Annotated in this window: 53 protein-coding genes and 1 other RNA gene (1 of these 54 running past the window's edge); 31 read left to right on the forward strand and 23 right to left on the reverse strand. The window is 66.7% G+C overall.

Annotation, left to right across the window (positions count from 1 at the left end; genetic code table 11):
• The coding region (locus ACN0T5_RS01345) for a 5-(carboxyamino)imidazole ribonucleotide mutase (protein ID WP_417766821.1) at window positions 1–254 on the reverse strand (254 nt) is incomplete at its 3' end.
• A gap of 162 nt (window positions 255–416) precedes the next feature.
• A complete protein-coding gene (locus ACN0T5_RS01350) occupies window positions 417–638 on the reverse strand; it encodes a YdcH family protein (protein WP_306027946.1) in 222 nt (73 codons plus the stop codon).
• Window positions 639–1,090: 452 nt separating this feature from the next.
• Between ACN0T5_RS01350 and ACN0T5_RS01355 the strand changes: the two genes are divergently transcribed.
• Window positions 1,091–1,270, forward strand: a complete 180-nt coding sequence (locus tag ACN0T5_RS01355; protein ID WP_306027947.1) for a YdcH family protein — start codon at window positions 1,091–1,093, stop codon at window positions 1,268–1,270.
• Between the two features lie 110 nt (window positions 1,271–1,380).
• Here ACN0T5_RS01355 and ACN0T5_RS01360 read toward each other — a convergent pair whose 3' ends face one another.
• Both ACN0T5_RS01360 and ACN0T5_RS01365 read right to left on the reverse strand, forming a co-directional pair.
• On the reverse strand, window positions 1,381–3,018 hold the full coding sequence (locus ACN0T5_RS01360) for an acyl-CoA synthetase (RefSeq protein ID WP_417766822.1): 1,638 nt from the start codon (window positions 3,016–3,018) through the stop codon (window positions 1,381–1,383).
• A gap of 116 nt (window positions 3,019–3,134) precedes the next feature.
• Window positions 3,135–3,899, reverse strand: a complete 765-nt coding sequence (locus ACN0T5_RS01365; protein ID WP_417766823.1) for a sulfite exporter TauE/SafE family protein — start codon at window positions 3,897–3,899, stop codon at window positions 3,135–3,137.
• A gap of 258 nt (window positions 3,900–4,157) precedes the next feature.
• Here ACN0T5_RS01365 and ACN0T5_RS01370 point away from each other — a divergent pair, with 258 nt between their 5' ends.
• From ACN0T5_RS01370 to ACN0T5_RS01385, 4 genes are all read left to right on the forward strand, one after another.
• Window positions 4,158–4,940 carry an inositol monophosphatase family protein gene (locus tag ACN0T5_RS01370; protein ID WP_417766824.1) on the forward strand — a complete coding sequence of 261 codons (783 nt, stop codon included), beginning with the start codon at window positions 4,158–4,160 and terminating at the stop codon, window positions 4,938–4,940.
• Between the two features lie 220 nt (window positions 4,941–5,160).
• Complete coding sequence (locus ACN0T5_RS01375; protein WP_417766825.1) at window positions 5,161–7,068, forward strand: propionyl-CoA synthetase; 1,908 nt, start codon at window positions 5,161–5,163, stop codon at window positions 7,066–7,068.
• Between the two features lie 174 nt (window positions 7,069–7,242).
• Window positions 7,243–8,055: an SDR family NAD(P)-dependent oxidoreductase gene (locus tag ACN0T5_RS01380; RefSeq protein WP_417766826.1), complete on the forward strand. Its 813-nt coding sequence runs from the start codon at window positions 7,243–7,245 to the stop codon at window positions 8,053–8,055.
• A gap of 74 nt (window positions 8,056–8,129) precedes the next feature.
• Window positions 8,130–8,546, forward strand: a complete 417-nt coding sequence (locus ACN0T5_RS01385; protein WP_417766827.1) for a GNAT family N-acetyltransferase — start codon at window positions 8,130–8,132, stop codon at window positions 8,544–8,546.
• 50 nt (window positions 8,547–8,596) lie between these two features.
• Here the strand turns inward: ACN0T5_RS01385 and ACN0T5_RS01390 are convergent, their stop codons facing one another.
• Entirely contained in the window at window positions 8,597–10,501 is a 1,905-nt protein-coding gene (locus ACN0T5_RS01390; RefSeq protein WP_417766828.1) for an ABC transporter transmembrane domain-containing protein, read from the reverse strand.
• Window positions 10,502–10,830: 329 nt separating this feature from the next.
• On the opposite strand from ACN0T5_RS01390, the gene rpmE reads away from it, so the two are divergent.
• Window positions 10,831–11,055 (forward strand): 50S ribosomal protein L31, encoded by a 225-nt coding sequence (gene rpmE / locus ACN0T5_RS01395; protein WP_417766829.1) that lies wholly within the window; start codon window positions 10,831–10,833, stop codon window positions 11,053–11,055.
• 132 nt (window positions 11,056–11,187) lie between these two features.
• On the opposite strand, the gene ACN0T5_RS01400 is transcribed toward rpmE, so the two are convergent.
• Both ACN0T5_RS01400 and ACN0T5_RS01405 read right to left on the reverse strand, forming a co-directional pair.
• Window positions 11,188–11,733 carry a DUF1465 family protein gene (locus ACN0T5_RS01400; protein WP_417766830.1) on the reverse strand — a complete coding sequence of 182 codons (546 nt, stop codon included), beginning with the start codon at window positions 11,731–11,733 and terminating at the stop codon, window positions 11,188–11,190.
• 477 nt (window positions 11,734–12,210) lie between these two features.
• Complete coding sequence (locus tag ACN0T5_RS01405) at window positions 12,211–12,405, reverse strand: DUF1192 domain-containing protein (RefSeq protein ID WP_417766831.1); 195 nt, start codon at window positions 12,403–12,405, stop codon at window positions 12,211–12,213.
• A 135-nt stretch (window positions 12,406–12,540) separates the two neighbouring features.
• On the opposite strand from ACN0T5_RS01405, the gene ACN0T5_RS01410 reads away from it, so the two are divergent.
• Window positions 12,541–13,551: an NAD(P)H-quinone oxidoreductase gene (locus tag ACN0T5_RS01410; RefSeq protein ID WP_417766832.1), complete on the forward strand. Its 1,011-nt coding sequence runs from the start codon at window positions 12,541–12,543 to the stop codon at window positions 13,549–13,551.
• A 132-nt stretch (window positions 13,552–13,683) separates the two neighbouring features.
• Window positions 13,684–14,409, forward strand: coding sequence for a DUF1013 domain-containing protein (locus ACN0T5_RS01415; protein ID WP_417766833.1), 726 nt, complete (start codon window positions 13,684–13,686; stop codon window positions 14,407–14,409).
• A gap of 69 nt (window positions 14,410–14,478) precedes the next feature.
• Here the strand turns inward: ACN0T5_RS01415 and ACN0T5_RS01420 are convergent, their stop codons facing one another.
• From ACN0T5_RS01420 to tkt, 12 genes are all read right to left on the reverse strand, one after another.
• Window positions 14,479–14,718, reverse strand: coding sequence for a DUF1272 domain-containing protein (locus ACN0T5_RS01420; protein WP_417766834.1), 240 nt, complete (start codon window positions 14,716–14,718; stop codon window positions 14,479–14,481).
• A gap of 107 nt (window positions 14,719–14,825) precedes the next feature.
• Window positions 14,826–15,857: a peptidoglycan -binding protein gene (locus tag ACN0T5_RS01425; protein WP_417766835.1), complete on the reverse strand. Its 1,032-nt coding sequence runs from the start codon at window positions 15,855–15,857 to the stop codon at window positions 14,826–14,828.
• A 40-nt stretch (window positions 15,858–15,897) separates the two neighbouring features.
• Entirely contained in the window at window positions 15,898–16,899 is a 1,002-nt protein-coding gene (locus ACN0T5_RS01430; RefSeq protein ID WP_417766836.1) for a flagellar motor protein MotA, read from the reverse strand.
• Between the two features lie 103 nt (window positions 16,900–17,002).
• Window positions 17,003–17,797 (reverse strand): inositol monophosphatase family protein, encoded by a 795-nt coding sequence (locus tag ACN0T5_RS01435; protein WP_417766837.1) that lies wholly within the window; start codon window positions 17,795–17,797, stop codon window positions 17,003–17,005.
• 101 nt (window positions 17,798–17,898) lie between these two features.
• The gene (gene efp / locus ACN0T5_RS01440) at window positions 17,899–18,462 is read right to left on the reverse strand and encodes an elongation factor P (RefSeq protein WP_417766838.1); all 564 of its coding nucleotides are present in this window, start codon (window positions 18,460–18,462) and stop codon (window positions 17,899–17,901) included.
• Between the two features lie 325 nt (window positions 18,463–18,787).
• Entirely contained in the window at window positions 18,788–19,969 is a 1,182-nt protein-coding gene (locus ACN0T5_RS01445) for an SEL1-like repeat protein (RefSeq protein ID WP_417766839.1), read from the reverse strand.
• 32 nt (window positions 19,970–20,001) lie between these two features.
• Window positions 20,002–20,646 carry a thiamine phosphate synthase gene (locus ACN0T5_RS01450; RefSeq protein WP_417766840.1) on the reverse strand — a complete coding sequence of 215 codons (645 nt, stop codon included), beginning with the start codon at window positions 20,644–20,646 and terminating at the stop codon, window positions 20,002–20,004.
• Between the two features lie 123 nt (window positions 20,647–20,769).
• A complete protein-coding gene (locus ACN0T5_RS01455) occupies window positions 20,770–21,801 on the reverse strand; it encodes a class I fructose-bisphosphate aldolase (protein WP_417766841.1) in 1,032 nt (343 codons plus the stop codon).
• 113 nt (window positions 21,802–21,914) lie between these two features.
• Complete coding sequence (locus tag ACN0T5_RS01460; protein WP_417766842.1) at window positions 21,915–23,108, reverse strand: phosphoglycerate kinase; 1,194 nt, start codon at window positions 23,106–23,108, stop codon at window positions 21,915–21,917.
• Between the two features lie 136 nt (window positions 23,109–23,244).
• The gene (gene gap / locus ACN0T5_RS01465; RefSeq protein ID WP_417766843.1) at window positions 23,245–24,252 is read right to left on the reverse strand and encodes a type I glyceraldehyde-3-phosphate dehydrogenase; all 1,008 of its coding nucleotides are present in this window, start codon (window positions 24,250–24,252) and stop codon (window positions 23,245–23,247) included.
• A gap of 208 nt (window positions 24,253–24,460) precedes the next feature.
• The gene (locus ACN0T5_RS01470) at window positions 24,461–25,999 is read right to left on the reverse strand and encodes an adenylate/guanylate cyclase domain-containing protein (protein WP_417766994.1); all 1,539 of its coding nucleotides are present in this window, start codon (window positions 25,997–25,999) and stop codon (window positions 24,461–24,463) included.
• 170 nt (window positions 26,000–26,169) lie between these two features.
• Window positions 26,170–28,161: a transketolase gene (gene tkt / locus ACN0T5_RS01475; protein ID WP_417766844.1), complete on the reverse strand. Its 1,992-nt coding sequence runs from the start codon at window positions 28,159–28,161 to the stop codon at window positions 26,170–26,172.
• 435 nt (window positions 28,162–28,596) lie between these two features.
• Between tkt and ACN0T5_RS01480 the strand changes: the two genes are divergently transcribed.
• The 7 genes from ACN0T5_RS01480 to ACN0T5_RS01510 all read left to right on the forward strand — a co-directional run bounded on the left by ACN0T5_RS01480 (window position 28,597) and on the right by ACN0T5_RS01510 (window position 32,856).
• Window positions 28,597–28,935 (forward strand): DUF4164 domain-containing protein, encoded by a 339-nt coding sequence (locus ACN0T5_RS01480; protein ID WP_417766845.1) that lies wholly within the window; start codon window positions 28,597–28,599, stop codon window positions 28,933–28,935.
• A gap of 24 nt (window positions 28,936–28,959) precedes the next feature.
• Window positions 28,960–29,337, forward strand: a complete 378-nt coding sequence (locus ACN0T5_RS01485; protein WP_417766846.1) for a cell division protein ZapA — start codon at window positions 28,960–28,962, stop codon at window positions 29,335–29,337.
• A 106-nt stretch (window positions 29,338–29,443) separates the two neighbouring features.
• Window positions 29,444–29,599, forward strand: a non-coding RNA gene (gene ssrS / locus ACN0T5_RS01490) — 6S RNA.
• A gap of 134 nt (window positions 29,600–29,733) precedes the next feature.
• Window positions 29,734–30,384, forward strand: a complete 651-nt coding sequence (locus ACN0T5_RS01495; protein ID WP_417766847.1) for a 5-formyltetrahydrofolate cyclo-ligase — start codon at window positions 29,734–29,736, stop codon at window positions 30,382–30,384.
• Between the two features lie 2 nt (window positions 30,385–30,386).
• A complete protein-coding gene (locus tag ACN0T5_RS01500; protein ID WP_417766848.1) occupies window positions 30,387–31,214 on the forward strand; it encodes a TIGR00282 family metallophosphoesterase in 828 nt (275 codons plus the stop codon).
• 330 nt (window positions 31,215–31,544) lie between these two features.
• A complete protein-coding gene (locus tag ACN0T5_RS01505) occupies window positions 31,545–32,294 on the forward strand; it encodes a YebC/PmpR family DNA-binding transcriptional regulator (RefSeq protein WP_306029094.1) in 750 nt (249 codons plus the stop codon).
• Window positions 32,295–32,451: 157 nt separating this feature from the next.
• Window positions 32,452–32,856: a hypothetical protein gene (locus ACN0T5_RS01510; RefSeq protein ID WP_417766849.1), complete on the forward strand. Its 405-nt coding sequence runs from the start codon at window positions 32,452–32,454 to the stop codon at window positions 32,854–32,856.
• Between the two features lie 32 nt (window positions 32,857–32,888).
• Here ACN0T5_RS01510 and ACN0T5_RS01515 read toward each other — a convergent pair whose 3' ends face one another.
• Window positions 32,889–33,665: a sulfite exporter TauE/SafE family protein gene (locus tag ACN0T5_RS01515; RefSeq protein WP_417766850.1), complete on the reverse strand. Its 777-nt coding sequence runs from the start codon at window positions 33,663–33,665 to the stop codon at window positions 32,889–32,891.
• A 244-nt stretch (window positions 33,666–33,909) separates the two neighbouring features.
• Between ACN0T5_RS01515 and ruvC the strand changes: the two genes are divergently transcribed.
• The 16 genes from ruvC to serA all read left to right on the forward strand — a co-directional run bounded on the left by ruvC (window position 33,910) and on the right by serA (window position 51,701).
• Window positions 33,910–34,428: a crossover junction endodeoxyribonuclease RuvC gene (ruvC, locus tag ACN0T5_RS01520; protein ID WP_417766851.1), complete on the forward strand. Its 519-nt coding sequence runs from the start codon at window positions 33,910–33,912 to the stop codon at window positions 34,426–34,428.
• A 31-nt stretch (window positions 34,429–34,459) separates the two neighbouring features.
• A complete protein-coding gene (ruvA, locus tag ACN0T5_RS01525) occupies window positions 34,460–35,074 on the forward strand; it encodes a Holliday junction branch migration protein RuvA (protein ID WP_417766852.1) in 615 nt (204 codons plus the stop codon).
• Complete coding sequence (gene ruvB / locus ACN0T5_RS01530; protein ID WP_417766853.1) at window positions 35,071–36,120, forward strand: Holliday junction branch migration DNA helicase RuvB; 1,050 nt, start codon at window positions 35,071–35,073, stop codon at window positions 36,118–36,120. The genes ruvA and ruvB overlap by 4 nt, the downstream gene beginning before the upstream one ends.
• On the forward strand, window positions 36,104–36,616 hold the full coding sequence (gene ybgC, locus ACN0T5_RS01535; RefSeq protein ID WP_417766854.1) for a tol-pal system-associated acyl-CoA thioesterase: 513 nt from the start codon (window positions 36,104–36,106) through the stop codon (window positions 36,614–36,616). The genes ruvB and ybgC overlap by 17 nt, the downstream gene beginning before the upstream one ends.
• Window positions 36,617–36,802: 186 nt before the next feature.
• Complete coding sequence (gene tolQ / locus ACN0T5_RS01540) at window positions 36,803–37,516, forward strand: protein TolQ (RefSeq protein ID WP_306029088.1); 714 nt, start codon at window positions 36,803–36,805, stop codon at window positions 37,514–37,516.
• A 4-nt stretch (window positions 37,517–37,520) separates the two neighbouring features.
• Entirely contained in the window at window positions 37,521–37,970 is a 450-nt protein-coding gene (tolR, locus tag ACN0T5_RS01545) for a protein TolR (protein WP_417766855.1), read from the forward strand.
• A gap of 4 nt (window positions 37,971–37,974) precedes the next feature.
• Window positions 37,975–38,928 carry a cell envelope biogenesis protein TolA gene (locus tag ACN0T5_RS01550; RefSeq protein ID WP_417766856.1) on the forward strand — a complete coding sequence of 318 codons (954 nt, stop codon included), beginning with the start codon at window positions 37,975–37,977 and terminating at the stop codon, window positions 38,926–38,928.
• 235 nt (window positions 38,929–39,163) lie between these two features.
• Window positions 39,164–40,519, forward strand: coding sequence for a Tol-Pal system beta propeller repeat protein TolB (gene tolB, locus ACN0T5_RS01555; protein WP_417766857.1), 1,356 nt, complete (start codon window positions 39,164–39,166; stop codon window positions 40,517–40,519).
• A gap of 141 nt (window positions 40,520–40,660) precedes the next feature.
• On the forward strand, window positions 40,661–41,146 hold the full coding sequence (gene pal, locus ACN0T5_RS01560; RefSeq protein WP_417766858.1) for a peptidoglycan-associated lipoprotein Pal: 486 nt from the start codon (window positions 40,661–40,663) through the stop codon (window positions 41,144–41,146).
• A gap of 253 nt (window positions 41,147–41,399) precedes the next feature.
• On the forward strand, window positions 41,400–42,419 hold the full coding sequence (gene ybgF, locus ACN0T5_RS01565; protein WP_417766859.1) for a tol-pal system protein YbgF: 1,020 nt from the start codon (window positions 41,400–41,402) through the stop codon (window positions 42,417–42,419).
• Window positions 42,406–43,743, forward strand: a complete 1,338-nt coding sequence (tilS, locus tag ACN0T5_RS01570) for a tRNA lysidine(34) synthetase TilS (RefSeq protein ID WP_417766860.1) — start codon at window positions 42,406–42,408, stop codon at window positions 43,741–43,743. Before ybgF ends, tilS begins: the two co-directional genes overlap by 14 nt.
• Before the next feature lie 129 nt (window positions 43,744–43,872).
• Window positions 43,873–45,804: an ATP-dependent zinc metalloprotease FtsH gene (ftsH, locus tag ACN0T5_RS01575; RefSeq protein ID WP_417766861.1), complete on the forward strand. Its 1,932-nt coding sequence runs from the start codon at window positions 43,873–43,875 to the stop codon at window positions 45,802–45,804.
• A 277-nt stretch (window positions 45,805–46,081) separates the two neighbouring features.
• The gene (glmM, locus tag ACN0T5_RS01580) at window positions 46,082–47,428 is read left to right on the forward strand and encodes a phosphoglucosamine mutase (protein WP_417766862.1); all 1,347 of its coding nucleotides are present in this window, start codon (window positions 46,082–46,084) and stop codon (window positions 47,426–47,428) included.
• A gap of 270 nt (window positions 47,429–47,698) precedes the next feature.
• Window positions 47,699–48,496: an outer membrane protein gene (locus ACN0T5_RS01585; RefSeq protein WP_417766863.1), complete on the forward strand. Its 798-nt coding sequence runs from the start codon at window positions 47,699–47,701 to the stop codon at window positions 48,494–48,496.
• A gap of 333 nt (window positions 48,497–48,829) precedes the next feature.
• Window positions 48,830–50,005, forward strand: a complete 1,176-nt coding sequence (locus ACN0T5_RS01590) for a phosphoserine transaminase (RefSeq protein ID WP_417766864.1) — start codon at window positions 48,830–48,832, stop codon at window positions 50,003–50,005.
• 109 nt (window positions 50,006–50,114) lie between these two features.
• Entirely contained in the window at window positions 50,115–51,701 is a 1,587-nt protein-coding gene (gene serA, locus ACN0T5_RS01595) for a phosphoglycerate dehydrogenase (RefSeq protein WP_417766865.1), read from the forward strand.
• A gap of 126 nt (window positions 51,702–51,827) precedes the next feature.
• Here serA and ACN0T5_RS01600 read toward each other — a convergent pair whose 3' ends face one another.
• The 3 genes from ACN0T5_RS01600 to ACN0T5_RS01610 form a co-directional block, all read right to left on the reverse strand.
• On the reverse strand, window positions 51,828–53,555 hold the full coding sequence (locus ACN0T5_RS01600; RefSeq protein ID WP_417766866.1) for a hypothetical protein: 1,728 nt from the start codon (window positions 53,553–53,555) through the stop codon (window positions 51,828–51,830).
• 61 nt (window positions 53,556–53,616) lie between these two features.
• The gene (locus ACN0T5_RS01605; protein ID WP_417766867.1) at window positions 53,617–54,909 is read right to left on the reverse strand and encodes an adenylosuccinate synthase; all 1,293 of its coding nucleotides are present in this window, start codon (window positions 54,907–54,909) and stop codon (window positions 53,617–53,619) included.
• A 199-nt stretch (window positions 54,910–55,108) separates the two neighbouring features.
• Window positions 55,109–55,553, reverse strand: the final stretch of a protein-coding gene (locus ACN0T5_RS01610; protein ID WP_417766868.1) for an MFS transporter. 836 nt of this gene lie beyond the right edge of the window; only the last 445 of its 1,281 coding nucleotides appear in the window; its start codon lies off the right edge, out of view — the gene reads right to left on this strand; its stop codon occupies window positions 55,109–55,111.

Below are 55,553 nucleotides of genomic sequence, written 5' to 3' on the forward strand. Positions count from 1 at the left end.
GGCAGCGGCGTCATCGAGGCGGCCATGCCCGGCAGGTGGGCAGCGCCGCCGGCACCGGCGATCACCACCTTGAAACCGGCATCGCGGGCGCCCCTGGCAAAATCGTAGAGCCGCTCCGGGGTGCGGTGGGCCGAGACGATGCGCGCGTCGTGGGAGACGCCGAGCGCGTCCAGCGTTTCGGCGGCGTGCTTCATGGTCGGCCAGTCCGACTGACTGCCCATGATGATCGCCACCTGCGGTTTGTTCTCGCTCATGCGCGCCCCTGATTGCCCGTGCCGTGCCTGCTTGCCGCAGGTCAGCTTCCTGAAAGGCTCCGCACTATAGGCAGCGCCCTGCCGCGTGCAAGTGCGAAGGAAGGGGGGCGGTCATGCAAGGGGACGGAAGCGATCGCCGGCGATCCGGAAGGCGGCCGCGGATCAGGCGATGATGTCGGGAAGCAGCCGGTCTTCCAGCGTGGTGATGCGGTCCTTGAGCGCCAGTTTCTTCTTCTTCAGGCGCTGCATCTGAAGGGCGTCCGCCCGGCCCGTGCCGGCCATGGCGTCGATCGCCATGTCGAGGTCGCGATGCTCCTGTCGCAGCCGCGCCAGTTCGATCCGTACGGCCTTCTCGTCGATCTCGCTGCCCATGCCCGCATCCATGCCTTGTACTCCACACTGCCGGTATGACTGCCGGTATGACGTCGGGCCCCGAAATTCCGGGACGCATGCGCCGGGACGCCGCAACAGGACCCGGCCGTCCGGATCACGGCCGAAGAGGGCACGGCGCGTCCCGGTCCGCGCGGCCCTGCGCCACGCGCCGACCAGAATACCGCGTGCGCGCCCTCCTTGGTAGACCCTGCCGAACGGACGGGCGCATTCTCGTGGCGGGGACCCGGCGTCCCTTGTCCGCCTGCCGGTCATTTCGTCGCGCCTGCCCGGGGACGGCTGCCCGGGGCTTGACCCAGGGGGGAGAAACGAAATGCGGGCGCGACGTAAACCGGGCGGTAACGGCGAATGCATGTGACCCGTTCGCAGGCCCGGAACCGTTCGACAGACGCAGGCACCTATGTCACACTCCTGTCGTCAAACGCGAATAGGCAAGGAGGTTATCCATGTCCCTTCAGTCGCATCTGGTCGAGTTGAAGAAGCGCCACTCGGATCTCGAGAGGAAACTGGAAGAAGCGATGCGCCACCCGAGCGCGGACTCGCTCGAGATTGCAAACCTCAAGCGCCAGAAACTCCATCTCAAGGACGAGATCGAGAGGATCCGAACCAACGAGACACTGCACTGAAGTACCGTGCATGACACTTGCCGGCGGGTTTGCCCGCCGGTCGACATCAGAAGCCGCGGCAGTGCCGCGGCTTTTGTCGTTTTCGGGCGGGATTTCCGTCCGGGCGGGCGTCAGACCGACTTCGCCATCTCACGCAGCACGAATTTCTGCACCTTGCCGGTCGAGGTCTTCGGCAGTTCGGTGAAGACGACGTGGCGGGGGACCTTGAAGCGGGCAAGGCGCTCGCGGCAGAAGTCGATCATTTCCTGTTCCGTGACGCTGGTGCCGGGCCGCAATTCGACGAAGGCGCAAGGGGTCTCGCCCCACTTGTCGTCGGGCCGGGCGACAACGGCGGCAGCCATCACGTCGGGATGGCGGAACAGGGCGTCCTCCACCTCGATGGAGGAGATGTTCTCGCCACCGGAAATGATGATGTCCTTGGAGCGGTCCTTGAGCTGGATATAGCCGTCCTCGTGCAACACGCCGAGATCGCCGGAATGGAACCAGCCGCCGGCGAAGGCCTCGTCGGTCGCTTCCGGGTTTTTCAGGTAGCCCTTCATCACCACATTGCCGCGGAACATCACCTCGCCCAGCGTCTCGCCGTCGGCGGGCACCGGCTGCATGGTTTCCGGATCGAGCACGGTCAGATCCTCCAGCGCCACGTAACGCACGCCCTGGCGGGCCTTCAGCGCCGCCTGTTCGGCCGCCGGCCGCTCGTTCCACTCCACCTTCCAGTCGTTGACGACGGCGGGGCCGTAGACTTCGGTCAGCCCGTAGAGATGGGTGACGTTGAAGCCGGCCTCCTTCATTGCGGCAAGCACGGCTTCCGGCGGCGGCGCGGCGGCGGTGAAGAACTCGACGACGCGGCCCTCAAGGTCCCTCTTGTCGGTGTCGGCGGCGTTGAGGATCGTCGACATGACCACGGGAGCGCCGCACAGATGGGTGACGCCCTCGTCGGCAAGGGCGTCCCAGATCGGCTTTTGTCGCACCCAGCGCAGGCAGACATGGGTGCCGGCAACGACCGAGATCGACCAGGGAAAGCACCAGCCGTTGCAGTGGAACATCGGCAGGGTCCACAGATAGACCGGGTGCTTTGCCATCGAGGCGGTGAGAATGTTGGCCTGGGCGAGCAGATAGGCGCCGCGATGATGGTAGACGACGCCTTTCGGGTTGCCTGTCGTTCCCGATGTGTAGTTGAGCGAGATGGCGTCCCATTCGTCTGCCGGGAGCGACCAGGCGAAGTCCGGATCGCCGGAGGCGACGAAGGCCTCGTAGTCGAGCGTGCCGAGCCGCTCTCCCTCCTGCGGGAATTCCGGGTCGTCATAATCGATGACGAGCGGGGAAACGCTGGCGAGCGCCAGAGCCTCCTTCATCACGGGGGCGAATTCCCGGTCGGTGATGACGAGCTTCGTCTCCGCGTGGTCGAGCTGGAAGGCGAGGACGGCGGCGTCGAGCCGCGTGTTGAGCGAATGCAGCACGGCGCCGGTCATCGGCACGCCGTAATGGGCCTCGAGCATCGGCGGGGTGTTGGAGAGCATCACCGTGACCGTGTCGTTCTTGCCGATGCCCCGGGCGGCAAGGGCCGAGGCAAGCTGCCGTGCACGGGCATAGAACTGCGCGTAGGAGACGCGCTGCCGGCCATGAACGATGGCGGTCTGCGCCGGGAACACGTGGGCTGCCCGCGCCAGGAAGCTCAACGGGGAAAGAGGTGTGTGATTGGCGGCCGTCTTGTCGAGATCGCGCATGTAGGGATTGCCGTTGGCCGCCATTCGTTCCTCCGATTGTGTTGCGCGGGTTCCGTTGCGTCGAACGGTCTTCCGCCGGGATCATCAAAGCTTCAAAGGCGAATGCAATCAACCGCGATCAGGCCGGCAGAGGGACGCAATCACGCAAGCAGGTCGGACAGTCCGTCCCACAGCAGCTTGATGCCGATGATGCCGACCGCCGCGTAGGTGATGCGGTAGAAGAGCGCCGGCTTGATCCGCTTGACCGCAAAGGCACCGGCAAGCGTTGCCAGCGGCGCCAGCGGCAGCAGCACGGCGGAGGTCGCCAGATTGACCGTGTCGAACTGGCCGAGCGCGGCATAGGGCAGCAGCTTGATCGCGTTCATGGTGGTGAAGAAGATCACCGTGGTGCCGGCAAAGCGCACCGGGTCGAGCCTGAGCGGCAGCATGTAGATCTGGTAAGGCGGCCCGCCGGCATGGCTGACAAAGCTGGTGAAGCCGGCGATCAGGCCCCAGAAGCGGCCGGCAAGGGGCCGCTGGGGCTTCGGCTCGGCGCGCCGCGCGCCGCCGCGAAAGGCGTCGAGGGCGAAGAGGATGGCAACGAGGCCGACCAGCAGGCGCACATGCGCGTCGCTGACATAGGCGGCGGTCAGATAGCCGATGCCGATGCCGAGAATGGCGGCCGGCAGCAGGATCTTCAGGCTCGCCGTGTCGTATTTTCCGCGATAGGCGAAGAGCCCGGCCATGTCCATGACCACCAGAATCGGCAGCATGATGCCGGCCGCCTGCACCGGGGCGATGACGAGGCTCATCATCGGCACGCCGAGCAGCGACAGCGGCCCGCCGAAGCCGCCCTTGGCGAGGCCGACGAGGATCACCGCCGGAATGGCGAAGGCATAGAAGAGGGGATCGGCGATGGGATGCACGGGAGCGGGTCTCGCGGGGGGAGAGGCGGGCTTTTCAGCCTGCCGCCGGGGAGGGTGTCGTGGAAGGTCTTGCGGGTTCACGAAACGAACCGCAGGCAATGCCGCTCCCTTGTCCCGCCGCATGGCCGTCACGTCAAGTTCTCCGCATGACGGGAGAAAGGCGGTCGCCGGTACGGCACGGGCGGGATGCGCCCGGGGGTTTCCGTCATCCGGTCGTCACCCTGCGAGAACACATTCGGTGTTTTGCTGGAGGCATGCATGAGCGAACTCGACCGGATCCTTGCTGCGGCGTTGAGCCTTGCCGAGGCTGCCGCGGACATCTCGGCGCGGACGTGGCACGGTGATCCGGCCGTGACCTACAAGCCGGACGGCTCGTCGCTGACAGATGCGGACCTGTCCATCGAGACCTTGTGGCGTGAGGCGATACGACGGCAGTTTCCCGCGCATGGCATTCTTGGCGAGGAATACGGGCAGGAAACCGGCAGCAGTGCCTTCACGTGGGTCCTCGATCCGATCGACGGCACGCGCCAGTTTGCAACGGGATTGCTCCACTTCGCGTCGCTGATCAGCGTCTGCCGGGATGGCGTTCCGGTTCTGGGGATCGTCGATCTGCCCGCTCCGGGCGCGCGCCATGTCGCGGTGGAAGGGAGAGGCACGACCTTCGGCGGTCGCCCGGTTCGCTGCAGCGGACAGCGCGACCTTTGCGAGGCTGTCGTCAGCCTGGCAAATCCTGACAGTTTCCGAGGCGACAGCGCGCCGGGATATCGCCGGTTGCGCTCGTCCGGTCGGGTGAGGGTGTTCGACGGCGGCGCCGCCGCATACGGTGCGCTTTCCCGGGGGCTGATCGATGTCTGCCTCAACGGGGACGATCTGGATGCCTATGACATCTGCGCCTTGTGCCCCGTTGTGCAGGAAGCAGGCGGCCGGATCACCGACTGGAACGGGTTGCCTCTGTCGCTGGCATCAAGCGGCGCGATCGTTGCCAGTGCGACGCCGGACCTTCATTCCGTGGTCCTGGACCGGCTGGCACTGCGGTGTTGAACGCCGCCCCGCTGCCTACGCAGATCTCCCCTTCTCCGAATGTCTAGGGCGGCGAGGCTTGCCTTCGCGCTTTTGGTGACGGCACATACGCAGTCGAGCAGATCCGGTGTGCGGGCAGGGCGGGGAGGCCCTCGTGGACGGCGCCGGATGCAAGGAATGCCCGGCATGCGCAGTCTTCAGGGGCGGGCACGAGGGCAAGCGACAGGGAGGAAACGTCCAGATGGCCAGCCGCTATCACGAGGTCTACGAGGCATGGCAGCGCGACCCGGAGGCCTTCTGGGCCGAGGCCGCTGCCGAGATCGACTGGATGAAGCCGTGGGACAAGGTGTTCGACCCGGCGCTCGGCGGATACGGACAGTGGTTTGCCGGCGCCGAATGCAACACCTGCTACAACTGCCTCGACCGGCATGTGGAGCGCGGTCGCCCGGGCCAGCCGGCGATCATCTACGACAGCCCGATCACCGGAACCAAGGCGAGCTACACCTATGAGGAGACGCTGGAGCGGGTGAACGCGATGGCCGCGGTCCTTGTCGACCACGGCATCGGCAGGGGCGACCGGGTGATCATCTACATGCCGATGATCCCGGAAGCGGTGATGGCGATGCTGGCCTGCGCCCGTATCGGCGCCGTGCATTCGGTCGTCTTCGGCGGCTTTGCCGCGCGCGAACTGGCAACGCGCATCGACGACGCCACCCCGAGGGCGATCATCGCCGCGTCCTGCGGCATCGAGCCGGGCCGCGTCATCGCCTACAAGCCGTTGCTCGACGCGGCGATCGACATGGCGACCCACAAGCCGGACGCCTGTCTGGTGCTGCAACGGTCGCAGGCACCGGCCGAACTCACCCGGCCGCATGACCGGGATCTCGGCGCGCTGATGGACGAGGCGATGGCGCTCGGGCGCAAGATCGACTGCGTGCCGGTCAAGGCGACGGATCCGCTCTACATCCTCTACACCTCCGGCACCACCGGCCAGCCGAAAGGCGTCGTGCGCGACAATGGCGGGCACATGGTGGCGCTGAAGTGGACGATGGAGAACCACTATGGCGTCGAGCCGGGGGAGGTCTTCTGGGCGGCCTCCGACGTCGGCTGGGTGGTGGGCCATTCCTACATCGTCTACGCGCCGTTGCTGCAGGGGGCGACGACGGTCGTCTTCGAGGGAAAGCCTGTCGGCACGCCGGATGCCGGCACGTTCTGGCGGGTGATCGCCGAGCACAATGTGGTCGCGTTGTTCACCGCGCCGACGGCATTCCGGGCGATCAAGAAGGAGGATCCGGAGGGCAAGCTGATTCAGGCCCACGATCTTGCATCCTTCCGCACGCTGTTTCTGGCCGGCGAGCGCGCCGATCCGGATACGCTCGCCTGGGCCGAGGACAAGCTCGGCGTTCCCGTGATCGACCATTGGTGGCAGACGGAGACCGGCTGGCCGATCGTCGGCAATCCGGTGGGCCTTGGCATGCTGCCGGTCAAGCATGGCTCGCCGACGGTGCCGATGCCGGGTTACGACGTGCAGGTCATCGACGATGCCGGCCAGCCGGTGGCGACCGGGACGCTCGGCAACGTGGTGATCAGGCTGCCGCTGCCGCCGGGCTGCCTGCCGACCCTGTGGAACGCGCCGGAGCGCTTTCATGCAAGCTACCTGGAGGCGTTCCCGGGCTACTACCAGACGGCGGATGCCGGGATCATGGACGAGGACGGCTACCTCTTCGTCATGGCGCGCACCGACGACATCATCAATGTCGCCGGCCACCGGCTGTCGACGGGGGGCATGGAGGAGGTGCTGGCAAGCCACAAGGACGTTGCCGAATGCGCGGTCGTCGGAATTTCCGACAGTCTGAAGGGACAGGCGCCTTGCGGCTTCGTCGTGCTGAAAGCGGGTGTCAACCGGCCGCATTCCGAGATCGAGAAGGAGTTGGTGGCGCTGGTGCGCGAGAAGATCGGGCCGGTTGCCGCGTTCAAGCTGGCGATCACCGTCGACCGGTTGCCGAAGACGCGCTCCGGCAAGATCCTGCGGGCGACGATGCGGCAGATCGCCGACGGCGCCGACTACCGCATGCCGGCGACGATCGACGATCCGGCGATCCTCGACGAGATCGAAAGCGCCCTCAAGGAACGCGGGCTGGCGGTGTGACGCCGGCGGCGGATTTGCGGTAACGCAGCGTCCGCCTTGCCCCCGGCCGGCCGGAGCACCGGAACCCGGGAGATGTCGGCGCGGCTGATCGACAGGGAGCTCTTGCCGGCCTATGTTCGCGCGCATGGGGGATTATGTCCCGCCCCGGGACGCGTCCCCTGCCACTCATTCCGAATGACAGTTGCGAGGAACTCCGTGTCCCTGGAAAACAAGGTAGCCATCGTCACCGGCGCGGCCGGCGGCATCGGTTTCGCGATCGCCCGTCGCTTCCTGAGCGATGGTGCGAAGGTGGTCATCGCCGACGTGGACGACACGCGCGGCGAGGCGGCCGAGGCCGAACTCAAGGCGCTTGGCGAGGTGCGCTACGTGCATTGCAACGTGGCCGAGAAGCTCGACGTGCGCAATCTGGTGGCCGCGACGCTGGACGCGTTCGGCGACATCGACATCCTGGTGAACAATGCCGGCATCGTCATCGGCGGCGATTTCCTCGAGCTGGAGGAGGCGGATTTCGAGCGCGTCCTGGCGGTCAACCTGAAGGGCGCCTTCCTGTGCAGCCAAGCGGTCGCGCGCCACATGGTCGACAAGGTCAAGGAGGGCGGCAAGCCGGGCGTGATCATCAACATGTCGTCGGTGAATGCCGTCTTCGCCATTCCCAACCAGGTGCCCTACTCGGTTTCCAAGGGCGGGCTCAACCAGCTCACCAAGGTGGCGGCCCTGTCGCTGGCGCCCTACGGCATCCGCGTCAACGGCATCGGCCCGGGCTCGATCATGACGGAGATGCTGGCCTCGGTGAATTCCGACAAGGCGGCGCGCATGCGGGTGCTGTCGCGCACACCGCTCGGCCGGGTCGGCGAGCCGTCCGAGATTGCCGGCGTCGCGGCGTTCCTGGCCTCCGACGATGCGAGCTATGTCACCGGCCAGACGGTTTATGCCGATGGCGGCCGACTGCCGCTGAACTATACGGTGCCGGTCACCGAGGAAGACTGATCCCGGGTTCGTCCGGTGCCCGCAAGGGCGCCGGACGCAGCCTGACCCCCACCTGACTTTCCGGACACGCGAACATGCTCGAGATGCGCAGGACCGGCGATGCCTGTGACGAGGCGCGCCAGCGGATCCTGGACACGCTCACCGCCCATTCGGACGCGGCGGGCCATCCTTTTCGCCCGCAAACCCTCTCCCTGGAAGCGTGGGACGGGGAGACCTATCTCGGCGGCATCATTGCGCGCAGCGTTTCCGACTGGACCTTCATCGAGCTCCTCGCGGTGACCGAGGCCGCGCGCTCGCGCGGCATTGGCCGCAGCCTTGTCGAGGCCGTGGAGGAGGAGGCGCGGCGGCTGGGTTCCCTCGGCCTGTGGCTCGATACGTTTTCCTATCAGGCGCCGGACTTTTACCGGAAGCTGGGTTTCGAGGAATTCGGACGCATCAGCGACCATCCCCGCGGACGGGACCGGGTCTTCCTTCTCAAGCGGTTCGCCTGAACAGCGCAGCCGTCCTAGAGCAGACGCCCCGGAGGCGAGACGGTGTCCGCTCACTCCGGAAGGGGAAGCCTGTCGCGGGCCGGGGAAAAGGCCTGCGCGCCGCTTTCGAACTGCAGCTTGGCGAGCTTGGCGTAGAGGCCGCCGCTGGCGACGAGTTCCTCGTGACGACCGCTTTCCACGATCCGCCCGCCATCCATGACGATGATGCGGTCGGATTTCAGAACGGTGGCGAGACGGTGGGCGATGACCAGCGTGGTGCGACCCTGCATGAGTCGCTCCAGGGCGCCCTGGACAAGCGTCTCGCTCTCCGCGTCAAGCGCGCTGGTTGCCTCATCGAGAAGCAGGACGGGCGCGTCCTTGAGGATCGCCCGGGCGATGGCGACGCGCTGGCGCTGCCCGCCGGACAACGTCACGCCGCGCTCGCCGACCGGCGTGTCGTAGCCCTCCGGCATTGCCTTGATGAACAGGTCCGCGGACGCGGCGGTGGCCGCCGCCTCGATCTCGGCGCGGGTCGCATCCGGACGACCGAAGGCGATGTTCTCGGCGATGCTGGCGCCGAAAACCGTGGTGTCCTGAGGCACAAGCGCGATCTGGCGGCGAACCTCTTCCGGATCGCAGTCGCGCAGGTCGAGGCCATCGATGCGGACGGCGCCCGTGCCCGGGTCGTAGAAGCGCATCAACAGATGGAACAGCGTCGACTTGCCGGCGCCGGACGGGCCGACAATGGCGACGGTCTCGCCGGGCGCGACCGCAAGGTCGACGCCATGGAGGACGGGAAGTTCCCCCGCCTGCCGGTAGGAGAAACCGACGCGTTCGAAACGCACCTCTCCCGCGACGCGCTTCGGCAGCGGCCTGGGGTCGCGCGGGGCGGCGATCTCCGGTTCGATGCGCAGCAGTTCCGACAAGCGTTCGGCAGCGCCGGCGGCGAGCGAGATCTCGCCCCAGACCTGGCTGAGTTCGCCGAGCGCGCCGGCGGCGAAGATCGAATAGAGCAGGAACTGGCCGAGCTCTCCGGCAGTGATGCGGCCGTTGAAGACGTCGCTGGCGCCCACCCAAAGCACGGTGACGACGCTGGAGGCGATGACGAACATGGCGAAGGCGGTGAGCAGCGCGCGGGCGCGGATCGCCTTCAGCGCGGCGCCGAAGGCCTCCTCGACGGCAGCGGCGAAGCGCCGGCCGGCGAAGCGCTCGTTGGTGAAGGCCTGCAGGGTGCGGATTGCGCCGAGCGATTCCGAGGCATAGGCGGACGCGCCGGCGAGCGTGTCCTGCGCATGGCGGGAGCGCCGGCGCACGGAGCGGCCGAAAGCGATCAGCGGCAGGACGATGACGGGGATGGCGCCGAGCACGAACAGCGACAGGCGGGGGCTGGTCACCACCATCATGGCAGAGGCGCCGGCGAACATCATCAGGTTGCGCATGGCGATGGAGGCACTCGCACCGACCGCCGACTTGACCTGGGTCGCGTCCGCGGTGAGCCGGGAGACCATCTCGCCGGACCTGGCGCTGTCGAAATAGGCCGGCGACAGGCGCACCAGATGGGCGAAGACGTCGGCGCGCAGATCCGCAACGATGCGCTCGCCCAGCGAGGTGACGAGGTAGTAGCGCAGCGCGGAAAAGGTGGCGAGCGCGGCGGCAACGGCGATCAGCACGGAGAAATAGTTGTCGACCAGCGAGGGATCGTCCGCGCCGAAGCCGAAGTCGATCATCCGGCGGATCGCCACGGGCAGCAGCAATGTCGTGGCGGAGGCGCCCAGAAGTGCAAGGAACGCAAGCAGCACCCGGCCGCGATAGGTCGCCAGATAGGGCAGGAGGGCGGCCAGTGGCCGGATATCACGCTTGCCGCCGCGATCGGGCGATGATGGGGAACCGTATCGGGACACGTTTGTTGTTTTCTCCGTTGAGGCCCTTTCGGCGCGTGGCGATGCGAGGCCGCCTGTCGCAATCCGCCGGACCATAGCGGGTCGCGCAGGGCAGGCCAACCGGTTGCGCATGGTCCGATTGCCGCGCCGCCGGGCAGGAGCCGAGAGGGGTTCGAGAGGGAGGCAAGAGATCGCGTCGCGGCCTTGTTTTCCCGGGGCGGATAGGCTATAGGCTCGCGCTCAAGGTTTCGGCTCGCTCGTGCTTCCGGCGCGGGGGACCGCAAATTCGTGCAGTCGTCATGTGATGCGACTTCCGCCGGATGGCCGGGAGAGGCTTGCGTGACACGGCTCGCCGACACTGTTTCAACCAGAACGCGCCGCGCCTCCCCAGGGCCGGTGTCTGCCGCAGGCACGGGGACGAGAAGATGAAGAAGGACATTCATCCCGCATACCACTCGATCAAGGTGGTGATGACGGACGGCAGCGAGTTCCAGACCCGCTCCACCTATGGCGACGAGGGCGACACGCTGCAGCTCGACATCGATCCGCGCACGCATCCGGCGTGGACGGGCGGTGATCGCCAGCTGATGGACCGTGGCGGCCGCGTTTCGCGCTTCAAGAACAAGTATGCGGGTTTCCTCGGCAACTGATTGCCGGACGATCCGGCCCGGACTTTCGGGCACGAACAACAAAAAACCCCGGCCGTCTGGCCGGGGTTTTTTGTTGTGCACGGAACGAAGGGGCCTGCAGGCGGGGGCTCCCGCCTGCCATCGCCTGCGGGATCAGCGCAGGCGATCAGCGCCGCTTCCGGCGCCGAATGCGGCGGTCAGGACATTGAGCTGTGCCGCGACGGGATTTTCCGCGCGGACCTCGCCATGGCTGCTCTCGTGGATCATGCGGTCGAGATGAACGATGCGTTCCTGCAGGCGCACCGAACGCTCGATCAGGTCGCGAAGCTGCTCGGGCAGGTCCTGCCAGCCGGGGCCGCCACGCGTCGAGGAGAGCGTGTCGAGGCGCACCTTGTTCTTCTCGCTGCCGGCCTGCTCCGGCGACATCTCGCCTTCGTTGACTGCGCGCTGCAGCAGCAGCCAGGATGCCATCTGCATCAGGCGGGTTGTCAGGCGCATGGATTCGGTCGCATAGGCGAGCGAGGCCGCGCGCGGCAGGGACTTGGATTCCACCCGGCCGTCACCGTCGAGATAGGCCGCCGTCTCCTCGACCAGGGCCATGCCATCGCGAAACAGCGCCTGGAACATGTCCGAATTGGCCAGGCGATCGGCGAAGTCGATGGGTCCTTCCCGCCTCGTGGATGAGAACCAGTCCGTCATGTGCCAGTGCCTCCTGTTCCCTGTCTTCTTGTCTCAATGCTTGCGTGCCGCCACGCATCGGGGGGCCGGTGCCGGTTCGGGTTGCGTCTCTTTGGCGACGGGGATTGTCCCTTGCTGTCGCGTCTGTGGACACTTGTCCCGTTTTGGGCCGCAGCCGGCGGCGTCAACACTTGTCTCGCAATCATCGTGCCACGACAGAGGATCGCGAAAATCGCGACCGACCCGGGATACACCGAAGTGCCGGGCAAAAAAAGAGCCGCGTGGCCGCGGCTCGAAGTGATTAACAGGGAGGCGTCAAACAGAGTGGACAGGAGCCACTCGAAATCCAGATGACTGGATACCCCCAGTTATGATTTAGAAAGCTTAATGAATGGTAAATGTCTAAAATTTTAATGAAAGGCGCAACTTCACCCAAGGTCGCGCCCGGCGATTTCCCAAGTAAAAATCACCTCTTACACCAAGGTTGTTTGCATTGGTCTATTTTCGGAAGAGGGCATCCGCCGCGGCGAGCACGCCGCCGCGTGCGGACCGTTCGGCTTCCGTACGGTCGATCTCGCCCTGGAGCAGGAGGATCCTCGCGCCGAGTTCATCCACAGAAAGTCGGGAAAGGTCCTCTCCAACGACCACGGGGGTCGGCATGACCTGGGTCGGGAGGCTGTCATCCTGAGGCATCTGTCCTTGTCTCCTGGCAAAATGGCTCTTGCAGACCGGACAGGATGTCAGGCCCTTGGCCGTCCCGTCAATTGTCACGCCGCCCGCGAACGCTTAAACCGGAAGCTTGAAGCCAAGTCCGGGAGGGAAACGCCGATGACCGAAACGCCGCGCATGATGACCGCAATCGGCTTTGAAAGCCCCGGGGGGCCGGACGTTCTGGTGCCGATGGAGCGGCCGACGCCATCGGCTCGCGCGGGCGAAGTGCTGATCGAGGTGGCGGCAGCGGGCGTCAACCGTCCCGATGTGCTGCAGCGGATGGGAAGCTATCCGCCGCCGAAAGGCGTGACCGACATTCCAGGGCTCGAGGTGGCGGGCAGCGTGGTGTCCGTCGGCCCCGGTGTGACAGATCTGGCGCCGGGGGACCGCGTCTGCGCGCTGGTGCCGGGCGGCGGCTATGCGGACTATGTCACGGCTCCGGCCGGAAGCGTCCTGCCCGTGCCCGCCGGCCTGTCGATGACCGAGGCCGCGGCCCTGCCGGAGACGTTTTTCACCGTGTGGACCAATGTCTTCGACCGGGTCGGCCTGACATCGGGCGAACGGTTTCTCGTCCATGGCGGCACGTCGGGTATCGGCACGACCGCGATCCAGCTTGCCAAGGCCTTCGGGGCGGAGGTTTTCACGACCGTCGGATCGGAGGAGAAGGCGCAGGCGGCGCGTGCGCTCGGCGCAGCGCATGCGATCAACTACAACACGACCGACTTCGTCGAGGCGATCATGGCCGCGACCGGGGGCGAGGGTGTCCACGTGATCCTCGACATGGTCGGGGGCGACTATGTCGAGCGCAACTGGAAGGTGGCGGCGGTCGAGGGCCGCATCTGCCAGATCGCCACCCTCAACGGCGTTGCCGAGCAGGTCAATTTCTCGCGGCTGATGGTCAAGCGGCTGACGCATACCGGCTCGACGCTCCGGCCGCGCGATGCCGCGTTCAAGGCGGCGATCGCCACAAGCCTGCGCGAAAAGGTCTGGCCGCTGATCGAGGCAGGCACCGTGCGGCCCGTGATGGATTCAACCTTTCCGCTGCGTGAGGCCGCCGCCGCCCACGCCCGGATGGAAAGCTCGGGCCACATCGGAAAGATCGTGCTTTTGACTGATCACGGCGCGTGATCCATGTTTGATTTCGGGGCGGGGAGCGCGTATAAGCCTTGCAGTTCCCCTTCCATGCGACAGATTTAGGCTTTGCCGGTTCCTGCGCTTCAAGTGCGGGCCCTCGGCGGAGCGAACAGGAGGCATTTACACATGGCGACCACTCCCTTGATGCCCAAGGCGACGGCCGTGTGGCTCGTGGATAACACGTCCCTCAGCTTCGAACAGATTGCGGACTTCTGCAAACTGCACCCGCTTGAGGTCAAGGCGATCGCCGATGGCGAGGCGGCTCAGGGTATCAAGGGCCTCGACCCCGTCATGACCGGGCAGCTGACACGCGAGGAGATCGAGAAGGCACAGGGCGATGTCGCCTACCGGTTGAAGCTCCAGGAGACCAAGACCCGGGTGCCGGAGAGCAAGCGCAAGGGGCCGCGCTACACGCCGGTGTCGCGCCGCCAGGACCGGCCGAACGCCATTCTCTGGCTGGTGCGCAACCATCCCGAACTCAAGGATGCGCAGATCATGCGGATGGTCGGCACCACCAAGCCGACGATCCTGGCGATCCGCGAGCGCACCCACTGGAACTCCAACAACCTGACGCCGATGGACCCGGTGACGCTGGGCCTGTGCAGCCAGATCGAGCTCGACATGGAAGTCGAGAAGGCCTCGAAGAACCTGCCGCCGCGCCCCGAGGGCGAGTATGTCGAGGAGACGCTGCTGCCGGTCGACGAGACGACGTCGGAAGACGCCATGGCGGCCGCCTTCGCCCGGCCCGCGCCGTCGCAGCCCAAGGACGAAGAGATCGACGCCGACGCCGTCTTCGCCAAGCTCAACTCGCTCAAGGGCAAGAAGGCCGACGAGGACGAAGACGAAGACTGAACCTGGCGCGCGCCACGGAAAAACGGCAAGGCCGCCCGAATTTCGGGCGGCCTTTCTTGTGGGCGAATGTCAGACGCAGCCGGCCTGCTTGACCACCCGCCGGGTCGATGGCGGATGTTTGGCCAGTTTCGCGGCCGGCCGGATCGGCCGCCTGGTGAAATTGCCGCCGCAATTCGGGCAGCGGCCTTTCAGGACATTTTGCACGCAGTCGCTGCAAAAGGTGCATTCGTAGGTGCAGATCATCGCGTCTTCGGAATCCGGGGGCAGGTCCCGGTCACAGCACTCACAGCCAGGGCGAAGTTCGAGCATGGCGAGGTCCTCCTCGCACAAGGGCTAGCCGAGGCAGGATCGGCCGGTAAAGAACCAGTCGGCGACGATATCGCCAAACCGGTCGCCAAACCGGCAGGCGGCCCGGGTCAGCGCTCCGTCAGTTTCAGCTCGATGCGACGGTTGCGGGCAAGCGCCTCGTCGCTGTTGCCGTCCTCCAGCGGCTGGAATTCGCCGAAGCCGGCGGCAACCAGCCGTTTGGGATCGACGCCCTGGTCGATGAGATAGCGGACCACGGAAATGGCGCGGGCCGCCGACAGTTCCCAGTTGTTGCGGAAGCGGCCCGTTCCCGAAAGCGGGCGGGCATCGGTGTGGCCGTCGACGCGGAGCACCCAGTTGATCTCCGCCGGGATCTGGACGGCGAGTTCCTTGATCGCGTCGGCGAGCTTCTGCAGCTCCGCCTCGCCCTCCGGGTTGATCGTCTCGGCGCCGGAAGAGAACAGGACCTCGGACTGGAACACGAAGCGGTCGCCGACGACGCGGATGTCGGAGCGCTGCGACAGGATCTCGCGCAGCCGGCCGAAGAAGTCCGAGCGGTAGCGCGACAGTTCCTGCACGCGCTGGGCCAGCGCCACGTTGAGCCTGCGGCCGAGGTCGGCGATCTTCGCCTGGCTCTCCCGGTCGCGGTTCTCGGAGGCGTCAAGCGCATCCTCGAGAGCGCCGATCTGGCGGCGCAGGGCGGAGATCTGCTGATTGAGCAGTTCCACCTGCGACAGGGCGCGTTGCGAGATGCGGCGCTCCTCGTCGAGCGCGCTCTCGACCCCGGCAAGCGCGCCGCCCGTTTCGTCGGCGCGACTTGAAGAGGCGTCGAGCAGGCCCTGGAGCCGCTCGCGCTCGGCTTCGGAATCGCCGAGATTGGCGGACAGGGAGGCGATCGTGTCCTGCAGGTCGCGGCCGGAGGCGCGCTCGAGCGCGAGCAGTTCGGTCAGTTCGCTGATCTGGGCGTTGAGACGGTTGAGCACCGTGTCGCGGCCGGACAATTGCTGGCCGAGGAAGAACTGGGCGAGGACGAAGATCGACAGCAGGAAGATGATGACGAGCAGCAGCGAGGCCATCGCGTCGACAAAGCCCGGCCAGTAGTCCGTGCGTGCGTCCCGCCGCCTCATCCGCGTGCCGGCCATGGTCAGTCCGTTTCCTTGCGGCGCGTCATCCGGCGCCGCATCACTTCGGCTCGTCCTTGATGCGCTCGAAGGCGCTCGACATGGAGCGCAGCAGCTTCTCGATGCGCTTCTGCTGCTCCGACTGCTCGTCGGCCCAGTCCCGCATCATCTGCTGTTCGTTGCGCACGTGCTGGACAAGGCCCTGGATGCCCTCGGCGAGATTGGCCATCGCCACGGCCGCGTTCCGGCCGGCGCCGCCGCCACCTTCGGCCACGGCCTTGCGCAGGCTGTCGATGGCAAAGCGCAGCTCCACGAGGCCGGACGCACTGCCACCGCCCTCCTCCGGCTCGATGTCGGTCAGCGTGGACAGCCAGTCCTCCAGCTCGTTGTAGAAGCGGTTCTGGGCCTGTCCGGTCTGCAGGTCGAGGAACCCCAGGATGAGCGATCCCGTCAGGCCGAAAAGGGAGGAGGAGAACGCCGTGCCCATGCCGGAGAGCGGCGCCTCGAGGCCGGCCTTGAGGTCCTCGAAGATGACATTGGCATCGCCCGACCCGACATCGAGGCTCTGGATCGTGACGTTGACGGACCCGACTGTCTGCAGCAGGCCCCAGAACGTGCCGAGCAGGCCGAGAAAGACGAGCAGGCCGGTCAGGTAGCGCGCCATCTCGCGCGCCTCGTCGAGGCGCATGCCGATGGAATCGAGTATCGAGCGCATCGTCGCCGGCGACAGGATCGTCTCGCCGGCCCGGTTGCCGAGCAGGGTCGCCATCGGGGCGAGGAGCACGGGCGGGCGGCGCACCTCGATGCCCGGATCGCCAAGGCGGAAACCGTTGACCCAGTTGACCTCCGGCATCAGGCGAATCACCTGGCGGATGGCAAGCAGGATGCCGACGAGGCCCGTGCCGATGATCAGCCCGTTGAGACCGGGGTTGCTCATGAAGGCGGAGGCGATCTGGCGGTAGAGGATCAGCGCGATAAACGCGACCACCGCCAGGAAAATCATCATCCGGATCAGATAGACCCAGGGGCTGGACAGGCTGTACGGATCGTAGGCACGCGCCATGACGGCTTGTCTTCTCCCGGTTTTAGGACAAGCCCTTGATAGCGTGATTTTCCCCGCAGTGAAAAGCCGTAAAGTGCCAGGCCATGCGGCCGGTGCGTGCCGGTCAGCTCCGGGCGTTGACGAGCAGCTTGCGCAACTGGCCCTGGACCTGCTCGTTTCCGGCAACGATCGAGCGGGTTTCGAACATCTGGTCCCCGCCATCGATATCGGTGACGTAGCCGCCCGCCTCACGCACCATCAGCAGGCCGGCAGCCATGTCCCAGGGCGACAGGCCATGCTCCCAGAACCCGTCATAGCGTCCGGCAGCCGTCCAGGCGAGATCGAGGGCCGCGGCGCCGCAGCGGCGCAGGCCGGCGACTTCGCCCATGACGTGGCGGATCTCCTTCAACGAGCGGGCATGGTCGCCGACGCCGAGGAAGGGAATGCCGGTGCCGATGACGCAGTCCGGCAGCGACTTGCGCGCCGCAACCCGCAGGCGGCGATCGTTCATGAAGGCGCCGCGGCCGCGTTCGGCGGTGAACAGCTCGTCCATCGCCGGGTTGTAGATCACGCCGGCGACGATCACGCCCTCGCGCTCGAGCGCGATCGAGACGTTGAAGATCGGGATGCCGTGCAGGAAGTTCGTCGTGCCGTCGAGCGGGTCGACGATCCAGCGGTGCTGGGGGTCCTCGCCCTTGATGACACCGGATTCCTCCATGAGGAAACCGTAGTCCGGACGTGCCTTCTGCAGCTCCGTGCGGACGATCTTTTCGGCGGCGATGTCGGCGGCGGAGACGAAATCGCTCGGCCCCTTGCGCGAGACCTGCAGGTTCTCCACCTCGCCGAAGTCGCGGGCGAGGCTGCGACCGGCCTTGAGCGCGGCCTGGACCATGACATTGAGAATAGCGGAGCGGGACATTGCGTTACCTGGCAGGTGTCGGCGCGCGCCGGCAGGCGGTGCGCGGAAGAAGGGGAGAGCCGCCGGCGACCAGTGGCTGCCGGCGGGAAGGACAGCGAAGCTCAGTCGGCGCGGCGCACGTATTCGACGAGTTCGGTGTCGACGACGATGCGCTCGCCGGCGGTGATGAACGGCGGCACCATGACGCGAACGCCGTTTTCCAGAATGGCGGGCTTGTAGGACGAGGACTGCGTCTGGCCCTTGACCACGGCGTCGGCCTCGGTGATCTCGAGCGTCACATACTGGGGTAGGGTGATGCCGATCGGCTTCTCCTCGTGCAGCTCCAGCGTCACCATCATGCCGTCCTGCAGGAACGCGGCACGCTCGCCGACGAAATCGGCCTGCAGCTCGATCTGCTCGTAGGTTTCGGTGTCCATGAAGACGAGCATCTCGTCCTGCGGATACAGGAACTGGAAGTCCTTCTGCTCGAGGCGGACGCGCTCGACCTTGTCGGCGGAGCGGAAGCGCTCGTTGAGCTTGCGCCCGTCGATGAGGTTCTTCATCTCGATCTGGGCGAAGGCGCCGCCCTTGCCGGGCTTGACGTGCTCCGCCTTGACCACCGCCCACAGGGTCTCCTGGTGCAGCAGCACATTGCCGGGCTTGATTTCGTTGCCGTTGATTTTCATGAATTCGGTTTCCGTCTCTGGCTGCCTTGCGGCTCCGCGCGCGGAGCGCGCGCGATCCGGCGGGGTCTGGTTTTGCTCATGCCCCTTCGGCGGGTCGCGTGCGGGGTGTGCCGGATGTGGCAAAAATCCTGGCCGCCGTCACGGGCCCGCGCGCCTCTCGCCGGACAGGTGCCGCGCCGGTCCTTCTGCCTGCCGCGAGACGCGGAACGGCCGGGAGCGGGCACGATGTTCGGTGCGCGGCCTGTCCACCACACTTCGGGTCGCCAATCAAGCAAAAACGCGGAATGCGGGCCCCGGAGCGTGCGGGATCGGCGGGTAGGTCGGCTCAGGGGGTCTCGGACAAAGATTCGGGCGCGGGCGTGTCGAGCACCGTGGAATAGCCTTGCGCGAAGCTCTCCGCCTTCTGCCTGGTCTCCTCATCAATGGCCGTCAGAACGCCGTCGAGTTCCAGGTCGGAGATGCCGAGCGCCCGCGCGGCAAGGTGCCAGCCGGCGGCTTTTTCGAGGTCCACCGGACGCCCGCGACCAAAGGCATAGAGGCGAGCAAGGCGGTTCATGGCGACCGGGTTGCCAGCCGTGGCTGCCCGCTCGAACCAGTCGGCCGCTTCCGCCTCGTCGGGCGCGACGCCACGGCCGTTGAAACGCAGGATGGCGTAGCGGACCTGGGCGCCGACATGACCCTGGCGAGCGGCGCGGCCCATCCAGAACGCGGCCCGGCCCTCGTCACGGATGTCGGCGGGACCGTCGAGGTGGAACTGGGCCAGCTGGAAGCGGGCGTCGACATCGCCGAGTTCGGCGGCCTTCTGGAGCAGCTCAAGCGCCTTGTCCGGGTCGAACGGGCGGCCCTCGCCGGTGCGGTGGAGGCCGGCGAGATTGTAGATTGCCTCCGAGATGCCGGCCTTGGCAGCGATCTCGAACATGTCGCCGGCGGCGGCGTTGTCCTGTTCGACGCCGATCCCGTTGAGAAGCATCAGGCCGTAGCGGAGAGCGGCAGGGATGTTGCCGCCCTTGGCGGCCAGTTCATACCAGCTCGCAGCCTTGCGTGCGTCGCGTGGCACGCCGTGCCCTGTCTCATAGAGGACGCCGAGCAAGGTCTGTGCAGCGGTGTCGCCGGCTTCGGCGCGCGGGGTGGCAAGGGACAGGGCGGTGAGGTACCAGCCGCGCTGGAAGGCCCCGTAGGCATAGTCGCGGGTTTCCCCCTCGACATCGAGCGGCAGCGGCGGCTGCACGGCGACCGGCGGGGAGAGGACCGGAATGTCTTCCTCCCCGTTCTGCGCCTTGGGCACGATCGGAGGAAGATTGATGGTCTGGTCCGCCGCGGCTTCGCCGGCGTCGACCGCAGCATCCGCGTCGCCGGTCGGGGCGAGGGGAGCAGCTTCAGGGGTCGGAACAGCGGAGGTGGTGTCCGAAGGGACAGCGCCGTCGGTGGCCGTCTGCGCGAAGGCAGGCCGGAGCAGGGCAGTCTCGACCAGTGCGATCTGGGCCGCGGCGAGCAGCACGGCCAGCATGCCTTTCCCCAAGAGATGCCGTCCGGCGCGGGTCATCCGTTGTCGACCTCACCCAGTTCGTGGCGCGAGAGGATCTCGTTGGCGGCGCGGACCGCCACTTCGGGGCCGTCCGGATGGTCCCAGATGGCGGCCCGGGCGGCGACGAAATCGGCGCCGGTGGCGGCGGCGGTCTCGATGCCGGCAAGTGCGTGCCCGCTGAGGGCAACGCATGGCGTCTCGAACATCTCCGCCCACCAGGCGGCGAAGTCGAGCGTCTTGCGGTGCGGTTCCTCGTCCTCTTCCCGGGCAAGAAGGCCGAAGAAGACATAGTCGACGCCGAGCTCGGCGGCGGTCATCGCATCGTGCCTGGTGCGAATGTCGCCGACACCGACAATGCCGGCCGGGCGGAACGTTTCAAGCGCCTGCTTCAGGTCGTCCATGCCGGTATCGACATGGATGCCATCGGCGCGGCTGCGCCCGGCCGTGCGGCTGTCATTGTGGATGAGTACGGCGGTTCCGGCCTTCTGCGCCATGGGAACGATGCGTTCGGCGATCTTCTGGAAGCCGTTTTCGCCCCAGCCGCCATCGGCAATCATCAGGCAGGCGACGTCGCCACCGGAAAGCGCTGCCGCGAGCTGGTCCGGGAAGCGGTCGATGTCGAGATCTTCAGGTGTAATCAGGTACAGGCGCGGGTGCACGGCGCGTGTCCTTCCGGTTCGCGGGGCCCATCGGCGTGACCGGCCCCTGAATGGCGGCCGATCACGGCAAAAGAGGGGCGAAACCGCCCCTCCCGTCAAGTGTCATCAAGGGTGGGAGGCGGCTCAGGCCGTCTCCAGGGCCTTGTTCCATTCGCCCTTGGCTGCAAGGCCGTTCATCCTGGCGCGGTGCAGGAAGGCGGCCTGTGCCGCCGGAACGTTCTCCGGCTTGCCGCCCCAGGCCTTCAGAGCCGACTGCTGCAGGGCGCGACCATACGAGAAGGTGAGCTTCCACGGCAGCGGGCCGGAGGCGTTCATCAGGTGCAGGTGCTCGGTCGCCAGCTCGTCCGACTGGCCGCCGGACAGGAAGGCGATGCCGGGAACAGCTGCCGGAACCGTCGCCTTGAGGCAGCGCAGGGTCAGCTCGGCGACCTCCTCGGCCGATGCCTGGAAGGAGGCGTTCTTGCCCGGCACGATCATGTTCGGCTTGAGAATGATGCCTTCCAGCATCACGTCCATCTGGAACAGCTCGGAAAACACCGTGTTGAGCGTCCACTCGGTGACTTCGTAGCAGGTCTCGATGTCATGCGAGGCCGAGGGGCCGTCCATCAGCACTTCCGGCTCGACGATCGGAACGATGCCGGCTTCCTGGCAGAGCGCGGCGTAACGGGCCAGCGCATGGGCATTCGACTGGATGCAGGTGCTCGACGGGTGACCGTCTTCCTCGTTGATGTCGATCACGGCGCGCCATTTGGCGAAACGTGCGCCGAGCTCGTAATATTCGGCAAGGCGCTCGCGCAGCCCGTCAAGACCTTCGGTGACAGTCTCGCCCGGGAAGCCGGCGAGCGGCTTGGCGCCCTTGTCGACCTTGATGCCCGGCACCGCGCCGGCCTTGCGGATCATCTCCACGAAGGGGGTGCCGTCGGCGGCCTTCTGGCGCAGCGTCTCGTCGAAGAGGATGACGCCGGAGATGCAGTCGGTCATCGCCTCGGCGCTGGAGAACAGCATCTCGCGATAGGCGCGGCGGTTGTCCTCGGTGTTCTGCGTTCCGATCTGGTCGAAGCGCTTCTGGATGGTGCCGGTGCTTTCGTCGGCGGCCAGAATGCCCTGGCCTGTCGCCACCATGGCCTCGGCAATGTCTTCGAGACGTTCACTCATCCGATGCGTCCTCTTCTTTCCATTCGCTTGATGCCGCCGCGCGGCGGCTGGCGGGTTTTTATCAAAAACGCCGCGCTTTTGAAGGCGCGGCGCAGGGTGTTTCACCGAAAGGATTAATCCTGCAGCGCAACCACACCCGGCAGGGCCTTGCCTTCGAGCCATTCGAGGAAGGCGCCTCCGGCCGTGGAGACGTAGGAAAAGTCGTCCGCGGCGCCGGCATGGTTGAGCGCGGCGACCGTGTCGCCACCACCGGCCACCGTGACGAGCGGGCCGTTCTTGCTGCGCGCGGCGGCATAGCGGGCGGCGGTGACCGTGGCGACATCAAAGGGTGCGATCTCGAAGGCGCCGAGCGGGCCGTTCCACACCAGTGTCGCGGCGGCATCGATTTTCGCCCTGACGTTGGCGACGGATTGTGCGCCGACATCGAGGATCATCGCGTCGGCGGGAACCGCGTCGACGGAAACGGTCTCGTTTGCGGCGCCGGCCCTGAACTCGCGCGCGACGACCGCGTCGACGGGCAGCACGATTTCGCAGCCCGATGCCTTCGCGGTCTCGATGATGCGGCGCGCCGTGTCGGCAAGCTCATGCTCGCACAAGGACTTTCCGACATCCTTGCCCTGTGCGGCAAGGAAGGTGTTCGCCATGCCGCCACCGATGACCAGCATGTCGACCTTCTTCACGAGGTTGTCGAGAAGCTCGATCTTGGAGGAGACCTTGGCGCCGCCGACAACGGCGAGGACCGGCCGCACCGGCGTCGTCAGAGCGGCGGCGAGAGCCTGCAGCTCGGCCTGCATGGTCCGGCCGGCACAGGCCGGCAGGCGCCGCGCGAGGCCCTCGGTCGAGGCGTGGGCGCGGTGCGCGGCGGAAAAGGCGTCGTTCACATACACATCGCCAAGGGCGGCCAGCGCATCGGAGAAGGCGGCGTCGTTCTTCTCCTCGCCGGCATGGAAGCGGGTGTTCTCGAGCAGTGCCACGTCGCCGTCCTTGAGACCGTCGACCGTGGCGGCGGCGATCTCGCCAATGCAGTCGGCGGCAAAGGCAACCGGCCGGCCAAGGCGTTCGGTCAGCGCGGCGGCCACCGGGGCAAGGCTCATCTCGGGCATGACGGCGCCCTTGGGGCGGCCGAAATGGGCAAGCAGGACGACGCGTGCTCCCTTGTCGGCAAGCTCGCGGATCGTCGGCAGGACGCGGTCGATCCGGGTCGCGTCGGTCACCTTGTTGCCGTCCATGGGCACGTTCAGGTCGACGCGCACCAGCACGCGTTTGCCGGACAGGTCACCCATGTCGTCGAGGGTCTTGAAAGTCATCGCTCGCTACCCGGTTGCATTGCGGCGGCGCCTCGCGCCGGCCATTGGCCTGCCAGGGGGCGTCGTCAGAGGCGCCTGGCGGGGTCTGTCACAGGATCGGGGCGACCTTGCGGCGGCCGCCCCGGCCGGCTTTCGCTCAGATCGCCTTCGCCAGTGCCACCGCGGTGTCCGACATGCGGTTGGAGAAGCCCCATTCGTTGTCGTACCAGGTCAGGATGCGCACCAGCGTGCCGTCCATGACCTTGGTCTGGTCCATGTGGAAGATCGACGAATGCGGATCGTGGTTGAAGTCGCTGGAGACCAGCGGCTCGTCGGTATAGCCGAGAATGCCCTTGAGCTTGCCGTCGGCCGCCGCGCGGATCGCGTCGTTGATCTCGGCGACGCTGGTCGAACGCTTGGCGACGAACTTCAGGTCGACGACCGAGACGTTCGGCGTGGGTACGCGGATCGAGACGCCGTCGAGCTTGCCGTTCAGCTCCGGCAGGACGAGGCCGACCGCCTTGGCCGCGCCGGTCGAGGTCGGGATCATCGACAGCGCCGCCGCACGACCCCGGTAGAGGTCCTTGTGCATCGTGTCGAGGGTCGGCTGGTCGCCGGTATAGGAGTGGATCGTCGTCATGAAGCCGGTCTCGATGCCGATCGCCTCGTTGAGGACATAGGCAACCGGAGCCAGGCAGTTGGTGGTGCAGGACGCGTTGGAGACCACCGTGTCGGCGCTGGTCAGCGTGCCGTGGTTGACGCCGTAGACGATCGTCTTGTCGGCGCCGGACGCCGGGGCGGACACCAGCACGCGCTTCGAGCCGTTGGCAAGGTGGACGGAGGCCTTCTCGCGATCGGCGAAGATGCCGGTGCATTCCAGCGCAACGTCGACGCCGAGGGCGCCCCAGGGCAGCTCCTTCGGATCGCGGATCGCGGTGACCTTGATCGGGCCGGTGCCGACGTCGATCGTGTCGCCGTCGACCGTCACCGTTGCCGGAAAGCGGCCATGGACAGAGTCGTAGCGCAGCAGGTGGGCGTTGGTCTCGACCGGTCCGAGATCGTTGATGGCAACGACCTGGATGTCGGTGCGGCCCGATTCCACGATGGCGCGCAGCACGTTGCGTCCGATGCGACCAAATCCGTTGATGGCAACCTTCACGGTCATGCTTGTCTCTCCTGTGGCGGCGAACCGCATCCTTGGGCGATGAACTGGCGGAGCCCGACCGTCTGGTAAGGAACTGTCCGGCTCTTGTCGTCATTGGAGCGCCGTCCGAGGGCGCCCGAACGCTGGTTACAGAAGCCTCGTCAAGGATGCAACGGGGTCCGGCAACATATATCTGTCGCGGGCGCGCCTGTCGCGCCTGCGCGCGGTGTCAAACGCCATTGTCGCGCCTCCGCACCGCGCCAAGCGCCTTCTCCAGAACGGCCTCGGCCTTGCGCCGCGCATCGGCGTCGAGCCGTCCGATGTCGAGGCGGAGGAACAGTCCTTCCTCCTCCTCCGTGATCGTTGCCGGGTCGAGCATGCCGAGGTCGTGCAGGCCCTCCCCCGCATAGGGCACGATCTCGCCGGGAATGCCCTTCAGCGTGATCGGCTCGAGCCGGCTGACGCGCACCCGGTCCTGCACATGGGCCCAGGTCTCGTAGGAGATGACGATGCCGCCGGGCTCTGCGATGCCCTGCAGGCGGGCGGCGAGGTTCGCCTCCGCACCGATGATCGTGTAGTCCATCCGGTCGGCGGATCCGAAATTGCCGACGTTGCAATACCCGGTGTTGATGCCCATGCGCACCTCGAAGGGCTTTTCGATGCCGCGCCGGTGCCACTGCGCCTTCAACTCCACCATGCGCCGCTGCATGGCGATGGCCATGTCCAGACAGGCATTGGCATCCTCGCGCGCGCCGCGCGTCTCCGGATCGCCGAAAAAGGCGAGGATCGCGTCGCCGATGAACTTGTCGACCGTGGCGCCGTGAGCCTGCGCGATGATGGACATCTCGGTGAAATACTCGTTGAGCAGGCTGGTGAGTTCCTCCGGCTGGAGATGCTCGGCCGTCTCGGTGAAGTCCTTGATGTCGGAGAAGAAGATGGTGAGCTTCTTGCGCTCCGTGGAGATCACCACGTCCTTCTCGCCGGAGAAGATCGACTTGTAGATCTGCGGCGAGAGGTATTTCGAGATCTTCATCGAAATCGAGGCGAGGAAGCCGTTGGCCTCCTCCAGCTCGGCGTTCATGCGCCGGAAGGCGTTGGCCTGGCGCCACTGCAGGCCGGCAAAGGCAATGCCGAAGGTGCCGGCACCGGCGAAGTAGAGAAAGAGATACTTGAAGGAAAAGAGGTTCCTGGCGATCGGCTGGTGAACGGTGATGGCCTGGATGCCGCGCACGTCGCCAACCTGCCAGTCGCGTTTCGGGCTTTCGGGATGGCTGTTGTGGCAGGAAACGCAGGCCTGACCCATGACGACCGGCACGGCCATGCGGATTTCGCGTTCGAACAGCGAGCCGGTGAATTCGGAGGCAATGTCATCGGGGGCGCGTGTCTCGCGGAACCGGGCCAGGGCGCGGGCCTCGAAGGCATCCAGCCTGTGGGACGCGCGATTTTGAAAGGACAGGTCGGAGACGAAACGGTAGTTGACATCGCCGCCGCCACGGCCGGCGATGACGCCGCCGAGCTCCAGCGACAGCGTGGCGGGGATCGGGACCGCGCCCGGCACGTCCTCGTAATTGTGCACGGCAACCGTGTCGCCGTCGAAACTTTCGACGCGGCCGACGACATTGGCGCCGTAATAGGCCCGGATGTCGGAGATCATGGCGTTCAGGGTGCGCGCCTGGATCGCCAGCGACGTATCGGAGAGGTTGCGCAGATCAAGCCAGACGGCCAGTGGCAGCAGGACAAGAGCGGCCAGAACGGCGCCGGCGAGAATCCATGGCCGCTCGGCGACCTTGCGCCAGAGGCTGTCGACGTTGCGATGGTTGTCGTCAGACTGCGGCACGGCGTCGATCTCCCGATGATCGACTGTTCTTACAACCGGGGGGCGCGTGGAGGCAACTGCGTGCAGGAGGGGCGGCACGCGGCCGCCCCGGTCCGATGTTCTCAGATCGCCTGGAGCCGGGCGTTGACCGCCGCGACAACGGCCTCGGCGGTGATGCCGAAGTGGCTGTAGAGCTGCTGGTAGGGGCCGCTGGCGCCGAAGCCGGTCATGCCGATGAAGATGCCGTCCCGGCCGATGATGCGGTCCCAGCCCTGACGGATGCCTGCCTCGACGGCGACGCAGACGCCGGCGCCGCCGATCATGTCGTCCTGGTAGTCCTGGGACTGGCGCTCGAAGCGTTCCATGCAGGGAACCGAGACGACGCGGGTGGCGGTACCGGCCGCCTCGAGCGCCTCGCGTGCGGCGAGGGCGATCTCGACCTCGGAGCCGGAGGCGAAGATGGTCACCGCCGGGGCCTCGTCGCTGTCCGCGACGACATAGGCGCCGCGCGCGGAGAGGTTCTCCGCCTCGTAGGTCTTGCGCACCGCCGGCAGGTTCTGGCGGGTCAGCGCCAGGACGCTCGGCGTGCCGGGGGTCTCCAGCGCCAGCTGCCAGCATTCCAGCGTCTCGGTGACGTCCGCCGGGCGGTAGAAGTCGAGATTGGGAATGGCGCGCAACGCGGCATAATGCTCGACCGGCTGGTGGGTCGGGCCGTCCTCGCCAAGGCCGATGCTGTCATGGGTCATCACATGGATGACGCGCTGCCCCATCAGGGCCGCAAGGCGCATCGCCGGGCGGGCATAGTCGGAAAACACCAGGAAGGTGCCGGAATAGGGGATCGTGCCGCCATGCAGGGCCATGCCGTTCATGGCAGCCGCCATCCCGTGCTCGCGAATGCCCCAGTGGACATAGCGGCCGGTGAAGTCGTCCGGGGTGATCGCCTTCGTGTCGGCGGTGCGGGTGTTGTTGGAACCGGTCAGGTCGGCCGAGCCGCCGATGGTCTCGGGAACGACCCTGGTGATGGTGCCGAGCACGTATTCGGATGCCTTGCGCGTCGCCATGACAGGCTTGTCCTGGGCGATCTGCTTCTTCAGCTTGTCCATCTCGGCGGCAAAGACGGCCGGGAGGTCGCCGCGCAGGCGCCGCTCGAACTCGCCGCGCAGTTCCGGATCGGCCGCCGCGAGCCGCTTCTCCCATTCCTTGCGCGTCTGGCCGGAGCGCAGCCCGGCGATCCGCCAGGCGTCGATGATGTCGCTGGGAACGTCGAAGGCCTCATGGGTCCAGCCGAGCGCCTTGCGGGTGGCGGCCAGTTCCTCGGCGCCGAGTGGCGAACCGTGCACCTTCTCGGAGCCGGCCTTGTTCGGCGCGCCAAAGCCGATGGTCGTCCTGGCCGCGATCAGGGTCGGGCGGTCGCTGTCACGCGCATCGTTGAGGGCGGCGGCGATGGCCACCGGGTCGTGGCCGTCAATGGCGACGGTGTTCCAGCCGCTCGCCTGGAAGCGCTCGATCTGGTTGGTGGAATCCGAGATCGAGACCTTGCCGTCGATGGAGATGCCGTTGTCGTCCCAGATGACGATGAGGCGGTCGAGCTTCAGGTGGCCGGCAAGCGAGATCGCCTCCTGGCTGATTCCCTCCATGAGGCAGCCGTCGCCGGCCAGCACATAGGTGCGGTGATCGACGATGTCCGCGCCGAACGTCTCGCGCAGATGCCTTTCGGACATGGCCATGCCGACCGCATTGGCGAGGCCCTGGCCGAGCGGACCCGTGGTCGTCTCGATGCCGGCGCCGTGGCCGAATTCCGGGTGGCCCGCGGTCAGCGCGCCGATCTGCCGGAAATTCCTGATCTGGTCGAGGGTGAAGTCCTCGGAGCCGAGCAGGTAGTGAACGGCATAGAGCAGCATCGAGCCGTGACCCGCGGACAGCACGAAGCGGTCACGGTCCGGCCAGTCCGGCCGGGTCGGGTCGTAGTGCATGACCTGCGTGAACAGCACGGTGGCGATATCGGCCGCGCCCATCGGCAGGCCGGGATGGCCGGACTTGGCCGCTTCCACGGCGTCGGCTGCGAGGAAACGGATCGCATTGGCCATGCGATTGTGCTTGTCGAGATCGGTCATCTGGTTCCGTTCGTCCCTGTCGGCGGCCCGCAAGGGCATGTAAGTCCTTGATACGGGCAGCCTTTCGGCCGCCCTGCTGGATCGCCCCGTGCCGCGTCTCCGGCTCTACCCGGGAGAGGCGGGCGCCGCGTCGGATATCCGACCGCGGGCCGGGGTGCTGGACCGCCGGCAATGTCGGTTTTTCGGTGGCCGGGACCGGCCGCCGCCGACCCCCTGCCGAGGCGGCCCGACAAATATCAGGAACCTTGGGCGAGTCAACAAAGCGGATGGCGGGAATGCGCAGTCTTGCCGATTGCATGCGCCGACCGGCGAAGATGCATCCGGCGGCCGGCCGATCTCGCATCGCGGGCAAAGGAATGCTATAGCGGCTTTTAACAAGCGCTTCGCGCGCGTCCTTAAAGCAAGGCACGCAGTTGGCGGCAACCGGGGATCGCGATGGACGACACATCGGGCATGACGAAGGATGGCGAGCACCGTCTTTCGGGACCGTCCGTTTCGCCCGGCCAAAGTGTCGAGGCGGCTCTCGACCGGCTGGCGCGCGCGGTGAACCGGCTCGACGCCGCCGTCCAGCGCCGGCTCGAGGCGGACATGTCCTTGAACGGACTGCAGGACGAACTGCAACGGCTGGGTGAGGACCGCTCGTCGCTGGCCGCGACGCTCGACACGGCGGAAACGCGTGTCGCCCGCCTGGAAGACGCCAACCGCGAAGTGTCGCGGCGTCTGGTTTCGGCAATGGAATCGATCCGTTCCGTCCTTGAAACCCACGGCGGTTGAAGGACGGACGAAGGGAACGCGGCAATGGCGCAGATTATCGTCACGATCAACGGGCGCAGCTTCCGGATGGCATGCGACGACGGGGAAGAGGAGCGGCTGACCGCGCTTGCCCGACGCTTCGACAGCGCCATCGACAGCCTGCGCGGCAGCTTCGGCGAGATCGGCGACCTGCGGCTGACCGTGATGGCCGGGATCATGGTGACCGACGAACTGGCGGAGCGCGAGCGGCGTCTCGCGGCGCTGCAGGACGAGGTGGAGAGCCTGCGCGAGGCCCGCAGGGCGGCGCTCGATCGCAACGCACGGGGCGATGCGGCGATCGCCGACAAGATCGTCACGGCGGCCGAGCGGGTCGAGGCGCTGGCCGACAGTCTCGCCCAGTCGATGCGACCGGCCGATGCCTGAAACGGGTGCGCGGGCCGGACCTGACGGCGGCCGCGTGACGGGTGCGGTGCCGGCATGCGAAAACGTGTGTTGTCAATCGGGGCGAACCATCCCTATATCGGTACCGGCGTGGCTGCGCGGTTCGTCAGGAGACATATCCCCGGGGCCTTACGCATCCCTAGGGAGCTGTTCCTTTCCCGGCCCGTGGGCCGGGAGACACGGCGCCCACCTACTTAGTAGGTTTCCCGGGATTGCAAACTCCAACGGCCGAGGTGGCCACGTCATGACCTCGGGCATCCGGCGACGCGATGCGGCAGACCCGGTTCCCGGGTCCTCCCCGGGGACCCCGTGTCCCGGGCGACTGCCGCCCTTCCCGTGCCAACCGTTTCCCTGCCGATCCGACACGGAGCGCGCCGCATGACCGCCCCCGACCGCTTCCCGCCCGCACCACAATCCAGCGTCTCCGCAATCAGGGCCGGGGAACCCTCGACCGTCAAGCTGGCTAAGGCCGCGTGCCGCAAGCTGGCGCTCGGCCTGCGCGGACAGTTGCCGCCGCTCGTTCGCGCCGAAGCGGGCCTGCATCTGGCCGACGCGGTCGACGCGCTCCGGTTTCCCGCCGGGGCCGTGGTTTCGGGGTTCTGGCCGATCCGCGACGAGATCGATCCCCGCCCGCTCATGGATGCGCTCAGAGCACGCGGCCACCCGCTTTGCCTGCCGGCGATCGTCGACGGCGAGCTCGTGTTCCGGCGGCTGACCCGCGAGAGCGAACTGGTGAGAGCCGGCTTCGGCACGGTGGAGCCGCCGGCGGATGCGGAGGAACTCGTGCCCGACTGCATGCTTGTGCCGCTTGCCGCTTTCGACGCGCGCGGGGCCCGGATCGGCTACGGCCGGGGCTATTACGACCGGGCGATCGCCGCGATCGGGACACGCCGCGGCGCGCCGCCGATGACCGTCGGCATTGCCTTTTCCGTCCAGCAGGTGGAGGAGGTGCCCGAGGAGGCGCATGACCGCCGCCTGCAGCGGATCCTGAGCGAGACGGGTTTCATCGACATTACGGAGAACGGCTGAGCATGCGGTTGTTGTTTCTTGGAGACCTTGTCGGGCGCAGCGGCCGGCAGGCGGCGATTGATGCCCTGCCACGGCTGGTCGACCGGCACGGCATCGACTTCGTGATCGTCAATGGCGAGAACGCGGCCGCCGGGTTCGGGATCACCGAGGAGATCCTGCAGGATGTGCTCGACGCGGGCGCCGACGTGGTGACGACCGGCAACCATGTGTGGGACCAGCGCGACACGCTGGTCTATATCGAGCGGCAGGACCGGTTGCTGCGCCCCTTGAACTTTCCGCCAGGGGCGCCGGGACGCGGCGCCAACCTCTTCACGGCGCGAAACGGCGCGCGGATCCTGGTGATGAATGTGATGGGCCGCGTCTTCATGGACAGTCTCGACGATCCCTTCACCGCCGTCGACCGGGTGCTGGAGGCGACGCCGCTTGGCCGGGTCGCCGATGCCATCGTCATCGACATGCATGCCGAGGCGACCAGCGAGAAGCAGGCGATGGGCCACTATGCCGACGGACGCGCGACGCTGGTCGTGGGCACCCACACCCATGTGCCGACGGCCGATCACCAGATCCTGCCCGGGGGCACCGCCTATATGAGCGATGCCGGCATGTGCGGCGACTATGATTCCGTGCTCGGCATGGAGAAGGACGAGCCGATCTCGCGCTTTCTGCGCAAGATCCCGTCGGGACGGTTCACGCCGGCCTCCGGCGAGGCGAGCGTGTGCGGGGTCGCGGTCGAAGTCGACGAGGGGACGGGCCTTGCCCTTGCCATCGAGCCGCTGCGGATCGGCGGCCGCCTGTCGCAGGTTCTTCCCTCCAGCTGGGGCCAGGGCTGAGGGACGCGGCCCGCGAGGCGGCGGCACGACCTACATGCCAATGCTGGATTTTCGAAAGGTCCGGGCCTATAACGCGCCGATCTTGAACGATTGCAGGCGGGACTGGACACGGACCGACGGTCGTGCGTCCTCTCGTCCGCAGGAACATCAAGCGCCGGCCTTGCCGGGCCAGGGTGTTCCGCAGCATTGAATGCGGATCAGTTCGAGGCATCCGGCCGGATGCCCGCTGATCCGGACCCACTCCAGGAGGAACGCGCCTGGATGCCGCGTCCGTCCGGCGCAAGCCCGGCCGATGCCGCCCGCGTTCCCGAGCACGAACCAGGAAGCGACATGGCCGGACATTCCCAATTCAAGAACATCATGCACCGCAAGGGCCGCCAGGACGCGGTGCGCTCGAAGATCTTCTCCAAGCTGTCGAAGGAGATCACGGTCGCGGCGAAGATGGGCGGGCCGGACATCAACGCCAACCCGCGCCTGCGCCTCGCCGTGCAGAACGCCAAGGCGCAGTCGATGCCCAAGGACAACATCCAGCGGGCGATCAACAAGTCGCAGGCGGGCGAGGGCGACAATTACGAGGAGCTGCGCTACGAGGGCTACGGCCCGGCCGGCGTCGCGGTGATCGTCGAGATCCTGACCGACAACCGCAACCGCTCGGCCTCGAACGTGCGCTCCTACTTCTCCAAGTGCGGTGGCTCGATGGGAGAGACCGGCTCGGTCGCCTTCATGTTCGACCGGGTCGGGGAGATCGTCTATCCGGCCGCGGCCGGCAGCGCCGACGCGATCCTCGAGGCGGCGATCGAGGCGGGCGCGGAGGATGTCCAGTCCGATGAAACCTCGCATGTCGTGACCTGTGCCTTCGAGGACCTGGGCGACGTTTCCAAGGCGCTGGAGGCCTCGCTCGGCGAGGCCGAGACCGTCAAGACCATCTGGAAGCCGCAGACGCTCACCCCTGTCGATGCCGACAAGGCGCAGACCATGCTGAAGCTCATCGGCCTTCTTGAGGACGATGACGACGTGCAGAACGTCTACTCCAACTTCGACGTCGACGAGGAAACCCTGGCGAGCCTCACCGCCGCCTGACCGGCGATTGAACACCGGTCTCCCGGAGCCGAAAATAAATTTGCCGGGGGGGCTTTTCGAATGCCGGGCAGCGGAGCCACATAAGCCCGCATTGGCGCATGAGCGCGTGGCGGCGGAGCCGCCGCGGCTTCGCTGCGCCCTTCCGTGGAGGCTCGGGATGAGCGCTGCATGGGGTCTCGGCCTGCTGGCCGCCATCGTTGGTCTGTTTTCCGTCGCTTGCCGTTTCTATCATCGGGCCGTGCCGCCGGCCTGGACCCGTCACGAGAGCATTGCCGTCGGCATCGCGCTTGCGTTCGCGGCCGGTGTGTCCGTGTCCGCCGGGTTGCTGCTCCAGTTCGTTGCCGGTCTTGAAGACGCGGCGCGAACACCGGTTCTTCTGGTGAGCGGGGCTGCGCTGGTGATGGTCCTGCTGTTCTGGAGTTTCCTCGCCCGGCACCGGCGCAAGCCCGTTGCCGGCGAACCCGACATGCCTCCTTCCGGCACGGGCGAAAGTTCGGTTGTCGCACTGGGACGGCCGGTCAGTCGGCGTGAACGCGTCCGGTCGCGGCGCAGGGCGGCCTGAGAACATCCGAAAGCGGTTTCAGCCTTCCCGCGTCAGCGCAGCCACGTGTCGAGCGCGGGAAGGCTGGAAATGGCGGCGAGCAGGATGATGCCATAGGCGACCGGCCGGTAAACGGCCGGCGCCGCGGTGCCGAAGAGCCGCGCCCCGGCGAGGATGCCCAGTCCGTAGACCGGGGCAAGTGCTGCAACCAGAACCACCACGCCCGTGTCGTAGAAGCCGTTCAGATAGAACGCGGCAAAGGCCGACAGGCTGACGATGGCGAAGAACACGATCAGGTTGGCCCGGATGGTCTGCGGCGGGTTGGGGCCGGCAGCCCAGAACACGACCACCGGCGGAGCGGCGACCTGCGACACGCCCGAGAGCAGGCCGGCGGCAGCGCCGACGCCAAGCGAGGCGGCCAGCCTCGGCCGCCCGCTGTAGCGCCAGCCCAGGAGCAGTATCGCGACAGCGGCGAGAACGATCGCCGACAGAACCCAGCGCAGAACCGTGGTGTCGGCGTGCGCCAGTATCGCCGCGCCGACAGGAACGACCGCCATTGCCGACAGGCTGACGGGCAGCACGGTGGCCCAGTCGCAGCGGCGTATCGCGCCGAAGAGCAAAGGCAGCGTCACGAGGGCGTCGAGCACCAGGAACCCGGCTGCGGCCGCGCGCGGTTCTATCACCGTGGAGGCGACCGGCATGAAGATCATCGCCGCGCCGAAACCGGAAAAGCCGCGCACAAGGCCGGCAATGAGGATCGCGGCGGCAAGCAGGACGAGAACCGGCATATCCGGCAGGTGAGCCGCAAGGTCTGCGAGAAACTGAAGCATCAGGGATCGGGACCGGATTTCTGGCGGGCACGGACTTCTGGCGGGAACGGGGCGCAAGACGGGACGGGCAAGGGGGCCGCGGCCCTGCCGCGCGGGCCGCAACCAGCTTGCATTCCGGCGGCGAAAAGGCAAGCGAGGGGCTTCTTTCGAACCGCTCGGTTCCCTTGCGCGGCGATGGCCGTGAACGTCTGTCGGCGATGTCGCTGCTGGTCAGGACGCGCGAATGGCGTTACCGATTTGTTCCATGGCAACGGCGATTCGCATTCTCGGCATCGATCCCGGACTTCGGCGCACCGGCTGGGGTGTGATCGTGGTCGAGGGCAACCGCATGGGTTTCGTGGCGAGCGGGACGGTGGTCTCCGACAACCGTCTGGAACTTTCCGCCCGGCTTCGTCAGCTGCATGACGGCTTGCAGGATGTGCTGGCACGGCAGGCGCCCGACGAGGCGGCGGTGGAACTGACCTTCGTCAACAAGGATGCCGGGGCGACGCTGAAACTCGGCCAGGCGCGCGGCATCGCGCTGCTGGTGCCCGCGCTCAACGGACTTGGCGTTGCCGAATACGCGCCGAACCTCGTCAAGAAGACAGTGGTCGGCACGGGCCATGCCGAAAAGGATCAGATCCGCATGATGGTGAAGGTCCTGATGCCGAAGGCGACATTCAACTCGGATGACGCCGCCGATGCGCTCGCGATCGCCATCTGTCACGCGCAGCACCGGGTGACCCCGGCGGCGGCGCGCATCGCGGAGAAGCTGGCGAAATGACGACCGGGTTTCTCAGGAACGGGTGCCACGCATGATCGGAAAGCTGAAGGGCCGGGTCGACGAGATCGGCGACGACCACCTGATCCTGGATGTCGGGGGCGTCGGCTATCTTGTCTATGCGCCGGTGCGGGTGCTGCAGGGCCTGCCCTCCCCGGGGGAAGCGGCGGAGCTCCATATCGAGACCATGGTGCGCGAGGACATGATCCGCCTCTACGGCTTCGGCTCGCGCGCCGACAAGGCCTGGTTCCAGCTTCTGATGACGGTGCAGGGCGTTGGCGCCAAGGTGGCGCTGGCGGCCCTCGGCGTGATGAAGGCGTCCGAGATCGCCAATGCGATCGCGCTGGGCGATACGGCGCAGATTGCCCGGGCGCCGGGCATCGGCAAGCGTGTGGCGGAACGCATCGTCACGGAACTGAAGAGCAAGGCGCCCGCCTTTGCCAGTGTCGACACGGGCACGATCTCCGCCGCGCAGCAGGCCAAGGCGGCGGTTCCGACGGCCGTCGGTGATGCCGTCTCGGCGCTGGTCAATCTCGGTTATCAGCCGGCGCAGGCCAGCGCGGCGGTTTCCGCCGCCGTGAAGAGCGCAGGCGAGGAGGCTGAGGCCTCGACGCTGATCCGGCTCGGGCTCAAGGAACTGTCCAAATGAGCGAGGACGGGGACCGCCTCGTCACGCCGGAGGTGCGCGGCGACGAGATCGACACGACGATGCGCCCGCAGGTGCTCGACGATTTCGTCGGCCAGGCGCAGGCGCGCGCCAACCTCAAGGTCTTTATCGGGGCGGCCAAGGCGCGGGGCGAGGCGCTCGATCACGTGCTGTTCGTCGGGCCGCCGGGCCTCGGCAAGACCACACTTGCCCAGATCATGGCGCGCGAGCTCGGCGTCAACTTCCGCGCCACGTCCGGCCCGGTCATCGCCAAGGCGGGCGACCTGGCCGCGCTGCTGACCAATCTGGAAGACCGCGATGTGCTCTTCATCGACGAGATCCACCGGCTCAGCCCGGCGGTCGAGGAGGTGCTCTATCCGGCGATGGAGGATTTCCAGCTCGACCTGATCATCGGCGAGGGGCCGGCAGCGCGCTCGGTGAAGATCGATCTTGCGCGGTTCACGCTGGTCGCCGCGACAACCCGCATCGGCCTCCTGACGACGCCCCTGCGCGACCGGTTCGGCATTCCGGTGCGGTTGCAATTCTATACCGCCGAAGAGCTGGAGCTGATCGTCACGCGCGGCGCGCGTATTCTCGGCCTCGGCAGGAGCGAGGACGGGGCGCGCGAGACCGCCCGGCGCGCCCGCGGCCCGCCGCGCATTGCCGGCCGGCTGCTGCGCCGGGTGCGTGATTTCGCCGTCGTTGCGGGACAGGAGAAGGTTGACGCGGGGATCGCCGACAAGGCGCTCACCCAGCTGGAGGTGGACAGTGCCGGTCTCGACCAGCTCGACCGCCGCTATCTCAACCAGATCGCGCTGAAATTCGGCGGCGGACCGGTCGGCATCGAGACCATTGCCGCAGCGCTTTCCGAACCGCGCGACGCGATCGAGGAGATCGTCGAGCCCTACCTGATCCAGCAGGGCTATATCCAGCGCACGCCGCGCGGGCGGATCCTGACGCCGCAGGCGTTCAAGCATCTGGGCCTTGCCGTTCCGGGTGGCGAGGCCATGCCGCAGATGGGGCTGTTCACCGATGACGATGACACCTGACGAAAGGGCCGGCGGCTTGCCGGGCGGCGACCGGCTGGCGGAAGACTGGCCGGATATCTCCGGGCGTCTCGAGGCCGGGCGGCACGTATTGGCGCTGAGGGTCTATTACGAGGACACCGATTTCACCGGCGTCGTCTATCACGCCGCCTATCTGAAATTCGCCGAACGGGGCCGGTCCGACTTCCTGCGGCTTTGCGGCATCCATCACCGCGCGCTGCAGGAAGGTGACCATGGCGAACCGCTGGCATTTGCCGTGCGGCGCATGGAGGTCGACTTTCTCGCTCCGGCCCGCATCGACGACCTGCTCGAAGTGGTGACGCGGCTGGAAGAGGCGCGCGGCGCGCGCATCGTGCTGGCGCAGGACGTGCGGCGAGGCGGCGCGGCTTTGTTCACGGCGCGTGTCACCGTCGCGGTGATTTCGCCCGAGGGGCGGCCACGGCGGCTTCCCGAAGCGCTTGCCGCCCGGCTCTCGGCAGCCGACATATGCGCATCTTAACGCGACAGTAACCCTAACGGCTGCTTAATGCCGCTGGTTTTCGGGGGAAACAGTCCCAGTTTCGCCAAAATCGGTCGCCATGCAGGCGTTCGATCTAGCGGACACACGACTGGCCCGATCTTGAGGGCAACCGGCAACCGATCCGGCATGTGCGCCATTGGTATCGGGCAAGAGGTCCAGAATTAGATGAATCCCGTGGAACTAGCACAAACGACCCTCGCGGCTCCGCAGGGCGACATGTCCTTCTTCGCGCTCTTCCTGCAGGCGCATCTGGTGGTCAAGCTCGTGATGTTCGGGCTTGTGATCGCCTCGATCTGGTGTTGGGCGATCATCGTCGACAAGTGGCTTCTCTATACGCGCACCAAGCGCCAGATGAACCGTTTCGAGACGGTGTTCTGGTCCGGCCAGTCGCTGGAGGAGCTCTATCGCACGCTTTCCGGTCGCGCCAATCACTCGATGGCGGCCTTGTTCATCGCCGCGATGCGCGAGTGGAAACGCAGCCATGAAGGCGCGCGGCCGGCGATCGCCAGCCTGCAGCAGCGCATCGACCGGGTGATGGACGTGACCATTGCGCGTGAGGCCGAGCGCCTCGAGGCGCGCCTCCTGGTCCTGGCCACCGTCGGTTCGGCGGCGCCCTTCATCGGCCTGTTCGGAACCGTCTGGGGCATCATGACCAGCTTCCAGGCGATCGCCGCGTCGAAGAACACCAACCTTGCGGTCGTGGCGCCGGGCATCGCCGAGGCACTGCTCGCCACCGCGCTGGGCTTGCTGGCCGCCATCCCGGCGGTGATCGCCTACAACAAGCTGTCCGCCGATGCCGGCAAGCTGTCCGCCCGCATGGAAGGCTTCGCCGACGAGTTCTCCGCCATCCTGTCGCGCCAGATCGACGAGAGGAGCTGAGCCGATGGGCATGCAGGCCGGGGGCGCAGGCGCCCAGGGTAGCGGACGTCGCCGTCGCCGGCGGCGTCAGCAGCCGATGAGCGAGATCAACGTTACGCCCTTCGTCGACGTGATGCTGGTGTTGCTCATCATCTTCATGGTGGCTGCGCCGTTGCTCACCGTCGGCGTGCCGCTCGACCTGCCGGAAACGCAGGCCAAGCCGCTGGAAGGCGCGACCGAGCCGATCACGATTTCCGTCGCCGCCGACGGGCGGATCTACATTCAGGATACGGAGATCGCCGCCGAGGAGGTCATCCCGAAGCTGGAGGCGATCGCCGCCAACGGCTACGAGGAGCGTATCTTCGTGCGCGGCGATGCGAATGCGGACTACGGAACGATCATGCGGGTGATGGGGCGCATCAACGCGGCCGGCTACAAGCGGCTTGGCCTCGTGACGCTCGAGGAGCAGCAGTAAACCCATGCGCGTCGGGCTGATCGCATCGACTGCCGGCCATCTCGTCGTGCTGCTTTGGGGAGTGGTGTCGTTCCCCGATGCGAAACCGTTCGACATCCCGCCGGTCGACAGCCTGCCGGTCGATCTGGTGCCGATCTCGGAACTGACCCGTTTGCGCATCGGCGAGAAAACCGCCGAGATTCGCGAAGTCGAGGCGACCAAGCCGTCCGAAAAGCCGGTCAAGGAACCGGAGCCGGAGGAAAAGCCTGCGGAAAAGACGGCGGCCAAGCCGCGTCAGGCGACGCCCGAACCAACGCCTCCGCCGGCCCCGACGCCAGATCCCACGCCCGCACCGCCGGTACCCGCGACACCGACACCTCCCACGCCGACGCCGCCCGCACCGGAGCCGCCTGCCCCGGAGCCGCCCAAGGCGGAGCCGGAACCGGCCCCCGCTCCCGAGCCGGAGAAGAAAGTCGCGGAAACGCCGCCGCCGCCGCCATCGGTGCGGCCACGCACCAAGCCGACGCCGCCTCCGCGTCAGGAGCCGAAGCGCGACGATTTCAACCCGAACCAGATCGCGGCCCTGCTCAACAAGGTCGATCCGGCGGGCGGAGCCACCTCGCAGACCGAGACGCCCGCCTCGCTCGGCAGTCGCCTCGGCCAGAGCGGCGTGACGATGAGCCAATCGGAACTCGATGCCTTGCGCGGCCAGATCTCGCGCTGCTGGAATCCGCCGGCGGGCGCGGCCGGTGCCGGCGACCTGAATGTGCGGCTGAAGGTGTTCCTGACGCCGGCGGGCGAGGTCGACCAGCGGCCCGAGGTGATGAATTCGAGCTCCAACCCGACGTTCGGCATTGCGTCCGAAAGCGCGCGGCGCGCCGTTCTGCGCTGCGCTCCCTATTCGCTGCCGGCGGAAAAATATGACGCATGGCGCGAGGTCATCATCAATTTCGATCCGCGCGAACTGCTTGGCGGATAGGAGTGGCGACGTGCGTGATGCGATGCCCGGAATTTCGGCTGTCTTTTGGCCTGTGCTACAGAGACGGGCCGCCCGTTTGCGGGGAAGAGCGTCCGGATTTGCGGAGGACGTGCCCGCAAGAGGACGCGCGAAAGGCGTGAAAATGACGGATTTCAAGGCGATGGGTCTGACCACGCGTGCCCGCAGGGCGCGTCTGGAACCGACCGGGGAACCACGATTGATGGAGCTGAGAGCGATGATCAGACCGGCACCCGCCAGCCTGGCCCGGCGCGCCGCGCGCGCAGCCGTCCTTCTTCTCGCGGCGGTGCTGTGGGGCAGCGGCCTGCTGCCGGTGCCTCGTGCTGCCGCCGTGGTGGAGATCGACATCACGCAGGGCAATATCGAGCCGCTTCCGATCGCGCTCCCGGCCTTTTCCGGAGCCGGCGGCGAGGAGAAGCTGGCGAACGACATCACGGATGTCATCAAGGCCGACCTGACCCGCTCGGGCCTGTTCCGGCCGCTCGATCCGGCAAGCTTCATCGAAACGAATGTCAACGTCAGCACGCCGCCGCAATTCGCCTCTTGGCGCCCGATCGGCGCGCAGGCGCTGGTCGTGGGGGCGATCGAGCGCCAGTCCGACGGGCGCATTCGCGCCGAGTTCCGTCTCTGGGACGTCTTCGCCGGCCAGCAGATGCTCGGACAGCAGTTCTACACGACCTCCGACAACTGGCGGCGCATGGCGCATATCATCGCCGACGCGATCTATGAGCGACTGACCGGCGAAAAGGGCTATTTCGATACCCGCATCGTGTTCATCGACGAGACCGGAACCAAGGACAAGCGCGTCAAGCGGCTCGCGATCATGGACCAGGACGGCGCCAATGTGCGCTACCTCACCAAGGGCGACGAGCTGGTGCTGACGCCACGCTTCTCGCCCTCGCGTCAGGAAGTCACCTACATGGCCTATGCCGGATCGGACCCGCGCGTCTATCTGCTGAACATCGAGACGGGGCAGCGCGAGGTGGTCGGCAATTTCCCCGGCATGACCTTCGCGCCGCGTTTCTCGCCGGATGGCCAGCGCGTGGCGATGAGCCTGCAACAGGGCGGCAACGCCAACATCTTCGAGATGGACCTGCGCTCGCGGCGCACCACGCGGCTGACCAACACGCCGGCCATCGACACGAGCCCGTCCTATTCGCCGGACGGCCAGCGGATTGTCTTTGAGTCCGACCGCGGCGGCACCCAGCAGCTTTACGTGATGGATGCTGGTGGCGGGAACCCGCAGCGCATCAGCTTCGGACCGGGCCGCTACTCGACGCCGGTCTGGTCGCCGCGGGGCGATCTCGTTGCCTTCACCAAGATGCATCAGGGCCGGTTCATGATCGGCGTGATGAAACCGGACGGATCCGGAGAGCGGGTGCTTACCGAGGGCTATCACAACGAGGGACCGGCCTGGGCCCCGAACGGCCGCGTGCTGGTGTTCTTCCGCGACACGCCGGGCGCCAATGGAGGGCCGCAGCTGTGGACGGTGGATCTCACCGGCTACAACGAGCAGCGCCTGCCGACGCCGGCCTTCGGCTCGGACCCGGCCTGGTCTCCCTTGCTGGAATGAGGCGCGCACGATAGGCTTGCGGAGTCCATCCGCACGAGGCGCGCAACAAAACGTTAACCATACCGGTGAACGTGTGCTTAACCGGTTTCGCTGTAGAAGCGTTTACCCTGTCGGGGCGGTGGGGATCAGGAGTGTGGTTTCATGATGAATTTCGGGATGCGAAGCCGTGGCGCGCGCATTGCCTCCGTTGTCGCAGGCGCGATGCTGCTCGCAGCCTGCGCGCAGACCAAGCCGGACGGGCTGACGGGCAATGTGCAGCCCGGCACGGGCCAGGACTTCGTGGTCAATGTGGGTGATCGGGTGTTCTTCGGCGAGGACCAGTCGACGCTGGCGCCGCAGGCAACGGCGACCCTGGACAAGCAGGCCCAGTGGCTGCGCAGCTACAGCCGCTATACGGTGACCATCGAAGGTCACGCCGACGAGCGCGGAACGCGCCAGTACAACATCGCGCTTGGTGCTCGCCGGGCCGATGCGGTGCGCAACTATCTCGTTGCGCGTGGCATTCCGGGCAACCGGATCAAGACGCTCTCCTATGGCAAGGAGCGTCCGGTGGCGGTCTGCAACGACGAGAGCTGCTGGACGCAGAACCGTCGCGCGGTGACCGTGCTGGACAACGCGGGCAGCTAGGACTTACCGGCGCGGAGCGACACGCTCCGCCCGATGCCCGGCCGGCGAGCCGTCGCCCGGGCAGATGCAGTTGAACAAGCCGGAGCGGTTCGCCGCTCCGGCTTTTTTCGTTCCTTGCGGCATTTGCCGTCCGGATGGCGGCAAGAGACGACCCGCGCGCCAAAATTTGGCCGAAGTCGCGGCGCCCTGTGCTATTGCGTTCGCACGGGCAGCCCTGCGGCACCCGCCGCGGCTGCGACGGCGGAGGACAGCTATGAAGCGATTGAAATTCATGATCTCGAGAAGCCTACTTTGCGCGGTGGCGGTCGTCTTCGCCATTTCGCTTTCCCCGGCGCCGGCCTCGGCGCAGCTCTTCGGCTCGCGCGATGACAGCGAGGCCGCAGTGCGGCTCAACCAGGTCGAGGAGCAGATGCGAAATCTGACCGGCCAGGTGGAGCAGCTGAATTTCCAGATCCGGCAGCTGCAGGACACAATCCGGCGGATGCAGGAAGACAACGAGTATCGGTTGCAGCAGCTCGAGCAGGGCGGAGGCAAGCGGTCCGACGCGCGCAATGGCGGAGGAGCCGTTGCCGGGATCGCGCCTGGGCAGGGCGGTGGCGAAAGCTACGGCCCCGCCAATGGAACACTTGGACAGCTGCCGGCGGAAGCCGGCAGCGGGGACGCGGACTTTGCCGCGTCCGGGGGCTATGGCCAGAATCAGGATCAGGACCAGGGGACCGGTGCAGGGCCGCTTGATCTTTCCGCGCTTGCCAGAGGCCAGTCCGGCGGGTTCTCAGGCGGCGGCGATCCGGCAGTGCCGGGTGATATCGGCAATGCCGGCCTGCCGGGGGCCGGGCCTTCCAATGCGCCGAGCGGAACGCTGGACGCGGCCTCGCTTTCCGGTGTCTCCTCGCCCCGGGGTGACTATGACGCGGCCTATGCCATGGTGCTGTCAGGGGATTATGCAGGTGCCGAGGCAGGCTTTACCCGCTTCCTGTCCTCCCACCCCAACGATCCGCTTGCCGCCAATGCGCAGTTCTGGCTTGGCGAGAGCTATTTCGCGCGCAAGCAGTATCGTGACGCGGCGGATGCGTTCCTGAAGAGCTACACGGACTATCCCGACAGCAGCAAGGTCACCGACAGCCTGCTCAAGCTGGGGCTTTCGCTCAAGGGCATTGGCCAGAACGATGCGGCCTGCGCGACGTTCAGCGAGCTGCTGACAAAATATCCCGGTGCGCCGACCCCGATCCGCGCCGAAGCCCAGGCCCAACAGCAGAGCGGTGGCTGCGCCTGATCGCGGCCGGCCGGTCGGTGACGACGAGGCCGATGCCGCGCTCGCTCCTCTTCTGCGGTATTCCTGCATTGCGCTTGCCATTTCGGGCGGCGCCGATTCCACCGCCTTGCTGCTGCTGGTCGCCTCATGGCGCGCGCGCAGGCCGGATGGACCCGAAATTCACATCCTGACCGTCGATCACGCCTTGCGCCGCGAATCCGCCGGCGAGGCGCGGGGCGTTGCAGCGCTCGCGGAGCGGCTGGGCCTGCCCTGCCGGATTCTCGTCTGGTCGGGGATCAAGCCCGCCTCCAACCGCCAGGCCGCGGCGCGGGCCGCGCGACAGGCGCTGCTCGTCGCCGCCAGCCGTGAGCTTCGCGCCGAGGCGCTGGTGCTCGCCCATCATCTCGACGACCAGGCGGAAACCTTCCTGATCCGACTGGCGCGGGGAAGCGGCGTCTACGGTCTTGCCGCCATGGACGGGATTGCGGTCTGGCAGGACGAGGCGGGACTGCCGCTCCCGGTTCTGCGGCCACTGCTCGGCTTTCCCAAGGAGCGGCTGGTCGCAACGTGCCGGGCGGCGCGGGTCTCCTGGTGCGAGGACCCTTCCAACGACGATGCCGCCTATACGCGAACCCGGATGCGGGTGCTGATGCCGCAGCTTGCGGAAGAGGGGCTTGACGCGGAAACGCTGGGGCGGACGGCGGCGCGTCTGGGGCGCGCGGCGGCCGCACTCGACGAGCTTGTCGGGCGGACGCTTGTCCGGCACGCGAGGTTCCATCCGGCCGGGCCGGCGCGGGTGGACGTCGCGGGCCTCGCCGGTCTGCCACGGGAGGTGCTGCTGAGGTTGCTGGCGCGGCTGCTCCGGACCATCGGCGGCGACCCGTATCCGCCGCGACTGGAGCGGCTGGAGCGGCTTGCCGAGCGGCTTGCCCGCGGACCTTCCGTGCAGTCGACGCTTGCCGGGGTCGTCGCCCGCCGCCGCGGGGAGACGGTGTTCTTCTGGCGAGAGAGCGGGCGCGAGGGGATCGCACCGCTCGCGGCGAGCGGCCCGGGACGCTTCGTCTTCGACCGTCGCTTCGAACTGGTCCTGCCGTCCGGGGTCTCCTGTGAAGTCACTGCACTGGGTCCGCTTGCGGCCTCGCCGTTTCCGCGTTCGGTCGCCGACGACTGGCCGGTCGCCGCGTTCCAGGCGGCACCTCTTCTGCGCCTTTCCGAGGATGCGGCCTATTGTCCCGGGCTGGGCGGATCGCCGCCGCCGGGCGTCAGGGTGGCCAGACTGGCGGACGAGGAAAGCCCGTGGCGGCGGGAACTTGTGTCAAATCCCTTCGATCGCGATGAAATTTAAGAAAAATGAGACCTGTTGCATGCGAATCTCCTTCGCCGCCTTGGCAGTCCCCCTTGCGGGACCTATCTTGGCTTTAGAGAACATGTCCCCAGCGCAGACCGCCGCTCGGGCGGGGCGAAGGAACCGCTAATGAACGCCAATTTTCGCAATTTCGCCCTCTGGGTTATCATCGGCCTGCTGCTGATCGCTCTTTTCCAGCTGTTCCAGAACCCTGGCCAGCGGGCCGAACCGAACACCATCCCCTTCTCCCAGTTCCTGAACCAGGCGGAACAGGGCGATGTCAGGGAAGTGACGATCCAGGGTCAGCAGGTCCTCGGCAAGTACAATAGCGGCGGCACGTTCCAGTCCTACGCGCCCGAATCCGCCGGCGAGTACATCGAGATCCTGCGCTCCAAGGGGGTCAGCATCACCGCGCGTCCGCCGCAGGAGAGCTTCTCCCTCATCGGCGCGCTGATCTCGTGGTTCCCGATGCTGATCATCCTCGGCATCTGGATTTTTGTGATGCGCCAGATGCAGGGCGGAGCCGGCGGCAAGGCGATGGGTTTCGGCAAGTCCAAGGCGAAGCTCCTGACCGAGGCGCATGGCCGGGTCACCTTCGAGGACGTCGCCGGCATCGACGAGGCCAAGGAAGACCTGCAGGAGATCGTCGAGTTCCTGCGCGATCCGCAAAAGTTCCAGCGTCTGGGCGGCCGCATTCCGCGCGGCGTGCTGCTGGTCGGCCCTCCGGGCACCGGCAAGACGCTGACTGCCCGCGCCGTCGCCGGCGAGGCGAACGTGCCCTTCTTCACCATTTCCGGTTCCGATTTCGTCGAGATGTTCGTCGGTGTCGGCGCCAGCCGTGTGCGCGACATGTTCGAGCAGGCGAAGAAGAACGCGCCCTGCATCATCTTCATCGACGAGATCGACGCCGTTGGCCGTCATCGCGGTGCCGGCCTTGGCGGTGGCAATGACGAGCGCGAGCAGACGCTGAACCAGCTGCTTGTCGAGATGGACGGTTTCGAGCCGAACGAGGGCGTGATCATCATCGCCGCGACCAACCGTCCGGACGTGCTCGACCCGGCCTTGTTGCGTCCGGGCCGTTTCGACCGCCAGATCGTCGTGCCGAACCCGGATGTCACCGGCCGCGAGAAGATCCTCAAGGTGCACATGCGCAAGGTGCCGCTGGCACCGGACGTCAATGTGCGCACGCTGGCGCGCGGAACGCCGGGCTTTTCCGGCGCCGACCTGATGAACCTCGTCAACGAGGCGGCGCTGCTGGCCGCCCGGCGCGGCAAGCGGCTTGTCACCATGGCCGAATTCGAGGACGCCAAGGACAAGGTCATGATGGGTGCGGAACGCCGCACCCTGGTGATGACAGAGGAAGAGAAGAAGCTCACCGCCTATCACGAGGCCGGCCACGCGCTTGTCGCGCTGCACATGCCGGCTTCCGACCCGATCCACAAGGCGACCATCATTCCGCGCGGACGGGCGCTCGGCATGGTCATGCGTCTGCCGGAGAAGGACCAGGTGTCGCTGACCCGGGCCAAGTGCAAGGCGGATCTCGCCGTTGCCATGGGCGGGCGCGTCGCCGAGGAGATGATCTTCGGCTACGAGAAGGTGACGTCGGGCGCGTCGGGCGACATCCAGATGGCGACCAAGCTGGCGCGGGCGATGGCGACCCAGTTCGGCATGTCCGACAAGCTCGGTCCGCTGCTCTATGGCGAGAACCAGGAGGAGGTGTTCCTCGGTCATTCGGTCGCCAAGAACCAGCATGTGTCGGAGGATACGCAGCGCATCGTCGATGCCGAGATCAAGTCCTTCGTCAACACCGGCTATGAAACCGCCAAACGGGTGCTCTCCGAGCACGAAGAGCAGCTTCATGTTATTGCCAACGGCCTGCTCGAATACGAGACGCTGTCCGGCGACGAGATCAAGGGCCTGCTCGACGGCAAGCCGCCGGTGCGCGACACCGACGACGACCAGCCGACAGCGCGCGCCTCGGCCGTGCCCAAGACCGGCGCCAAACGGCGCGGCGAGGGCGACGCCCCGACCGGCGGCATGGAGCCACAGCCGCAAGGTTGACAAGCGCGCGGCGAGCGACGATCGAAACAACGCCCGGCAGGTCTCCTGCCGGGCGTTCGCGTTGTGCGCACTGTTACGAACGAAAACAAATTTTGAACTTCTTCATGCGAGCATGGTGATACATGGAGGGTCCGCGCGTGCTGCTTCTGCAGGCGCCGCGCGGAGACAGGGTCCGGCGGTCTGTCCGGCATCGCGCGGGAGCGAAGGACGGACCGGAATGTCGCAGGCGGTTCCAGCCGCGGCGGCATCCGGAGCCACGGGAAACGACAGGGTCGACATGACACGCAAGTATTTCGGAACCGACGGCATTCGCGGCACGGCCAATCGCGCACCCATGACACCGGACGTCACGCTCAAGGTGGGCATGGCCGCGGGGCTGTCGTTCCGCAACGGCTCGCATCGTCACCGTGTGGTGATCGGCAAGGACACGCGGCTTTCCGGCTACATGATCGAGAACGCGCTGGTCGCGGGCTTCACCGCCGTCGGTCTCGACGTGCTGCTGCTCGGCCCGATGCCGACGCCTGCCGTTGCGATGCTGACCCGCTCGGTGCGCGCCGATCTCGGCGTGATGATCTCCGCTTCGCACAATCCCTATCACGACAACGGCATCAAGTTCTTCGGCCCGGACGGCTACAAGCTGTCGGACGCGGTGGAGAAGGAGATCGAGGCACTGATCGACCAGGACCTGTCGGGCCAGCTTGCGGCACCGTCCGATCTTGGCCGGGCCAAGCGCATCGACGGCATGCGCGATCGCTATGTGGAGTTCGCCAAGCGCACGCTGCCGCGGGAGATGAGCCTGGCCGGCCTCAGGATCGTCGTCGACTGCGCCAATGGCGCCGCCTACAAGGTGGCGCCCGAGGTGCTGTGGGAACTGGGCGCGGAAGTGATCGCCATCGGCGTCGACCCGGACGGTTACAACATCAATCTCAAATGCGGTTCCACCGACACCGAGGCGCTGTGCCAGAAGGTGCATGAGGTGCGGGCCGATATCGGTATCGCGCTCGACGGGGACGCCGACCGGGTGATCATCGTCGACGAGAACGGCAGGGTCGTCGACGGCGACCAGTTGATGGCGGTGGTTGCCCAGTCGTGGCTGGAGGATGGCCGCCTGGCGGCCTCCGGTATCGTTGCAACGGTGATGTCCAATCTGGGCCTGGAGCGCTATCTGGGTGGTCTCGGTCTGACGCTGGCCCGCACCCAGGTCGGTGACCGCTACGTGGTCGAGCACATGCGCCAGCACGGCTACAATGTCGGCGGCGAGCAGTCCGGCCATATCGTCCTGTCCGATTTCGCGACGACCGGCGACGGGCTTGTTGCCGCACTGCAGGTGCTGGCCTGCGTCTCGAAACTGGGCCGGCCCGTCTCCGAGGTCTGCCGTCGCTTCGATCCCGTGCCCCAGATCCTCAAGAATGTGCGTTACGCCGGTGCGACCCCGCTGGACAACCCGTCCGTGCAGCAGGCCATCGAGGAAGGACGCAAGACGCTCGGCAATTCCGGACGCCTGCTCATCCGCGCCTCCGGCACCGAACCGCTGATCCGCGTGATGGGCGAGGCCGACAATCAGGACGTGCTGGCCGGGGTCGTCGACAGGATCGCCGATGCAGTGGCCCGCGCGGCTGCCTGAAGCGGCCGTTGGTCTGCGCGACCGGCCGGCGCGTTCCGGCGGCGGGTGGCATGTCCGTTTGCTCGCATGGTTAACAATTCCCAAAGAACAGTGGACAGATGTTGCCGTATGCCTAAGAAGGAAATTTTATTTACTTTTCGTTAAGGTAAAAAATCACGGTTAAATATTACGGTTAAGCCCGTCTTAAGCATTTTCAGCAAATCTAGTCTCGTGTTTCAAGTGAGCGGCCGGCAAAGAGAGTGTTCGGACGCATTCAACGAGGACCGAGACATGAGCAGCCATATCAAGAAACTTTGCCTGGCTGGCGTCGCGATGATCGTCTCGTCAGCCGTCCATGCAGCAGACATGCCGATCCCCGTGATCGAGCACGTTCCGCAGGTGCCGGTTGTTACGGGCGGCTGGTATTTGCGCGGCGACATCGGCTACAAGGTGTACCAGTCACCGAGCGTCGCTTACGGCCCGACGTCTTTCTCCAACGAGAAGATGAACAATACCGGCATGATCGGTGTTGGTGTCGGCTACAGGTTCAGCGACTACCTGCGCGGCGACCTGACGCTGGACTATGAATTTCCGGCAAAGGTCACGGGCTATGCGCCTTGCGCGGCTCCCTGCGGCGGCGCCGGCGTCGGCGGGTTCTCCACGGAGACAGCCGACATCGACGTGCTGACCATGCTGGTCAACGGTTACATCGACATCGGCACCTGGGGCGGTTTCACGCCCTATGTCGGCGCCGGCATCGGTACGTCCTATGTGACGACCAGCAACATCAAGTTCGCCAACCCGAACGGTGTCTCCGGCTCCTATCCGGGCGACAGCACCTGGAACTTCTCCTGGGCGCTGATGGCGGGCGGGTCCTACGCGGTCACGCCGAACTGGTCGATCGATGCGGGCTACCGCTATCTGAACATCGGCAATGCCTACTCGCAGAGCTTCTCCACGGGCGGCGCCAACCCGTCCTACAAGATCCGCTACGAGGATCTTGCCGCTCACGAGTTCCGCGTCGGCATGCGTTACACGTTCAATTCCGGCCCGTCGTTCATCGAAGAGCCGATCGTCACGCGCTACTGATCCCGGCCCGCGTCCGCCGGTCATCGGCGGCGCGGCGAGGCGGGATCCGTTTCGCGACACGTTCCCGCCAGGAACGCCAGATCCAGGGGAACCGGGTGCAAGCCCGGTTCCCCGTTGTCGTTTCGCCTTTGAAATCACGGGAAAAAGACACAGGCAGGCGCTCATTTCCTGCCCGGCGCGAGCCGCCCGGTCCTCTTCCCCGGCGCGTCAGGGCCACGCCTGCCGGATGCCTCCTCCGTTTTTTTGACCGCTTGCAGGCCCGTGTCACTTCGGCTATCTCCGTCCGTGGGACACCCCTCCCCAACGAGGGGCACCTATCTGGAAGGATAGTTCATGACACAGCATATCGAACCGGCCGTGCGGCCGGAAAATCCCCGTTTCTCCTCAGGTCCCTGCGCCAAGCGCCCCGGCTGGTCCGCCGAAGCGCTTTCCGACGCGCCTCTCGGCCGCTCGCACCGGGCCAAGCCCGGCAAGGCCAAGCTTGCCGAGGCCATCGACCTCACCCGCCAGATCCTGCAGGTTCCCGACGACTACCGCATCGGCATCGTTCCGGCCTCGGACACCGGCGCCATGGAAATGGCCATGTGGTCGCTTCTGGGCGCACGGGGCGTCGACGTTCTGGCGTGGGAGAGCTTCGGCTCGGGCTGGGTCACGGATGTCGTCAAGCAGCTCCGCCTCGAAGACGTGCGCGTCCTGGAAGCCGGTTACGGCGAGATCGTCGACCTTTCGACGCCGGACTTTTCCCGTGACGTGATCTTCACCTGGAACGGAACCACCTCCGGCGTGCGCGTGCCCGACGCGAACTGGATTGCCGCCGACCGCGAGGGGCTGACGATCTGCGATGCCACCTCGGCCGCCTTCGCCCAGCCGCTCGATTTCGCCAAGCTCGATGTCGTCACCTTCTCCTGGCAGAAAGTGCTGGGCGGGGAGGCTGCCCATGGCATGCTGATCCTGAGCCCGCGCGCCGTGGAGCGGCTGGAGAGCCATACGCCGGCCTGGCCGATGCCGAAGGTCTTCCGCATGACCAAGGGCGGCAAGCTGATCGAGGGCATCTTCAAAGGCGAAACCATCAACACTCCGTCCATGCTCTGCGTTGAGGATTATATCGACGCGCTGAAATGGGCACGCGACATCGGCGGGCTCGAGGCGCTGGTCGCCCGCGCCGATGCCAATGCCGGGGCCGTCGCCGACTGGGTGGCGCGTACCGGCTGGGTGGACTTCCTGGCCAGCGACCCGGCAACGCGGTCGAACACTTCGGTGTGCCTGCGGATCGTCGATCCCCGTGTCGCAGGTCTCGATGCCGACGCGCAGGCAGCCTTTGCCAAGGCGATGGCCGGTGCGCTCGACAAGGCCGGTGTTGCCCATGACATCGGCGCCTATCGCGACGCGCCAAGCGGTTTCCGCATCTGGTGCGGGGCGACCGTCGAGACCTCCGACGTCACGGCATTGCTGCCGTGGCTCGACTGGGCGTTCGTGCGCGAGCTGCAGTCCCTCGGCAAGGCTGCCTGAGCGTTTTCAGCGCTTCCTTTTTCGACCAAGCAAGCCAACAGATCCGATCGCCATCCGGCATGCCCTCTTCGGGCATGACCGGACGGACGGTCAGCAAGGAGACACGTCAATGGCCCCGAAGGTCCTGATTTCCGACAAGCTTTCGGCCGCGGCCGTCGAGATTTTCAAATCGCGCGGCGTCGAGGTCGACTACCTGCCAGACCTGGGCAAGGACAAGGACAAGCTCCTCGCCGTCATCGGCGAGTATGACGGGCTGGCGATTCGCTCTGCGACCAAGGTCACCGACAAGCTGCTCGCCGCCGCCGGCCGCCTGAAGGTGGTGGGCCGGGCCGGTATCGGCGTCGACAATGTCGACATCGCGGCGGCTTCGGCCAAGGGCGTGATCGTCATGAACACGCCTTTCGGCAACTCGATCACCACGGCCGAGCATGCCATCGCGATGATGTTCGCGGTCGCCCGGCAGGTGCCGCGTGCCGATGCCTCGACCCAGGCCGGCAAGTGGGAAAAATCGAAATTCATGGGCGCGGAGATCACGTCCAAGACGCTCGGCCTGATCGGCTGCGGCAATATCGGTTCGATCGTCGCCGATCGCGCGATCGGACTGAAGATGCGCGTCATCGCCTATGATCCGTTCCTGTCCGACGAGCGGGCCATCGACCTTGGGGTCGAGAAGGTCGATCTCGACACGCTGTTCGCGCGCGCCGAGGTCATCTCGCTGCATACGCCTTTGACCGACAAGACGCGCAATATCGTCGACGCAGCGGCGATCGCGAAGATGCGGGACGGGGTCATCCTGATCAATTGCGCGCGTGGCGGGCTGGTCGACGAACACGCCCTGCGCGCGGCTCTCGACAGCGGCAAGGTCGGCGGGGCCGGCGTCGATGTCTTCGTTGACGAGCCGGCAAGCGAAAACGTTCTCTTCGGCGCGCCGAACCTGGTGTGCACGCCGCATCTGGGTGCCTCGACGAGTGAGGCGCAGGAGAACGTCGCCCTGCAGGTTGCCGAGCAGATGTCGGATTATCTGGTCAAGGGCGCGGTCTCGAATGCACTCAACATGCCCTCGATCACGGCCGAGGAAGCCCCGCGCCTGACGCCGTTCGTCAAGCTTGCCGAGCTGCTCGGCTCCTTCGCCGGCCAGCTGACGGAAACGGGCCTGTCCGGCATCCGCCTGGAATATGAGGGCGAGGTCGCGGAGATGAACGTCAAGGCGCTGACGGCGGCGGCGCTCACCGGGGTTCTCCAGCCTCTGCTGCAGACCGTGAACATGGTCTCCGCGCCGATCATGGCGCGCGAGCGCGGCATTCCGGTGGAAGAGGTGCGCCGTGCCCAGGCGGGCGCTTATGAGAGCTACATCCGCCTGACGGTGAAGACCGAGCGTCAGGAGCGTTCCGTCGCCGGCACGGTCTTTGCCGACGGCAAGCCGCGCGTCATCCAGGTGAAGGGCATCAACATGGAAGCCGAACTCGGCGCCCACATGCTCTATGTCACCAATGAGGACAAGCCCGGTTTCATCGGCCATCTGGGCACGGTGCTCGGCGAGGCGGGGGTCAATATCGCAACTTTCAACCTCGGTCGCACGGCACCTGGCGAGGATGCGATCTGTCTCGTCGAGGTCGATGGGGAAGTGCCGCCGGCTGTGCTCGAGCGCATCACCAGCCTGCCGCATGTCAAGCAGGCGAAACCGCTGCGCTTCTGACACGCGGTTATCCAACCGCTGCACAGAGAAAAGGGCCGGAGCGTTGCCGCTTCGGCCCTTTTTCGTTCGCGCCCTTGAGGAGCGAGGGAATGCGATGCGCAGCCGCGAGTGGCCTGCCTGCCGGGCTCAGCCGGCCCGCCATGCGGTTGTCGCCTGTTCGACCGCGCGGGCGCCGGGTGTGCCCTTTTCCAGTGTCAGGATGGCGCGCTTGCCGTTCTCGTAGAGCATCGGAATGTCGATCCAGCCGCGGTCGCGCAACAGGGTCAGGTTGCGCTCCTGTTCGTCCGGGATGTTGGACAGCGCCACCCAGAAATAACCGTCGGCAACCTTGACCGAAGCGCCGATCAGCGCATCGCCGCGGGCCTCCTCCGTGGTCTTCATCACCAAGCCGGGAACTTCCGCGACGCTGCTGCCGCTGAAATTCGGCGGCAGGTCGAACTGCACCTCGAGCAGGTGGCTGGCCGGCAGGGTGTCGTCCCGGTTGGGCCTCAGCGTGAGATTGGCGCCGATGTTGCGGTCGGGAACCTCTATGCGCATCTTGAGCACCGTCTCGGCGCGCCCGTCGATGGTTTCCTGCGAGACGCTCCACACGGCACGGCCGGTGGACGCCTGTCCGGCGCTGCCCGCCTGTGCGCCCTCTTCATAGAGTATGGCGCGCTGTGCGACGGGTGCGTCAGACGCCCCGGCGCTGTCCGCACCGGACGTTCCGGCCGGCGGAGTTGCCGAGGCGATCTGGTCCTGCTGGCCGGGCTCGGGATCGGCCGGCGTCTCGTCCGTGGCAGTATCGGCCGGCGTTTCCTCGGGCTCTTCCGTTCCCTCCGCCTCGCCGGCCGGCGGAGTGGCGGGCGCGGACGGCTCTGGTTCGACGCTGCGCACGGGGGGCGGCGTTCCCGCCGGCGCACTCGGCGTCGTGGTGTCCGTCTGCGGTTCGGCCGGTGTGATTCGGGTTGTGGTGACGCTGCGCGCGTCCGGGGCGACGCCGGTTTCGCCACCGTCGAGCAGCCGGGCGCTGTTCTTGCGCGACATCGAGGTGTCTTCCTGCGTCGGCGTGCTTGCCGGTGCCGCGGGCCTTGCCACCTGCGGTTCCTCGCTGCCTTCGAAGAGGCCCATCAGGGTGTCGCGCTGGGAGTAGCCCACGGCACCGACGCCGATGATCAGCATCAGGAGCGCAACGCCGCCAAGGATTGCCGGCAGGCGGGAGGTCCGCATCGATCCGTTGATCGGGGGCAAAGGCCGGCCGTGATCGCGGCCGCCATGCGCGGTCAGTGTCTCGTCGGACCGCTCGTCCCGGCCGAGCGTCGGCTCGCGCTTCTGGGGCTGGCCGGAGCTCTCGCCGTCGAGCGCGCCCCTGGCACTGCGCGTTGCCTGGTCGGCCGCCTCGCCGAGCTTGCGGGCATCGTCGATGGCGGTCTTCAGAAGGTCGCGGTTTTCCGGTGTCGGAGCGGTCTGCCTGGTCTCGGGGGGCGGAGCGGCCCTGGATGCGGGCGGGGTGGAGACAGGTGCTGCCGGGGCCGCGGGCTTTGGCTCGGCCTTCGGCTCTGCGGCGGTGGCCGGCGCGGTCTTGCGCTCACCGGTCTCGGCCGGCCGCGTCTGGGGACGGGGAGGGGTGACCGGTTGCTGGCTGCTGGAGAAGCCGAGCGTCTCACGCGCGGCCTCGGCCTCGACCTTGCGGATGGACTCCTCGAGGCGAAGCTGTTCGCTGGTGATTTCCGACGGCGAAAGCGGCGGATCATAGGCTTTCAACTGCGCGACAATGGCTTTGCGGGCGCGCTGGTATATTTCGCGCCGCGCGGCTCCCGTGTTTTCCGGGAGCGCAGCAACGGTTTTCTTCAAAACCGGGTAGTAATCTGCCATGTCACCAACTCATGATCGCCGCACACAGGGTTGCGCATGGACGCGAACCCCATCTTAACGCTTAATCCTGAAAAGGATTCTGGACAAGGATTGTGTCATCCCGCTCCGGAGAGGTCGAGAGCAGCGTGACCGGCGCTCCGATCAACTCCTCGACATGACGGACATATTTCACTGCCTGCGCGGGAAGGTCGGCCCATGTTCTCGCACCTTCCGTCGATTCCTTCCAGCCGGGAAGCGTTTCATAGATCGGCTTGACCCGTGCCTGCGCGCCTTGCGAGGCGGGAAGGTGATCGATCCGCTCGCCGTCCAGCTCATAGGCCACGCAGATCTTGATCTCGTCCAGGCCGTCGAGCACATCCAGCTTCGTCAGCGCGATGCCGTGGATGCCGTTGATGCAACAGGACTGGCGTACGAGCACCGCGTCGAACCAGCCGCAACGGCGCTTGCGCCCCGTCACCGTGCCGAACTCGCGGCCGCGTGTGCCCAGGAAATTGCCGACCTCGTTGTCCTGCTCGGTCGGAAAGGGGCCTTCGCCGACCCGGGTCGTGTAAGCCTTGGTGATGCCGAGCACATAGCCGATGGAGCCGGGGCCGAGGCCGCTGCCGGCAGCAGCCTGGCCGGAGACGGTGTTGGACGAGGTGACGAAAGGATAGGTGCCATGATCGATGTCGAGCAGGGTGCCCTGGGCGCCCTCGAACAGGATGCGCTTGCCTTCGCGCCGGCATGTGTCGAGCAACGACCAGACCGTCTGCATGTAGGGCAGCACCTGGCCGGCGACGCTTTCCAGTTCGGAAAAGATCGTGGCCGCCTCGATTTCCGGTTCGCCGAGGCCCCGGCGCAGGGCGTTGTGATGGGTCAGCAGCCGTTCGATCTTCGCCGGCAGGGTCTTGAGGTTGGCAAGATCCATCACGCGGATCGCGCGCCTGCCGACCTTGTCCTCATAGGCGGGGCCGATGCCGCGCTTGGTGGTGCCGATCTTGGTGCCGGCGGCAGCCGCCGTCTCGCGCAGCGCGTCGAGCTCGCGATGCAGCGAAAGGATCAGCGTCGCGTTTCCGGCAATGGCAAGCGTCTCCGGCGAGACGGTCACGCCCTGTTCGGCAAGCCGGGCGATCTCCGCGACCAGCGCATGCGGGTCGATGACCACACCGTTGCCGATCACCGAGAGCTTGCCACGGACCACGCCCGAAGGAAGCAGTGACAGCTTGTAGCTGACACCGTCGATCACCAGCGTGTGGCCGGCGTTGTGCCCGCCCTGGAAGCGCACGACGACGTCTGCCTGCTCCGACAGCCAGTCGACGATCTTGCCTTTTCCCTCGTCACCCCACTGCGATCCGACGACGACGACATTGGCCATGCCTGTAAGTTCCCTTGCATCCGGCGCTGCCGGCAAAACCCAGTGCCGGCCTTGCGCCGCGCACACGAAAAACCCCGGTCTCTCTAACCGGGGCAAAGCGAACGGACTATAACGATCCGAAGCGGGATTGACGAGCCCTCAGCCGGTCTTTCCACGAGCACCTGGAACGCGGCGCCCGTCAATCAGGCACTTTCGTCGCTCAGTCCGCCTCAGGCTTGTCGTGGTTCGGCCGGGCGGTCTTCTGCCCGCCAGCCATGCGGTAGATCGCCGGCGAGTTGCGCAACAGCCAGACGAAGCGCTTGCGATGCTCGGCCGGAACGGCGTCGCGGGTCAGGAGTCGCGCGCCGACAAAGGCAACGAAGGAGAGATGCAGACCCCCGGTATAGAGGAAAAAGGCCGAGGGGCCGAACATGTCCATGACGGCGGAAGCCAGCAGCGGCCCGATGACGGCGCCGATCGCGAAGAACATGGTCAGGCCGGCGGCAAGCTCGACATGCTGGCCGGGGCCCGCATGGTCGTTGGCATGGGCGGCGGAGAGAGAGTAGAGCGGCAGCGCGAAACCGCCGAACAGGAAGGCGCCGAGGAAGATCGCGGCCTGGAGGCTTACACCTGACAGAAACAGGCAGGAGAGACCGGCGCCGGCG

The sequence above is a fragment of the Stappia sp. genome (genome assembly GCF_048261845.1).
Lineage (GTDB): Bacteria > Pseudomonadota > Alphaproteobacteria > Rhizobiales > Stappiaceae > Stappia.

What these genes read in the sequence shown, in the direction of transcription:
- efp (WP_417766838.1), bottom strand. Translation starts at nt 18,462, where the DNA reads ATGAAAATCAACGGCAACGAAATCAAGCCCGGCAATGTGCTGCTGCAC.
- ACN0T5_RS01415 (WP_417766833.1), top strand. Translation starts at nt 13,684, where the DNA reads ATGGCGACCACTCCCTTGATGCCCAAGGCGACGGCCGTGTGGCTCGTG.
- ACN0T5_RS01480 (WP_417766845.1), top strand. Translation starts at nt 28,597, where the DNA reads ATGGACGACACATCGGGCATGACGAAGGATGGCGAGCACCGTCTTTCG.
- pal (WP_417766858.1), top strand. Translation starts at nt 40,661, where the DNA reads ATGATGAATTTCGGGATGCGAAGCCGTGGCGCGCGCATTGCCTCCGTT.
- tolR (WP_417766855.1), top strand. Translation starts at nt 37,521, where the DNA reads ATGGGCATGCAGGCCGGGGGCGCAGGCGCCCAGGGTAGCGGACGTCGC.
- ACN0T5_RS01600 (WP_417766866.1), bottom strand. Translation starts at nt 53,555, where the DNA reads ATGGCAGATTACTACCCGGTTTTGAAGAAAACCGTTGCTGCGCTCCCG.
- ACN0T5_RS01425 (WP_417766835.1), bottom strand. Translation starts at nt 15,857, where the DNA reads ATGGCCGGCACGCGGATGAGGCGGCGGGACGCACGCACGGACTACTGG.
- ACN0T5_RS01420 (WP_417766834.1), bottom strand. Translation starts at nt 14,718, where the DNA reads ATGCTCGAACTTCGCCCTGGCTGTGAGTGCTGTGACCGGGACCTGCCC.
- tolQ (WP_306029088.1), top strand. Translation starts at nt 36,803, where the DNA reads ATGAATCCCGTGGAACTAGCACAAACGACCCTCGCGGCTCCGCAGGGC.
- ACN0T5_RS01460 (WP_417766842.1), bottom strand. Translation starts at nt 23,108, where the DNA reads ATGACTTTCAAGACCCTCGACGACATGGGTGACCTGTCCGGCAAACGC.
- ACN0T5_RS01550 (WP_417766856.1), top strand. Translation starts at nt 37,975, where the DNA reads ATGCGCGTCGGGCTGATCGCATCGACTGCCGGCCATCTCGTCGTGCTG.
- ACN0T5_RS01380 (WP_417766826.1), top strand. Translation starts at nt 7,243, where the DNA reads ATGACAGTTGCGAGGAACTCCGTGTCCCTGGAAAACAAGGTAGCCATC.
- ftsH (WP_417766861.1), top strand. Translation starts at nt 43,873, where the DNA reads ATGAACGCCAATTTTCGCAATTTCGCCCTCTGGGTTATCATCGGCCTG.
- ACN0T5_RS01500 (WP_417766848.1), top strand. Translation starts at nt 30,387, where the DNA reads ATGCGGTTGTTGTTTCTTGGAGACCTTGTCGGGCGCAGCGGCCGGCAG.
- ACN0T5_RS01510 (WP_417766849.1), top strand. Translation starts at nt 32,452, where the DNA reads ATGAGCGCTGCATGGGGTCTCGGCCTGCTGGCCGCCATCGTTGGTCTG.
- ACN0T5_RS01360 (WP_417766822.1), bottom strand. Translation starts at nt 3,018, where the DNA reads ATGGCGGCCAACGGCAATCCCTACATGCGCGATCTCGACAAGACGGCC.
- ACN0T5_RS01430 (WP_417766836.1), bottom strand. Translation starts at nt 16,899, where the DNA reads ATGGCGCGTGCCTACGATCCGTACAGCCTGTCCAGCCCCTGGGTCTAT.
- ACN0T5_RS01385 (WP_417766827.1), top strand. Translation starts at nt 8,130, where the DNA reads ATGCTCGAGATGCGCAGGACCGGCGATGCCTGTGACGAGGCGCGCCAG.
- ACN0T5_RS01370 (WP_417766824.1), top strand. Translation starts at nt 4,158, where the DNA reads ATGAGCGAACTCGACCGGATCCTTGCTGCGGCGTTGAGCCTTGCCGAG.
- ACN0T5_RS01400 (WP_417766830.1), bottom strand. Translation starts at nt 11,733, where the DNA reads ATGACGGACTGGTTCTCATCCACGAGGCGGGAAGGACCCATCGACTTC.
- ACN0T5_RS01390 (WP_417766828.1), bottom strand. Translation starts at nt 10,501, where the DNA reads ATGGTCCGGCGGATTGCGACAGGCGGCCTCGCATCGCCACGCGCCGAA.
- ACN0T5_RS01410 (WP_417766832.1), top strand. Translation starts at nt 12,541, where the DNA reads ATGACCGAAACGCCGCGCATGATGACCGCAATCGGCTTTGAAAGCCCC.
- ACN0T5_RS01355 (WP_306027947.1), top strand. Translation starts at nt 1,091, where the DNA reads ATGTCCCTTCAGTCGCATCTGGTCGAGTTGAAGAAGCGCCACTCGGAT.
- ACN0T5_RS01455 (WP_417766841.1), bottom strand. Translation starts at nt 21,801, where the DNA reads ATGAGTGAACGTCTCGAAGACATTGCCGAGGCCATGGTGGCGACAGGC.
- ACN0T5_RS01590 (WP_417766864.1), top strand. Translation starts at nt 48,830, where the DNA reads ATGACACAGCATATCGAACCGGCCGTGCGGCCGGAAAATCCCCGTTTC.
- ruvA (WP_417766852.1), top strand. Translation starts at nt 34,460, where the DNA reads ATGATCGGAAAGCTGAAGGGCCGGGTCGACGAGATCGGCGACGACCAC.
- ACN0T5_RS01375 (WP_417766825.1), top strand. Translation starts at nt 5,161, where the DNA reads ATGGCCAGCCGCTATCACGAGGTCTACGAGGCATGGCAGCGCGACCCG.
- ACN0T5_RS01515 (WP_417766850.1), bottom strand. Translation starts at nt 33,665, where the DNA reads ATGCTTCAGTTTCTCGCAGACCTTGCGGCTCACCTGCCGGATATGCCG.
- ruvB (WP_417766853.1), top strand. Translation starts at nt 35,071, where the DNA reads ATGAGCGAGGACGGGGACCGCCTCGTCACGCCGGAGGTGCGCGGCGAC.
- ACN0T5_RS01485 (WP_417766846.1), top strand. Translation starts at nt 28,960, where the DNA reads ATGGCGCAGATTATCGTCACGATCAACGGGCGCAGCTTCCGGATGGCA.
- ACN0T5_RS01605 (WP_417766867.1), bottom strand. Translation starts at nt 54,909, where the DNA reads ATGGCCAATGTCGTCGTCGTCGGATCGCAGTGGGGTGACGAGGGAAAA.
- tolB (WP_417766857.1), top strand. Translation starts at nt 39,164, where the DNA reads ATGATCAGACCGGCACCCGCCAGCCTGGCCCGGCGCGCCGCGCGCGCA.
- rpmE (WP_417766829.1), top strand. Translation starts at nt 10,831, where the DNA reads ATGAAGAAGGACATTCATCCCGCATACCACTCGATCAAGGTGGTGATG.
- ACN0T5_RS01495 (WP_417766847.1), top strand. Translation starts at nt 29,734, where the DNA reads ATGACCGCCCCCGACCGCTTCCCGCCCGCACCACAATCCAGCGTCTCC.
- ybgC (WP_417766854.1), top strand. Translation starts at nt 36,104, where the DNA reads ATGACGATGACACCTGACGAAAGGGCCGGCGGCTTGCCGGGCGGCGAC.
- ACN0T5_RS01505 (WP_306029094.1), top strand. Translation starts at nt 31,545, where the DNA reads ATGGCCGGACATTCCCAATTCAAGAACATCATGCACCGCAAGGGCCGC.
- gap (WP_417766843.1), bottom strand. Translation starts at nt 24,252, where the DNA reads ATGACCGTGAAGGTTGCCATCAACGGATTTGGTCGCATCGGACGCAAC.
- ruvC (WP_417766851.1), top strand. Translation starts at nt 33,910, where the DNA reads ATGGCAACGGCGATTCGCATTCTCGGCATCGATCCCGGACTTCGGCGC.
- serA (WP_417766865.1), top strand. Translation starts at nt 50,115, where the DNA reads ATGGCCCCGAAGGTCCTGATTTCCGACAAGCTTTCGGCCGCGGCCGTC.
- glmM (WP_417766862.1), top strand. Translation starts at nt 46,082, where the DNA reads ATGACACGCAAGTATTTCGGAACCGACGGCATTCGCGGCACGGCCAAT.
- ACN0T5_RS01405 (WP_417766831.1), bottom strand. Translation starts at nt 12,405, where the DNA reads ATGCCTCAGGATGACAGCCTCCCGACCCAGGTCATGCCGACCCCCGTG.
- ACN0T5_RS01445 (WP_417766839.1), bottom strand. Translation starts at nt 19,969, where the DNA reads ATGCTGGCCGTGCTGCTCGCCGCGGCCCAGATCGCACTGGTCGAGACT.
- ybgF (WP_417766859.1), top strand. Translation starts at nt 41,400, where the DNA reads ATGAAGCGATTGAAATTCATGATCTCGAGAAGCCTACTTTGCGCGGTG.
- ACN0T5_RS01435 (WP_417766837.1), bottom strand. Translation starts at nt 17,797, where the DNA reads ATGTCCCGCTCCGCTATTCTCAATGTCATGGTCCAGGCCGCGCTCAAG.
- ACN0T5_RS01350 (WP_306027946.1), bottom strand. Translation starts at nt 638, where the DNA reads ATGGATGCGGGCATGGGCAGCGAGATCGACGAGAAGGCCGTACGGATC.
- tkt (WP_417766844.1), bottom strand. Translation starts at nt 28,161, where the DNA reads ATGACCGATCTCGACAAGCACAATCGCATGGCCAATGCGATCCGTTTC.
- ACN0T5_RS01585 (WP_417766863.1), top strand. Translation starts at nt 47,699, where the DNA reads ATGAGCAGCCATATCAAGAAACTTTGCCTGGCTGGCGTCGCGATGATC.